Origin of the sequence: Pantoea latae (assembly GCF_002077695.1) — a bacterium.
In the GTDB taxonomy this organism is placed as follows: domain Bacteria; phylum Pseudomonadota; class Gammaproteobacteria; order Enterobacterales; family Enterobacteriaceae; genus Pantoea; species Pantoea latae.
The window spans coordinates 229,681-284,675 of record NZ_MWUE01000003.1; the positions used below are offsets into that span (position 1 = coordinate 229,681).

The 54,995-nt window shown below is 60.3% G+C and carries 45 protein-coding genes (1 of these 45 running past the window's edge); 21 read left to right on the forward strand and 24 right to left on the reverse strand.

What is annotated here, in order from left to right; translation table 11 throughout:
• Positions 1-1,074: the 5' portion of a YfcC family protein gene (locus tag B2J69_RS01235; RefSeq protein ID WP_081135145.1), read on the reverse strand. The gene continues 327 nt to the left of window position 1, outside the view; 1,074 of the gene's 1,401 nt are visible here — the first part of the coding sequence; it begins with the start codon at positions 1,072-1,074; the stop codon falls past the left edge of the window.
• Positions 1,061-2,218, reverse strand: coding sequence for a M20 family metallopeptidase (locus tag B2J69_RS01240; protein WP_081135149.1), 1,158 nt, complete (start codon positions 2,216-2,218; stop codon positions 1,061-1,063). Before B2J69_RS01240 ends, B2J69_RS01235 begins: the two co-directional genes overlap by 14 nt.
• A 111-nt stretch (positions 2,219-2,329) precedes the next feature.
• On the opposite strand from B2J69_RS01240, the gene B2J69_RS01245 reads away from it, so the two are divergent.
• A complete protein-coding gene (locus tag B2J69_RS01245) occupies positions 2,330-3,247 on the forward strand; it encodes a LysR family transcriptional regulator (RefSeq protein ID WP_081135153.1) in 918 nt (305 codons plus the stop codon).
• A 39-nt stretch (positions 3,248-3,286) separates the two neighbouring features.
• On the opposite strand, the gene B2J69_RS01250 is transcribed toward B2J69_RS01245, so the two are convergent.
• Genes B2J69_RS01250 through B2J69_RS01260 form a run of 3 tightly spaced genes read right to left on the reverse strand, consistent with a single transcriptional unit; the run spans position 3,287 to position 6,837 of the window.
• Positions 3,287-4,975 (reverse strand): ABC transporter ATP-binding protein, encoded by a 1,689-nt coding sequence (locus B2J69_RS01250; RefSeq protein WP_081135157.1) that lies wholly within the window; start codon positions 4,973-4,975, stop codon positions 3,287-3,289.
• On the reverse strand, positions 4,975-5,847 hold the full coding sequence (locus B2J69_RS01255; protein ID WP_081135161.1) for an ABC transporter permease: 873 nt from the start codon (positions 5,845-5,847) through the stop codon (positions 4,975-4,977). The genes B2J69_RS01250 and B2J69_RS01255 overlap by 1 nt, the downstream gene beginning before the upstream one ends.
• Complete coding sequence (locus B2J69_RS01260) at positions 5,848-6,837, reverse strand: ABC transporter permease (RefSeq protein ID WP_081135165.1); 990 nt, start codon at positions 6,835-6,837, stop codon at positions 5,848-5,850.
• Positions 6,838-7,064: 227 nt separating this feature from the next.
• On the opposite strand from B2J69_RS01260, the gene B2J69_RS01265 reads away from it, so the two are divergent.
• From B2J69_RS01265 to urtE, 15 genes are all read left to right on the forward strand, one after another.
• Positions 7,065-9,176: a hydantoinase/oxoprolinase family protein gene (locus B2J69_RS01265; protein WP_081135169.1), complete on the forward strand. Its 2,112-nt coding sequence runs from the start codon at positions 7,065-7,067 to the stop codon at positions 9,174-9,176.
• On the forward strand, positions 9,173-10,858 hold the full coding sequence (locus B2J69_RS01270) for a hydantoinase B/oxoprolinase family protein (RefSeq protein WP_081135173.1): 1,686 nt from the start codon (positions 9,173-9,175) through the stop codon (positions 10,856-10,858). The genes B2J69_RS01265 and B2J69_RS01270 overlap by 4 nt, the downstream gene beginning before the upstream one ends.
• A gap of 3 nt (positions 10,859-10,861) precedes the next feature.
• Complete coding sequence (locus B2J69_RS01275) at positions 10,862-12,451, forward strand: ABC transporter substrate-binding protein (protein ID WP_081135176.1); 1,590 nt, start codon at positions 10,862-10,864, stop codon at positions 12,449-12,451.
• A 160-nt stretch (positions 12,452-12,611) separates the two neighbouring features.
• Positions 12,612-13,943, forward strand: coding sequence for an LLM class flavin-dependent oxidoreductase (locus B2J69_RS01280; RefSeq protein WP_081135180.1), 1,332 nt, complete (start codon positions 12,612-12,614; stop codon positions 13,941-13,943).
• A gap of 2 nt (positions 13,944-13,945) precedes the next feature.
• Positions 13,946-14,791, forward strand: a complete 846-nt coding sequence (locus B2J69_RS01285) for a sulfurtransferase (protein WP_081135184.1) — start codon at positions 13,946-13,948, stop codon at positions 14,789-14,791.
• A 23-nt stretch (positions 14,792-14,814) separates the two neighbouring features.
• A complete protein-coding gene (thiM, locus tag B2J69_RS01290) occupies positions 14,815-15,600 on the forward strand; it encodes a hydroxyethylthiazole kinase (protein ID WP_081135188.1) in 786 nt (261 codons plus the stop codon).
• 331 nt (positions 15,601-15,931) lie between these two features.
• Entirely contained in the window at positions 15,932-17,203 is a 1,272-nt protein-coding gene (locus B2J69_RS01295) for an OprD family outer membrane porin (protein WP_236722676.1), read from the forward strand.
• 292 nt (positions 17,204-17,495) lie between these two features.
• On the forward strand, positions 17,496-19,292 hold the full coding sequence (gene atzF, locus B2J69_RS01300) for an allophanate hydrolase (RefSeq protein WP_081135195.1): 1,797 nt from the start codon (positions 17,496-17,498) through the stop codon (positions 19,290-19,292).
• Positions 19,293-19,294: 2 nt separating this feature from the next.
• The gene (gene uca, locus B2J69_RS01305; protein ID WP_081135198.1) at positions 19,295-22,912 is read left to right on the forward strand and encodes an urea carboxylase; all 3,618 of its coding nucleotides are present in this window, start codon (positions 19,295-19,297) and stop codon (positions 22,910-22,912) included.
• Positions 22,913-22,921: 9 nt separating this feature from the next.
• Positions 22,922-23,620 (forward strand): GntR family transcriptional regulator, encoded by a 699-nt coding sequence (locus B2J69_RS01310; RefSeq protein ID WP_081135201.1) that lies wholly within the window; start codon positions 22,922-22,924, stop codon positions 23,618-23,620.
• Positions 23,621-23,649: 29 nt separating this feature from the next.
• Positions 23,650-24,918 (forward strand): urea ABC transporter substrate-binding protein, encoded by a 1,269-nt coding sequence (urtA, locus tag B2J69_RS01315; protein WP_081135204.1) that lies wholly within the window; start codon positions 23,650-23,652, stop codon positions 24,916-24,918.
• Between the two features lie 78 nt (positions 24,919-24,996).
• On the forward strand, positions 24,997-26,562 hold the full coding sequence (gene urtB, locus B2J69_RS01320) for an urea ABC transporter permease subunit UrtB (RefSeq protein WP_081135207.1): 1,566 nt from the start codon (positions 24,997-24,999) through the stop codon (positions 26,560-26,562).
• Entirely contained in the window at positions 26,562-27,638 is a 1,077-nt protein-coding gene (gene urtC, locus B2J69_RS01325; RefSeq protein WP_081135210.1) for an urea ABC transporter permease subunit UrtC, read from the forward strand. Before urtB ends, urtC begins: the two co-directional genes overlap by 1 nt.
• Positions 27,631-28,422 (forward strand): urea ABC transporter ATP-binding protein UrtD, encoded by a 792-nt coding sequence (gene urtD / locus B2J69_RS01330; RefSeq protein ID WP_081135213.1) that lies wholly within the window; start codon positions 27,631-27,633, stop codon positions 28,420-28,422. Before urtC ends, urtD begins: the two co-directional genes overlap by 8 nt.
• Position 28,423: 1 nt before the next feature.
• On the forward strand, positions 28,424-29,122 hold the full coding sequence (gene urtE / locus B2J69_RS01335; RefSeq protein ID WP_081135216.1) for an urea ABC transporter ATP-binding subunit UrtE: 699 nt from the start codon (positions 28,424-28,426) through the stop codon (positions 29,120-29,122).
• Here urtE and B2J69_RS01340 read toward each other — a convergent pair.
• The 8 genes from B2J69_RS01340 to B2J69_RS01375 form a co-directional block, all read right to left on the reverse strand.
• Complete coding sequence (locus B2J69_RS01340) at positions 29,119-30,900, reverse strand: tannase/feruloyl esterase family alpha/beta hydrolase (RefSeq protein WP_081135219.1); 1,782 nt, start codon at positions 30,898-30,900, stop codon at positions 29,119-29,121. The genes urtE and B2J69_RS01340 overlap by 4 nt on opposite strands.
• Before the next feature lie 157 nt (positions 30,901-31,057).
• Positions 31,058-32,293, reverse strand: a complete 1,236-nt coding sequence (locus B2J69_RS01345) for a Zn-dependent hydrolase (RefSeq protein WP_081135222.1) — start codon at positions 32,291-32,293, stop codon at positions 31,058-31,060.
• Positions 32,290-32,781, reverse strand: coding sequence for an L-2-amino-thiazoline-4-carboxylic acid hydrolase (locus B2J69_RS01350; RefSeq protein WP_081135225.1), 492 nt, complete (start codon positions 32,779-32,781; stop codon positions 32,290-32,292). The genes B2J69_RS01345 and B2J69_RS01350 overlap by 4 nt, the downstream gene beginning before the upstream one ends.
• Positions 32,782-32,793: 12 nt before the next feature.
• Positions 32,794-33,939, reverse strand: a complete 1,146-nt coding sequence (locus B2J69_RS01355) for a branched-chain amino acid ABC transporter substrate-binding protein (protein WP_081135228.1) — start codon at positions 33,937-33,939, stop codon at positions 32,794-32,796.
• A gap of 25 nt (positions 33,940-33,964) precedes the next feature.
• Positions 33,965-34,687 carry an ABC transporter ATP-binding protein gene (locus B2J69_RS01360; protein ID WP_081135231.1) on the reverse strand — a complete coding sequence of 241 codons (723 nt, stop codon included), beginning with the start codon at positions 34,685-34,687 and terminating at the stop codon, positions 33,965-33,967.
• Positions 34,680-35,447 (reverse strand): ABC transporter ATP-binding protein, encoded by a 768-nt coding sequence (locus B2J69_RS01365; protein WP_081135234.1) that lies wholly within the window; start codon positions 35,445-35,447, stop codon positions 34,680-34,682. The genes B2J69_RS01360 and B2J69_RS01365 overlap by 8 nt, the downstream gene beginning before the upstream one ends.
• Complete coding sequence (locus B2J69_RS01370) at positions 35,444-36,475, reverse strand: branched-chain amino acid ABC transporter permease (RefSeq protein WP_236722680.1); 1,032 nt, start codon at positions 36,473-36,475, stop codon at positions 35,444-35,446. Before B2J69_RS01370 ends, B2J69_RS01365 begins: the two co-directional genes overlap by 4 nt.
• An 82-nt stretch (positions 36,476-36,557) precedes the next feature.
• Positions 36,558-37,508 (reverse strand): branched-chain amino acid ABC transporter permease, encoded by a 951-nt coding sequence (locus B2J69_RS01375; RefSeq protein ID WP_081135240.1) that lies wholly within the window; start codon positions 37,506-37,508, stop codon positions 36,558-36,560.
• Positions 37,509-37,677: 169 nt separating this feature from the next.
• Between B2J69_RS01375 and B2J69_RS01380 the strand changes: the two genes are divergently transcribed.
• On the forward strand, positions 37,678-38,613 hold the full coding sequence (locus tag B2J69_RS01380; RefSeq protein ID WP_081135243.1) for a LysR substrate-binding domain-containing protein: 936 nt from the start codon (positions 37,678-37,680) through the stop codon (positions 38,611-38,613).
• Between the two features lie 51 nt (positions 38,614-38,664).
• On the opposite strand, the gene B2J69_RS01385 is transcribed toward B2J69_RS01380, so the two are convergent.
• Positions 38,665-39,903 carry an aromatic amino acid transporter gene (locus B2J69_RS01385; protein WP_081135246.1) on the reverse strand — a complete coding sequence of 413 codons (1,239 nt, stop codon included), beginning with the start codon at positions 39,901-39,903 and terminating at the stop codon, positions 38,665-38,667.
• A 287-nt stretch (positions 39,904-40,190) separates the two neighbouring features.
• On the opposite strand from B2J69_RS01385, the gene B2J69_RS01390 reads away from it, so the two are divergent.
• From B2J69_RS01390 to B2J69_RS01405, 4 genes are all read left to right on the forward strand, one after another.
• Complete coding sequence (locus tag B2J69_RS01390; protein ID WP_081135249.1) at positions 40,191-40,481, forward strand: hypothetical protein; 291 nt, start codon at positions 40,191-40,193, stop codon at positions 40,479-40,481.
• Positions 40,482-40,587: 106 nt separating this feature from the next.
• A complete protein-coding gene (locus B2J69_RS01395; protein ID WP_094078469.1) occupies positions 40,588-41,148 on the forward strand; it encodes a P-loop NTPase family protein in 561 nt (186 codons plus the stop codon).
• A gap of 107 nt (positions 41,149-41,255) precedes the next feature.
• Positions 41,256-41,888, forward strand: a complete 633-nt coding sequence (locus B2J69_RS01400) for a TetR/AcrR family transcriptional regulator (protein WP_081135256.1) — start codon at positions 41,256-41,258, stop codon at positions 41,886-41,888.
• A 120-nt stretch (positions 41,889-42,008) separates the two neighbouring features.
• Positions 42,009-43,091, forward strand: a complete 1,083-nt coding sequence (locus B2J69_RS01405) for an amidohydrolase family protein (RefSeq protein ID WP_081135258.1) — start codon at positions 42,009-42,011, stop codon at positions 43,089-43,091.
• A gap of 38 nt (positions 43,092-43,129) precedes the next feature.
• On the opposite strand, the gene B2J69_RS01410 is transcribed toward B2J69_RS01405, so the two are convergent.
• The 10 genes from B2J69_RS01410 to B2J69_RS01455 form a co-directional block, all read right to left on the reverse strand.
• On the reverse strand, positions 43,130-44,161 hold the full coding sequence (locus B2J69_RS01410) for a methionine synthase (protein WP_081135259.1): 1,032 nt from the start codon (positions 44,159-44,161) through the stop codon (positions 43,130-43,132).
• A 27-nt stretch (positions 44,162-44,188) separates the two neighbouring features.
• Positions 44,189-45,169, reverse strand: a complete 981-nt coding sequence (locus tag B2J69_RS01415; RefSeq protein WP_081135315.1) for a DUF1852 domain-containing protein — start codon at positions 45,167-45,169, stop codon at positions 44,189-44,191.
• A gap of 400 nt (positions 45,170-45,569) precedes the next feature.
• Positions 45,570-45,791: a hypothetical protein gene (locus B2J69_RS01420; protein ID WP_081135261.1), complete on the reverse strand. Its 222-nt coding sequence runs from the start codon at positions 45,789-45,791 to the stop codon at positions 45,570-45,572.
• A 176-nt stretch (positions 45,792-45,967) separates the two neighbouring features.
• On the reverse strand, positions 45,968-46,327 hold the full coding sequence (locus B2J69_RS01425; protein WP_081135319.1) for a DUF6404 family protein: 360 nt from the start codon (positions 46,325-46,327) through the stop codon (positions 45,968-45,970).
• Positions 46,328-47,078: 751 nt separating this feature from the next.
• A complete protein-coding gene (locus B2J69_RS01430) occupies positions 47,079-48,407 on the reverse strand; it encodes a cytochrome c (RefSeq protein WP_081135263.1) in 1,329 nt (442 codons plus the stop codon).
• The gene (locus tag B2J69_RS01435; RefSeq protein ID WP_081135266.1) at positions 48,400-50,004 is read right to left on the reverse strand and encodes a GMC family oxidoreductase; all 1,605 of its coding nucleotides are present in this window, start codon (positions 50,002-50,004) and stop codon (positions 48,400-48,402) included. Before B2J69_RS01435 ends, B2J69_RS01430 begins: the two co-directional genes overlap by 8 nt.
• Positions 50,005-50,024: 20 nt before the next feature.
• On the reverse strand, positions 50,025-50,528 hold the full coding sequence (locus tag B2J69_RS01440) for a sugar dehydrogenase complex small subunit (protein WP_081135269.1): 504 nt from the start codon (positions 50,526-50,528) through the stop codon (positions 50,025-50,027).
• A gap of 47 nt (positions 50,529-50,575) precedes the next feature.
• The gene (locus B2J69_RS01445) at positions 50,576-51,964 is read right to left on the reverse strand and encodes a cytochrome c (RefSeq protein WP_081135272.1); all 1,389 of its coding nucleotides are present in this window, start codon (positions 51,962-51,964) and stop codon (positions 50,576-50,578) included.
• 2 nt (positions 51,965-51,966) lie between these two features.
• The gene (locus B2J69_RS01450) at positions 51,967-53,595 is read right to left on the reverse strand and encodes a GMC family oxidoreductase (protein ID WP_081135274.1); all 1,629 of its coding nucleotides are present in this window, start codon (positions 53,593-53,595) and stop codon (positions 51,967-51,969) included.
• Between the two features lie 17 nt (positions 53,596-53,612).
• Complete coding sequence (locus B2J69_RS01455; protein ID WP_081135277.1) at positions 53,613-54,152, reverse strand: sugar dehydrogenase complex small subunit; 540 nt, start codon at positions 54,150-54,152, stop codon at positions 53,613-53,615.
• Positions 54,153-54,995 lie beyond the last annotated feature (843 nt).

Genomic DNA, 54,995 nt, shown 5'->3' on the forward strand with positions numbered 1-54,995 from the left:
GGCAATGGCGGGATGAACCGGCGCCAGCAGATCGGATAAAAAGCCCACGATCGGATCGAGGATATTTCCCTGCTGCAGCACAACCGAAATGGCGCCCGCCATCCCGACGATAAAGCCCCCTTTCACCAGCTGGGAACAGCCCGCGAGGAAGGTATTGGCAATGGCGGAACCGGACATGCGTCCGATCATCCCGACCACGATCGACAGGATAATGAACATCGCCGACATTTCATTGGTCGCCCAGTGCAGCGTTACCGTCCCCGCCATAAAGGCCAGCAGCGTGACCGCGCAGGCTATCAGGATCAGCTTGTGCCGTCCGGTAATCACCAGCTTAGTGTCGCTTTGCACCATCTGTTCTGAGCGCACCTGGCCATCCGCACGCAGTCGCTTCACCTGAATGATGAGGTAGACCATCACCGTGATGACAAACAGCAAACAGGTGATGCCGCGCAGCAGCATGCCTGAAAACAGGGGCAGCTGCGCCAGATGCTGCGTCAGTCCGGTGGTTGCCGGCCCTAAGACAGAGACATTGAACCCGGCGGCACAGGTCAGGTAGACGAGAGCCGTGCCAATCATCGGGGATAAACCCAGCGAGCGGGCGACGAGCAGGCCGATGGGCACAAAGGCCACCACCGAGTTCTGCACCACGCCGGTGGTGCCAAGGATGGCGAAAATCACGCCAAAAATCAGTATGACGCGCGTATCGCTAATTTTGGTGCTGCGCGACAGTGAGTTAAGCGCGGTGGCAATCGCCCCCGTGGCTTCAATCACCGCCAGCAATCCTCCGGTAAAAAGAATGAGGAAGATAATCGGCGCGGCTTTGATCACGCCCTGCACGATGGCCATAAAGATTTCGCCAGGATAAACACCGGAGCGGGCCACCTCATGCAGGCTTCCCTTTACCGCGAAGGTGATGCCATTGCGGGTTTCATGATCGAATTTGCCCGCCGGAATAATCCAGGTGGCGACAGCGGCCAGCACCAGAATAATAAACAGCAGCAGGTAAGGGCTTTGCTCACTCCTGGCCGCACCGGGCTGGACCGCGCCTTTTTGCTCAATATTAACCTGAGACATGCGTGTCGCCCTCTTTACCCGCATCCGCCAGGATCAGACCTGCAACCAGCGCGGCGCGCGGCGCGATATCGGCCACAAGGATGTGCTCATGACGCGCATGAATGCCTGCGCCCGTGGCGCCGAGTCCGTCCAGCGTAGGGATGCCTGCCGCAGCGGTAAAATTGCCGTCACTGCCGCCGCCTACGGCTTGCCCTTCAACAGCAAATCCAAGCTGACCGGCAATAAGACGGGCGCGATCCATCAGCACGCGTGACGCAGGCGTCTGACGCATCGGCGGACGCGACTGCGATCCGCTGATCTCGAGCGTAATCCCCGGCAAACAGGGCTTGATGCTCATAATTTCAGCGTCGATGCGGCTGGCCTCTTCTTCGCTGGTCACGCGTGTATCAATGCCCAGCACCGCTCTGTCCGCCACCACATTGATACGGCTGCCGCCCTGGGCGATGCCCACATTGACGGTGGTGCCGCGCTCCGGCGCATTCAGCGCGTGCAGGAACAGCACCTGATGCGCCATCTCCTGTACCGCGCTGATCCCCTCTTCAGGATTATTGCCCGCATGGGCGGCGAGGCCGGTGATGGCGATTTGGTACTGGCCGGTGCCCTTTCTGGCGATTTTTAAGGCGCCCGATCCGGCCACGGCGGGCTCGACAACCAGAACCTGCGCCGATCCTGCTGCATGCTGACATAGCCAGTCTCTGGAACTGGGGCTGCCGACCTCCTCATCGCTACCGCAGAGAAAGACGATGCGTTTCTCTCCGAGTAAATCCTGTTCTTTCAACGCGCGAGCGGCCCAGATAGCCTGAACCAGACCCGCCTTCATATCCAGCACGCCAGGGCCATAGAGCCTGCCTTCCTCTTCGCGCAGCGCCAGCTCGCCCTGGTCCCAGACGGTGTCAAAATGTCCCAGTAACACCGTCTGCTCAGGGCCTGAACCCAGGGTAAATTTCAGATGGTTGCCATAAGTTTCCTGCTCATCAATTTCCGCATCAATACCCAGACGTTCAGCAAACAGCGCGCGCAGCACGTCACCGCAGCGATCGACCGCAGCCTTGTTCATCGAGGGGGATTCTGCCTCTACCAGTCTTTTGATATCAAAGAGGATTTCATCTGCGTGCTGCTGTAAATAATTTATAATATTTTTCATTAACCCGGTCCTCACAGTGTGAATTCTGGAGTATGAGGATAAAGTCGGGCTTAAAAAATGGGCGTAAATCGCTATTATTGTTGCCTTAATATCAACAGATATAAAGAACCTATGGCTATGCAGCTCTATCCTGAAAGATCGATAAGATATTTGTATGAAGTCGGCATACATGGCGGTATTCGGCGGGCGGCGGAGGCGCTGGATGTTGACCCGGCCGCGGTCAGCCGTCAGCTTTCCCAGCTGGCGCGCGATATGCAGTTGCCGCTGTTAGAGCGACGCGGCCGCAATGTGGTGCTGACAGAAGCGGGTAAATTGCTGGCAGAGGACTACGCTCAGACCCGTCAGCGCAGAAGTCAGTTAGAGCGGCAGCTAAAGGATTTGCGCCATAAGCGCGGCGGCTCAATAAGCCTGCGTGTGGGTCAGGGCATGGTCGACGAGGTAGTGAAGCATGTGTTACAGCCCTTTTCACAAACCTTTCCCGAGGTGTTTATCGATATCCTGTCGGGTGACATGCAAACAACAGTGACCCTGATTACCAAAGGGGATGTTGATATGGGCGTGGGCTTCGGTCCGGCGGGTCCGCCCGGCCTGAAATGCCACAGTTTTAACCGTGGCCCCATCTGCGCCATTGTCCGCAGCGATCATCCCATCGCGCAAAATGAACAGGTGGACGTGGCGGAACTGGCCCGCTATTCCCTTATCAGCATGAATAAAGATTTTGGCATCCAGAGTTATATGAACGTTATGTTCAACCAGGAGGGTCTGGTATTCAGCCCGGCGTATAACTGCAATCTGTTCAGCAGCGCTATTGCGTTGAGCCAGGCGGGAATGGGGATCGCCTTTATGACCGCAAAAGTGGTGGAAGAGGTATTAGCCTCACGAGATCTGGTGGCCGTCCCGGTTCGACATCGCATCGCGCGCGAAAGCCAGTGTCACCTGTTACGCAGCGCCGATCATCGCTTTACGCCTGCCGCACAGCATCTCTGGCAGCTGCTGATGCAATTTTTTGAGCAAAGTACGGCGGCGTAGCCGGCATCCCTGCACACAAAACGGTGCCAGGAAGCGTTATCAGGCGGAAACAGCTTCAGCTGTGATTAACGTTGTCTCCGTCCCGATTGCTGCTGACAACAGTTGTCGAGTATAAGCGTGTTGCGGGTGACGCCATATTTCGCCCGCTTCGCCCGTCTCAACAATCTCGCCCTGGTTCATCACCATAATACGGTCTGACATATAGCGCACCACCGCCAGATTGTGGGAGATAAACAGGTAACTCAGCCCCATCTCCTGTTTCATCTCCAGTAGCAAATTAAGGATTTGCGCCTGTATCGAGACATCCAGCGCGGATACCGCTTCATCGCATATCACCAGCCGCGGCTTCACGATTAACGCGCGCGCGATGCCGATACGCTGGCGCTGACCACCAGAAAATTCATGGGCATAGCGGTGGAGCGACTGACGCGGCAAGCCGACGCGGTCCAGCATGGTATGAATGCGCCGCAGGCGTTCCGCTGCAGGCGCAGGATCGTGCAGCCGCAGCACCGAATCGAGGAGGGTGAAAATAGTCTGGCGCGGATTGAGCGAAGCATAGGGATCCTGAAAAATCATCTGTACGCTTTTACGCAGATTTTTCAGCGCGGGCTCAGGCTGCTGAGCAATATCGACGCCATCCAGCAACACCTCTCCGCCATCAGGACGCAGCAGGCGCAGTATGGTGCGCGACAGCGTTGATTTGCCGCAGCCGGATTCACCTACCAGACCCAGCGTCTCGCCAGCATAGACATCAAAGCCTACCCGTTGCAGCGCAGGCTTACGCGTGCCGCCCTGACGGTAGCTGACCTCCAGCGCCTTAACCGACAGCAGCGGCGTGTCAGCCTGCCTGTTGCGCAGCGGTGGAAACGGCAGCATTGGGGGGCGATGAAGGCGAAACTCTCCCGCACCCTCGTGGCGAATTTCCGTTAACAGGCGCTGGCGGTAGTGCAGATCGCGCTCGTCCAGCCACGCCGCAGCCATCAGCCCGCGCGTATAGTCGTGGCGAGGCTGGCGGAAGAGCTGTGCCGTTGCGGCCTGTTCCACAATCGTGCCGTTATGCATGACGGCCACCCTGTCCGCCCACTGAGAGACCAGCCCGAGATCGTGCGTAATCATCAGCACGCTGAGTGAAAGCTCTCTACGCAGCCGATCCAGCAGCGTCATGATGCTGGCCTGTACCGTGACGTCTAATGCCGTTGTCGGCTCGTCGGCAATTAACAGCCGGGGTTCACAGGCTATCGCCATTGCTATCATCACGCGCTGGCGCTGGCCGCCCGACAGCTGATGGGGAAAATCATCCACGCGACGGACGGGCTCGGGGATATTGACCAGCGCCATTAGCTCAATCGCGCGCGCGCGCGCCTGTTGACGGCTCAGGTGCTGATGTATACGCAGGGTTTCTGCTATCTGCGCGCCTACGCTATAGACAGGATTGAGTGAGGTCATCGGCTCCTGAAAAATCATCGACAGGCTATTGCCTCGTAGCTCACGCAGCGCAGGCGCCGACAGCCTGAGCAGATCCCGTCCGTTAAACTGCACGCGACCGCTGACCTCTGCCTGTTTCGGCAGCAGGCCCATCATCGCTAACGCGGTGACAGATTTACCGCTGCCTGACTCGCCAACCAGCGCGACCATCTCACCCTTTTCCAGCGTAAAGCTCACCCCTTTTACTGCGGCATGATGGCCGAAACCAACCTGTAAATTCTCTACGGAAAGCAGCGGTTGCATTAGCGTTCCCTTAATCTTGGGTTCAGGGCATCATTTAGCGCATCGCCCAGCAAATTCAGGCCCAACAGCGTAATAACCAGCGCCAGCCCCGGTTCGGCAGTCAGATACCAGGCGGTACGCAGCATCTCGCGACCGCTGCCGATCAGAAAGCCCCAGCTCACGACGTTGGGATCGCCTAACCCCAGGAAAGAGAGCGCGGCTTCCATCAGGATGGCCGACGCCACCATGACTGAAGCGGTCACAAGAATGGCAGGCAGTGCGTTAGGCAGCATTTCCCGCGTCATAATGTGCCAGGCTGAAAATCCCTGGCAGCGCGCCGCCAGGACGAAATCGGATTCGCGCAGGCTGCGAAACTCAGCTCGCACCAGACGCGCGATAGTCGGCCAGGTGGTTACGCCAATACTCAGGGTGATTAACTCTGCCGATGGCGTCGAAATAGCCAGAATGATGATCACCAGCAGAAACGCGGGCATGGTCTGAAACAGCGTGGTGATGCGCATCAGGATATTGTCCGTCAGGCCGCCAAAATAGCCGCTCAGGCCGCCAATCAGCATACCGGCAATCAGGCCAGTCAGCGTGGCGCCGACGCCAATCAGCAGCGAGACGCGCGCCCCATGAAAAATTGCCGCCGACAGATCGCGGCCCATCGCGTCGGTTCCCAGCGGCCAGGCGCGATCGGCGCCGGGCGGCAGCAAAGGCGACGCCACCATATCCAGCGGATCGCCTGGATAGAGCCAGGGCGCCGTCAACGCCATTACCACCACCAGCAACAGGATCATCAGGCCGGCCACACCTGCCGGGTTGCGCAGCAGCTGGCGCAGGGCGCGATGAGAGACAAACGGCAGGGTAACTGGCGTCGGTAAGGTCGACATTTAGCACCTCGCAATACGGGGATCAAGCCAGGCGTGGATCACATCCACGAGAAAGTTGGCAATCAACACCATCAGAGAAGAAAAAAACAGGATGCCCAGCAGAATATTGACGTCTCGCGCCATTACCGCGTCCAGCGCCAGTCGGCCAAGACCCGGCCAGGCGAACACGGTTTCTACGACGGCAGCGCCGCTTAGCAGCGTGGCGATATGCATGCCGCTGACGGTCACCAGCGGGATCAGCGCGCAGCGCAGCACATGCACCAGCGTCACGCGCAGCGGCGACAGCCCTTTGGCCACGGCAGTACGCACAAAATCCTGATGGGCGATTTCAAGCATTGCTGCACGCGTCAGACGGGCATAAATAGCCAGAAAAAAGCTCGCCAGGGAAAACACCGGCAGCAGCGCATGAGCAATAAGATCCTGTAACCAGGCCCAGCCCTGTAAATGGGTGCCGATAGTCATATTACCGCTGCTGGGCAGCCAGCCCAGCTGCACAGAAAACAGCACCAGCAACATTAAGCCGATCCAGAAGCCAGGCAGAGAATAAAGCAGCAGGCTGACAAATGAGAGTAAGCGGTCAGGCCAGCGTCCAACGAATAACGCCATAATGACGCCGAACAGCACGCCCATAATTAATGCCACGCCCTGAGCGGCGACCATTAATAGCAGCGTCGCCGGAAGCCGGGATAATATCAGCGTGGTAACAGGGGTATTAAAACGCAGCGAATAGCCCAGGTTGCCCTGAACAAGCTGGCCGCTCCAGTTGAGAAACTGCTGCCAGGCGGGCAAATTCAGACCATATTGCTCGCGCATTAGCGCCATGCTGCTGGCGCTAGCGCCTCCTGACTCGCCAGCCAGCACGTCTACCGCGTCGCCGGGAATCGCTTTCAGGATAAGAAACATAATCGCTAAAATCCCGATAAACGTTGGCACGACCTGAAGCGCCGTTCTGATAATCACTGCGATCAGCCAGTGGCTTCTCTGCTGCATAGCCAGCGTCCTTCCATCACCCTCTTTTGGAAGAGGGGAAACTAACAGGCGCGCTTTTTTAATCTTAATAATATTTCCGGCAATCTTTTGCCGCTGCGGAGATATTCAGACGCACAGGCTTCTTATGCCTGTGGCGCATGAACTAACCCGAAATACTCAGTAGTCAACGCAAAGCCAATCCTGGTTAATGACGCCCTCACGCTTCAATTATCTGTAAAGGCGAAGGTATGTCAGAACGACCTGAAGTTAAACCTGTTAACCGGGTGGCCGTTGATGTAGGCGGTACATTCACCGATATTGTGATGCTGCGAAATAGCGCCCAGTTCTCAGCCAAAATATTGACCAGCGCGGCGGCGCCAGAGCGCGCGGTGATCGCCGGCATCAGCGATGTACTGGAGCAGGCCGCCATTGGTTTTGGCGATATTGACCTGCTTATTCTCGGCACCACGCTGGCAACCAATGCGCTAATTGAGCGTAAAGGCGCGCGCACCGCGCTGATCACCAGCGCAGGATTCCGCGATCTGGTCGAGATTGGTCAGGAAGACCGCTTTGCCCAGTATGATGTCTTTCTGCAAAAGCCCCGTCCGCTGGTCGAACGCCGGTGGCGCTTCACAGTTGAAGAGCGCATCGATGCGCAGGGAAAGGTGCGCATCCCGCTAAACGAAGCGCAGATTATCGCGCTGGCTGATGAACTTCGCGCGCACAATATCGAAAGCGTTGGCATCGGCTTTCTGCAAAGTTTTATCAACCCTCAGCATGAACAGCGCACCGCAGACATTCTGCGCGATCTGCTGCCGGAGGTGACGTTTTCTCTCTCCAGCGATGTCTGTCCGGAAATCCGTGAATATGAGCGTCTCTCAACCGTCTGCGCCAATGCCTATGTTCAACCGCTGGTTGCCGGTTATCTGCAACGCCTGCAACAGCAGCTCCGCGCGCACGGGCTGCGGGTGGAGCCCTGCCTGATGACCTCTGGCGGCGGTATTACCACGCTGGAAAACGGCATCAGCGAACCGGTGAGGCTGGTGGAATCAGGCCCAGCGGGCGGCGCCATTCTCGCCAGCAACATTGCCAGTCAGCTGGCGTTGAGCAAGGTACTGTCGTTTGATATGGGCGGCACAACGGCAAAGATCTGCTTTATCGATGATTTCCAGCCGCAAATCTCTCGCAGCTTCGAATTTGGCCGTGTCCATCGCCATCAGAAGGGCTCTGGCCTGCCCATCCGCATTCCGGTTATCGATCTGGTGGAGATTGGTGCTGGCGGCGGTTCCATTGCGCGTATCGACAATCTGCGTCGCCTGCAGGTAGGGCCAGACAGCGCAGGCTCCTCGCCGGGACCGGTCAGCTACAATCTTGGCGGCGAGCTGGTCACGATCACCGATGCTAACGCGCAGCTGGGTCTGCTGGATCCAACCCGCTTTGCTGGCGGCAAGGTGGAGTTAAACGTCAGTAAAGCCGCGCAGGCGCTGAATGTGCAGGTCGGCGAACCGCTGGGGCTGGCGATCGACGATGCGGCGCTGGCGGTAACGGAGATCATTGCCGAAAACATGGCTAACGCGGCGCGCGTTCATGCCAGTGAATCAGGGAAACAGGTAGACAGCTACACGCTTATCGCCTTTGGCGGCGCCGCCCCCTTACACGCCGCACGACTGGCGAGCAAGCTGGGTATTACCCGCGTGGTGATCCCTCATGCGGCAGGTGTAGGCTCGGCGCTTGGCTTTCTCTGGGCGCCGGTCTCTTATCAGGCGGTGCGCAGCTTTTATCAGCGGCTGGACAATCCCGATTTTGCCGCAGTTAACGAGGTGCTGGATAGCCTGAGCGAACAGGCACTGCATATTGTGCAGCAGTCTGACAGAGCGGCAGCGGTGTCACTGCAGCGCAGCGTCTATCTGCGTTATGCCGGTCAGGGACATGAAGTCGCCATTGCGCTGGAAAATAACCGTTTTGATGCCCAGGGTCTGGCGGCGCTGCAGCAGCGTTTTACCCAAACCTATCGCCAGCTTTATGGTCGCAGCCTGGATCACGTTGCCGTCGAAGCCATCAGCTGGACGGTGACAGCCGCCGCGCCAGCACCCGCCATCGCCTCAACCGCGCCCTACGGCGACGCGGAGAGCCAGAACGAAAACCCTGCCCGCACGCTTTACTCATTTCACCAGCAGCGCCGCATTCAGGTGCCGGTGTACGGCCGTGCTGAGCTTAAAGATTTAAACCTGCGCCCAGGCCCCTTGCTGGTGGTCGATCCCGAAACCACCACGCTGGTGGATGAACACTTTTCCGTGCGCAGCACGCCTGAAGGGCATCTGCTGCTGGAACGGCAACACTCTGCAGGAGAGGCGCAATGAGCCAACAGATTATTCAGCATCAGGTTATCTGGAACCGACTGATTTCGGTGGTGGAAGAGCAGGCGCAGGCGCTGATCCGCACCGCCTTTGGCACCGCAACCCGCGAGGCGGGCGATCTCTCCGCTGGCGTTTTTCTACCGGATGGCCGCATGGTGGCGCAGGCGGTGACCGGCACGCCGGGGCACGTAAACTCGATGGCCGAATCGGTAAAACACTTTTTACGCGTGTTTCCTGTTGAGACCTTGCAGCCGGGCGATGTGCTGGTGACCAACGATCCCTGGAAAGGCACCGGGCATCTCTATGACATCACAATGGTAACGCCGGTGTTTCATCATCAGCGTCCGGTGGCGATCTTCGCCTCCACGCTGCATGTGATCGATATTGGCGGTCTGGGGCCTGGCCCTGACGGGCAGCAAATCTGGCACGAAGGGCTGTTCCTGCCCATTATCAAATTCATTCATGCCGGGAAGCTCGACGAAACCGTACTCAATATCGTCAAAGCCAACGTGCGTGAACCGGCGCAGGTCGAGGGCGATTTTCTGGCGCTGGTGGCGTGTAATGATGTGGGCGCCAGACGACTCCTCACGCTGCTGGATGAGTTTGCCCTGCCCGATCTTCAGGCCGTTGGAGAATATATTCTGACGCGCTCCGAACAGGCGATGCTTGAAGCGGTGCGCAGCTGGCCCACAGGCAGCTGGGAAAGCGAGCTGTGGGTTGACGGCTATGACGCTCCTTTGCGTCTACAGGCGAAGCTGACTATCGGCCATGACGGCATTCACGTTGATTTTGCCGGCAGCGCGGGCTTTGTGGCCAAAGGCATCAACGTGGTGAAAGCCTACACCGACGCCTATACCTCTTTTGGTATTCGCTGCCTGATCGGCGCTGATATTCCCAATAACGCCGGATCGCTGGGCGTCATCAAGATTGATGCGCCGGAAGGTTCGATCCTTAACGCGCCCTACCCGGCAGCGGTCACCTCGCGCCACATTATTGGGCAGATGCTGCCGGATGTGGTGTTTAACTGTCTGCGCCAGGCTCGCCCCGGCGAGGTGCCCGCTGAAGGCGCGTCCTGCCTGTGGAACATTCAGCTCTCTGGCGGCCATATTCTGCCGCAGTACGACGCCAGTCATACCCTGACGCAGCCACGCTTTTCTATCACCAGTTTCTCTACCGGCGGCACCGGCGCCCGCCCGCTGCTGGACGGCCTCTCCACCACCTCTTTTCCCAGTGGCGTACGCAATGTCTCGCTGGAGATTCTGGAATCCATCAGCCCGGTGTTGTTCTGGCGCAAAGAGTATCGACAGGATTCTGGCGGTGCCGGCACGCAGCGCGGCGGCCTGGGCCAGGTCATTGAACTTTCGCACAGTCAGGCGCTTCCGATGGAACTGGGCGCCGCCTGGGATCGCATTCACTTCCCTGCTCAGGGCGCGGAAGGCGGGCTCGCCGGCGCGCCGGGACGCGTCACGCTCTCTAGCGGCGAGACGCTCTCCGGCAAAGGACGCCAGGTGATCCCGCCAGGCAGCCGTTTGATCGTTGAAACCCCTGGCGGAGGCGGGCTGGGCAAGCCGGTAAACCGCCCGGAAGCCCTGGTTGCGCGTGATATCGCCAACCAGCTAATCAGTAGTGAATCCGCCGCTGAAATCTATGGGCACGATGTCCGACTGACTTATAAAACGGAGTAAACCATGCTGCCACTTTTTCGCCGCTCGCTGTTAGCGGCTGCACTGGGCGTCTCGCTGCTTAGCGGCGGCGCGCAGGCTGCGGAACCCCAGACGGGCGGTACGCTGAACCTGGTGCTGAACTACGAACCGCCCGCGCTTATCGCCCTGACCACCGTTGCCACGCCCGCGCTCAGCGTCAGCGCCAAAGTGACCGAAGGGCTGCTCAGCTACGATTACGATCTTAACCCGCAGCCGCAGCTGGCGACCCGTTGGGAGATCAGCGCCGACGGCACGCGATATACTTTCCATCTGCGCCCTGGTGTTAAATGGCATGATGGCCAGCCGTTTACCTCGGCAGACGTCGCATACTCCATTGAGTTGCTGAAAAAGGTGCATCCGCGCGCATCCAGCACCTTCGCCAACGTCACGAAGGTGGAAACGCCCGATGCGCTGACCGCCGTGCTGGTGCTGTCCCGGCCGGCGCCCTATCTGATCAAAGCGTTTGCCGCGGCGGAATCGCCCATCGTGCCAAAGCATATCTATGAAGGGAGCGATCCGCTGACCAACCCGCACAATAATGCACCGGTGGGTACAGGCCCCTACATTTTTGATAAATGGGTGCGCGGCAGCTATATCCTCTACCGGCGCAACCCCGACTACTGGGATAAGAACCGGCCTTATCTCGATCAGCTGGTAGTAAAATTTATTCCGGATGCCGCTGCGCGCTCCGTCGCCTTTGAAACGGGCGATGCCGATCTGGGTTATCGCACCCCGGTCGCGCTCAATGACATCGCGCGTCTTAAGCAGCTGCCCCAGCTGGGATTTGAGACTAAAGGGAACAGTTATTCCTATAACGTCAGCTCGCTACAGTTCAACCTCGACGACGCGCATTTCAAAGACCTGCGCGTGCGTCAGGCAGTGGCGCACGCCATTAACCGTAATGTGATTTTGCAGGTAGCTTATTTCGGGCTCGGTCAGGTAACCGCTTCACCTATAGCGCCGGGCATTAAGGCTTATCACGATCCTGCACCCTCGCCGTATGCGTTTGATATTGAAAAAGCCAATGCGCTGCTGGATCAGGCGGGTTATGCAAAAGGCAGTGACGGCACGCGCTTCAGCGTGACGCTGGATTACAACCCGATAGCGGAGGATTTGCGTAAAACTGCGGAATATACTCGCTCGGCGCTGGCAAAAATCGGCATCAAAGTCACGCTGCGCGCGCAGGATCTCTCCAGCTTCGTGCGCCGTATCTATACCGATCGCGACTTTGCGTTTACCCTCAATGGCCACAGCAATCTGTATGATCCAACAGTTGGCGTGCAGCGCATCTACTGGTCGAAAAATTTCCGCAAAGGTGTCCCCTTTTCTAACGCTTCGGATTATCACAACCCGGAAGTCGATCGCCTTCTGGAGGCCGCGCAAACGGAAAACGATCCGCAGAAGCGCGTCGAGGAATTTAAAGCGTTTCAGAAAATTGTCGAACAGGAGCTGCCTGATATTAATCTGATTTCGCCGCAGTTCATTACTCTCTATAACCGCCGGGTGCACGATCACTCCGTTACCGCTGACGGCATAGAGGGTAATCTCTCTCAGGTGTGGCTGGATAAAAAGTAAATCTACAGGAGGAGCCGAGGCTGACGGCGCCTCCTGCCATTTTTATTAGCACGCTAAGCTTTGCATAAATCGATCTAATTGTTCTCTGCGGATTGCTCTATGTTGGGAGGCTGTTCGGGATACGTTTCCCTGTTTATAGCCGGAGTGAGAACTACAGACTATGCATCTCGCCGCTTTCCTCAATGCGGGCCCAATGGGCACTTCGGGATGGCGCCATCCTGACGCCGATCCCGGATTTTTGACCGCAAACTACTATCGCCATGTGGCAAAACTGCTCGAAGCGGCCTGCTTTGATCTGGCCTTTATTCCTGATGCGCTCTCTGTGCCGCGTTCGCTTGGCAACTCTTTTGCGCCTGCGGTGCAGTGGGGATCGGGAACGCCTCGCCTCGACCCATTGGTGATCCTTGGCGTGATGGCGGGCGTCACGGAGCATCTGGGGCTGGCTGCTACTCTTTCGACGGGCTATCACGAACCTTTTCACCTGGCGCGTGCGCTGGCGACCTTTGATCATGTTACAGGCGGTCGGGCAGGCTGGAATATTGTGACCTCGTTTCAGGATGCGGAAGCGCAAAACTTTGGCCAGCCGACGCTGCCGCCAAGGGAGGCGCGCTATGCTCGCGCCGAAGAGGTGGTGAGTGCCGCGGCTCAGCTATGGGACAGCTGGGATGATGAGACGCTACAGCAAAATAAACAGACCGGTGAATTTGGCCTTGCGTCAAAAGTCCGCTCGGTTGATTTTCGCGGCGATTTTGTCACTACGCAGGGACCGCTTAATGTTCCGCGCATGCCGCAGGGCTATCCGCTGCTGATCCAGGCGGGCGCATCGCCCAGCGGCCGCGATTTTGCCGCGCGCTGGGCAGATGTCATTTTCTGTAGCCACGAATCCCTGGCGTCGGCCACCGCGTTTTATCAGGAAATGAAGCAGCGCGTCACCGACCACGGACGCGATCCGCAGCAGGTACGCATTTTGCCTGCCGCGACCGTTGTGGTGGGCGACAGCGATACGGATGCACAGCAAAAGCATCGTGCCTTCGCTGAACGGGTGCATCCACTGGCGGGACTCTCTCGTCTGGCCTATCACGTGAATGTCGATCTGACTCGGTACGATCTTGACGGCCCGTTGCCCGAACTCGGCGAGGTGGGCGTGCAGGGTCATTATGATGAGGTGCGGGAGTTTGCCCAGCGTGAGAAGCTGAGTATCCGCGACATCGGGCGCTGGTACGGCGCACGCACTGAGGGCAACATGATCGGCTCCGTTTCCTCTGTTGTCGATACCATGGAGCAGTGGCTGGAACAGGGCGCCGCCGATGGTTTTATGATCCAGGCGACCCACCTGCCGGGCGCGTTTGAGGAGTTTGCCCGCTACGTGGTCCCGGAGCTGCAGCGTCGGGGGCTTCATAAAAGCCACTATCAGGGCACGACCGCACGCGAGCACTTTGGTCTGGAACGCCCCAGCCGGGACGCGTGGCAGCAGCGCGCGTTGCGGAGGTGACGATGACCGTGACCTTTCCATCCGGGCCGTTAGTCTCCGCAGCGTGGCTGGCGCAACATCATGCGCACGTCATTATCCTCGACTGCTCCGTCGACCGTTCGTTAGATAGCAGCGGTCAGACAACCTTTGCCTCCGGCCATGAGCTATTCACGCAGCAGCATATTCCTGGCGCGCAGTTTGCCGACCTCTTTGGCGATTTTTCTCAGCCGGACGCCGCTTATCTGTTTACTGCGCCCGGCGCGCAGCAGCTTTCGTCTGCGCTTCAGGCCATCGGCGCTAATCCGCAAAGTTTGCTGGTGGTGTACGACCAACTTAATGGCGCATATGCTGCGCGCGTCTGGTATCTGCTGGTCGCGCTCTATGGCTGGTCAAACGTGCGCGCGCTGGATGGCGGCTTTGCCGCCTGGCAGCGTCTTGCTCAGCCGGTGGAAAGCGGGGCCGCGCATCCTGTGGTTCGCGGCAGCGTACAGCTCGGCATCGCACGACCCGCGCTGGTTTCGACGGAATCTGTGGCTGAGGAGCGGCAGCGTCCGCTGGTTTGTGCGCTACGGCGCGAGCCTTTTCAGCAGGCGCATATCCCCGGCAGCGTTAATCTGCCCTATCCCGAACTGCTTGATGAGGATGGCCTGATCGATACGGGCCGCGTAGCGGCAGCGCTGCGTTCCGCACGGATTGCGCCGCCTGAGGAGTTAGTGCTTTATTGCGGCGGCGGTATTAACGCCGCAGGTCTGGCGCTGGCGCTGGTGGCCGCTGGCTACCCCCTGCATGCCCTTCTGCTGTATGACGACTCGCTCAACGGCTGGTTGAGCGATATCTCACGCCCGGTTGCCAGCGGTGCTGGCAGATAATCTGTTAATAAAAGGAAACCGCTATGCAGGCATTAAGCTGGCGCGATCGTGCGGTTCGCGACGCCCTTCGCCATATCAGGCAGAACAAACCCTTTTGCTATGGGTTAACTAACTATATTGCCGCCAACCTTTCCGCTAACGTGTTGCTGGCAGTAGGCGCCGGCCCGGCGATAGGCGCCGCGTTAGACTGGCAGCAGGCTTTTGGCAGCCATGCCAGCGCGGTATGGATTAACGCGGCCTGCCTGATGAGCAATACGCCCCATGAGGTGCGTCAGGCCGCGCGCGCGGCGCATGAGGCCGGCGTGCCTTGGGTGCTGGATCCGGTCGCGGTTGGCGCAGGCGCCAGCGAATACGATCGGGTGGTGCAGGGACTGCTGGATTTCAGACCCACCGCTATTCGCGGCAACGCCTCGGAACTGATCGCGCTGGCGGGCGGCAAAGGAGGCGGTAAAGGCGTGGAGACAACCCTGACGTCACAGGACGCGCTGCCCTTCATTGACGACTTTTCCCGTCGCCTCGGCTGTATAACGGCAGTAAGCGGCCCAGTGGATTTCATAACTGATGGTCGTGAAACGCTGGCGGTTGAGGGCGGCGATATCCGTTTGACGCAGGTAACGGGCGCTGGATGCAGCCTGGGCGCGCTAACCGCCGCGCTGCTGTCAACGCCAGCGGATCCTTTGACGGCCGTTGCCGCTGCGCATGTCTTTTATGCTGAAGCCAGCCAGCGCGCGTCGTCTGCGCGCGGCACCGGAAGTTTTGCCATTCAGTTCCTGGATGAGCTGTCACTGCTGGATGCGGATGAAGCCTGAACCTGCGTCCCATCAGGGACGCTGCACTCTTTTGATTCCCGTGCGCGCCGCCTACCCTTTCGCTACGCCAAAAGAACGGCTAACCCGGCGCGCTTTGCCCTATAAATAACGCTGCCGCCTGCACGCGATATTATTTTTTTGCGGCACCTTTATTCCACGCTTAATTACTCACCTGTCGTGACTGTTGCGCCTTAACTTAATCGTTCATGCTATCCGGCAAAATCTTTTCAGTTTCCTGCCAAAAAAGTGCTAAGTTGTGCGGCCTTAGCAGGACGCCCTGCTAATTATGCGCACTTTCTACACAATTTTAAAAATAACAGGTCAACACAACGTGAATAAAGTTTTGCCACTGGCACTGTTTACCGCGCTTAGCGTAAACGCTGCCTTCGCCAGTTCCGGGCTGGAAAACAATGGATTTATCGCAGACAGTCATCTGAATATGCTGCTGCGCAACGCTTATATCGATCGTGACTATAAAGATCAGGGCGTCCGCGATCGCGCGGAATGGGGCCAGGCGATTATCGCCACTTACACCTCTGGCTTTACCCAGGGTCCGGTCGGCTTTGGCGTCGACGCCATCGGTCAATACGCGGTGCGTCTGGATGGCGGACGCGGACGCAGCGGCGCGGGCGGCATCGACTTCTTTGCGCAGGATAATAGCGGCCGCGCCCGTTCCGATTTAGCGAAATTCGGCGCCACGGCGAAAATGCGCTTTTCCAACACTGTATTCAGCTACGGCACGCAACGCCCGGTGCTGCCGATTTTGTATGCCGACGAATCCCGTCTGCTGAATGAAACCTTTACCGGCTTTATGCTGGATTCAAAAGAGATCGACGGGCTCGATATTAGCGCGGGATATTTCACCGCCGAGCAGCAAAAAAGCGACGACAGCCATGACACCGGCCTGAATAGCCTGAGCTTCGCCGGCGCGAGCTACCAGTTTAATCCGCGTTTCAGCGGCGCCTTTTATGCCTCCAGCGTTCAGGACGTGATTAATAAACAATATCTGGGCATGAAATATCAGCAGCCGATCGCTGACGATCAGCGCTTCGCGCTCGATTTTAACGGCTATAACTCACGTCTCGATCAGAATTACGCGCAAAGCCTGGATACTGGCCGCAGTAACACCATCTGGAGCCTCGCCGCGAGCTATATCTGGGATATCCATACTTTTAAACTCGCCTATCAGCAGAGCAGCGGCAGCACCGGCTACCACTACGGCGGATACCGTAATCAGGGCGGCGTCGGCGACGGCGGCAACACCATCTGGCTGGCTAACTCCTACTGGTCAGATTTCAACGGCGAGGATGAGCGCTCCTGGCAGCTGGCCTACTCTGTCGATCTCGGCGGCGTGATGCTGCCGGGCCTGAGCTACGACGTGGCCTATGTGCGCGGCGATAACATCAAAACCTCGGCGACGGATAATGGTCATGAACATGAGTTCTTTAACCAGATCCAGTACAAAGTGCAGGATGGCCTGGCGAAAGATCTGCGCCTGAAGCTGCGCTACTCGGTGCTGCGCGTCTCGTCGGACGCGGCGGATTATAATATCGGCGGCAATGAAGTTCGCGTCTTCGTGGAATATCCGTTCGGGATATTCTGATGGCGCGTCTGCTCTGAAAAATGTGCTGATTAAACCCGTGGCGGCCCCGCCGCCACGGGTTATGCAAACCCTCTCCCGCCACGTCTGAAAATATCCCCATTAACCAGAAAAAAATAGCCGCTCGCGTAGCTTATCCATAAGAAAAAATTATCCCCATCTGGTGCATAAACTGCACTCTTATGCAGCAGCATAAATTCCGACACAAATAAATATACCTGTAAAACATCAAGTTATATTAATGGCACAGCTTTTGCTGAGTGTATTCCATCTTGTATACCAGCTGGAATTCACTATGGCCTCAACCTTTGGCTTTACCCTGAAAGCGTGGCAGGCGTGTTATCACGATAACCCGCGCCAAATAAGCGACATCCTGCGCGCCCACCTCGCGGATATTCCTGCCGAGGACAACGCCTGGATTTACCTGATCTCTCCCGAACAGTTACAGGCGCAAATTGAACCGCTGCTGGCGCGTTATTTAGATAATCCGTCGGCGATGCCGCTGTTCGGCGTGCCTTTTGCGGTAAAGGACAATGTCGACGTTGCCGGCCTGCCCACTAGCGCCGCCTGCCCGGCGTTGACCTATACCGCCGAGGCGGATGCCTTTGCCGTTGCGCAGCTGAAAGCGGCCGGCGCGGTGATGATAGGCAAAACCAATCTGGATCAGTTTGCCACCGGCCTGGTTGGCACCCGATCGCCCTATGGCGCCGTTAGCAACACCTTTGATCCGCGCTACGTCAGCGGCGGCTCCAGCTCAGGCTCGGCGTCGGTGCTGGCGCGTGGGCTGGTCGGCTTCTCGCTCGGCACCGACACCGCTGGCTCCGGGCGCGTACCGGCCGGCTTTAACAATATCGTCGGCCTGAAACCAACTAAAGGCTGGCTCTCGGCGCGCGGCGTGCTGCCCGCCTGCCGACTCAACGACACACTCTCCGTGTTCGCGCTCACCGTGGAAGACGCGTTCGCCGTCGCCACGGTCGCAGGCGGCTATGACGAGGACGAAGCCTACTCCCGTCGCCACCCGAAAAACGTTCCCGCCAGCATCAAGGCGCAGCCAACCTTCGCCGTTCCCGCCGCGCCGGAATTCTTTGACGACAAACAGGCCGAAGCGGCCTGGCTGGCGGCGCTGGAGCAGCTGAAAGCCGGCGGCGCCGTGTTGCAGCCGATTGACTTCACCCCTTTTCAGCAGCTGGCGGAGCAGCTCTATTACGGCCCGTGGGTCGCTGAGCGCACCGTGGCGGTCGGCGAGATGCTTAACCGCCCGCAAGAGATGGATCCGGTGGTGTATGAGATTGTCAGCAGCGGCCTGAAATACAGCGCGGTAGAGGCCTACCAGGCGGAATACCTGCGCGCCGAGCTGACGCGCCAGATCGAGCAGGCGCTGGCGCCGTTCGATGCGCTGGTGGTGCCGACCTCACCCACCATTCATACCCTGGAAGAGATGCAGCAGGAGCCGGTGCGCTATAACTCGCAGTTCGGCACCTATACCAACTTCACCAATCTGGCCGACCTCAGCGCGCTGGCGCTGCCTGGCCCGTTCCGCGCCGACGGCTTACCGGCAGGCATTACGCTGATCGCGCCCGCCTGGCACGACCGCGCGCTGGCGACCTTTGGCCTGCGCTGGCAGGCGCAGCTGGGCCTGCCGCTCGGTGCCACCGGCAAGCCTTGCCCTGCTCAGCCTGCGGCGCTGCCTGTCTCTGCCGATCACGTGCGTGTGGCGGTGGTTGGCGCGCACCTGACCGGCATGCCGCTCAATTTTCAGCTCACCACCCGCCGCGCGACGCTGGTGGAAGAGACGCAAACCGCCAGCAGCTACCGCCTGTTCGCCCTGCTTGACGGCCCGATTAAAAAGCCGGGGCTGCTGCGCGACGCGCAGGGCGCCGCCATTACGGTTGAGCTGTGGGATATCCCGCTGGCGCGCTTCGGCGAATTTGTCGCGGAGATCCCCGCGCCGCTCGGCATCGGCTCGCTGACGCTGGCGGACGGACGCAGCGTGAAGGGCTTTATCTGCGAGCCGGCGGCGCTGTCGCAGGCGCTAGAGATCACTGAATTCGGCGGCTGGCGCCGCTGGCTGGCGTCACAGGAGAACCACTAACCATGTTCAGCACCGTTCTGATTGCCAACCGCGGCGAGATCGCCTGCCGCGCCATCCGCACCCTGAAGCGCCTCGGCGTCACCAGCGTCGCCATCTACTCAGACGCCGACCGCAACGCGCGCCACGTTAAAGAGGCGGACATTGCGATTGCCCTCGGCGGCGACAAGGCGAGCGACAGCTACCTGCGCATCGACAAAGTGCTCGCCGCCGCACGGGAAACCGGCGCGCAGGCGATCTGGCCGGGCTACGGCTTTCTCTCGGAAAGCATCGCCTTCGCCGACGCCTGCGAGCAGGCGGGCATCGTGTTTGTCGGCCCGACGGCGCAGCAGATCGGCGAGTTTGGCCTGAAACACCGCGCGCGTGAGCTGGCCGCCGACGCCGGCGTCCCGATGACGCCCGGCACGCCGCTGCTCGACTCCCTCGACGACGCCCTGCGCGCCGCCGCGCAGATCGGCTATCCGGTGATGCTGAAAAGCACCGCGGGCGGCGGCGGCATCGGCCTGACGCGCTGCGCGGACGCCGAGGCGCTGCGCAGCGCCTGGGAGAACGTGCGCCGCCTCGGCGAGCAGTTCTTTAGCGACGCGGGGGTGTTTCTCGAACGCTGCATCGATCGCGCGCGCCACGTTGAGGTGCAGATATTCGGCGACGGCAGCGGCAAGGTGATCGCGCTCGGTGAACGCGACTGTTCCTTACAGCGCCGCAATCAGAAAGTGGTGGAGGAGACCCCGGCGCCGAACCTGCCGCCGGCCACGCGCGACGCGCTGCTCGCCTCAGCCGTGCGGCTCGGCGAACGGGTCAACTACCGCAGCGCGGGCACGGTGGAGTATATCTACGATGCCGATCAGGATGCGTTCTACTTCCTTGAGGTCAATACCCGCCTGCAGGTGGAACATCCGGTGACCGAGTGCGTCACCGGCCTCGATTTGGTGGAGTGCATGCTGAAAGTGGCCGCGGGCGATCCCCTCGACTGGGCGCGTCTGCAGCAGGCGCCGCAGGGCGCGTCGCTGGAGGTACGGCTCTACGCCGAAGATCCGCTGAAAAACTTTCAGCCGAGTCCCGGCGTGCTGACCAGCGTGGTGTTCCCCGAGGGCGTGCGCGTCGACAGCGGCATCGACAGCGGCGCCGAGGTTTCCGCCTTTTACGATCCGATGATCGCCAAGCTGATCGTCCACGCCGAGACGCGCGACGCGGCGATCGCGAAGCTGCAGCAGGCGCTTGATGCCACCCAGCTGCACGGCATCGCCACCAACCTCGACTATTTACGCCAGATTATCGCCACTGACGCCTTTCGCCGCGGCGAGGTATGGACGCGCTTTCTCGACGCCTTTACCCCCGCCGCCAGCGCGATCGAGGTGCTACAGCCCGGCACCTTCAGCACCATTCAGGACTATCCCGGCCGCCTTGGCTACTGGGATATCGGCGTGCCGCCGTCAGGTCCGATGGACGATTTTGCCTTTCGCCTGGCGAACCGCATCGTCGGCAACCACGCCAGCGCCGCCGGGCTGGAGTTTACCCTGCAGGGTCCGACGCTGCGCTTCCACTGCGACGCCACTGTCGCGCTGACCGGCGCGGACTGCGCGGCGGAGCTGGACGGCGAAGCGGTCGCCTGCTGGCAGCCGATCGCCGTGCGCGCCGGGCAAACCCTGACGCTGGGCCGGGCGCAGAGCGGCTGCCGGACTTATCTGGCGGTGCGCAACGGCCTCGACGTGCCGGAATACCTCGGCAGCCGCGCCACCTTCTCTCTCGGCCAGTTTGGCGGGCACGCCGGGCGCACGCTGCGCGTGGCCGATATGCTGCCGATCTCCCAGCCAGCGCTGGCGGCCTGCGCCACGCCTGCGCCGGTCAGCGCCCCTGAAGCGCTGGATCACGCGCTGGTGCCGCACTACGGCAACGAGTGGCGCATCGGCGTGCTCTACGGGCCGCACGGCGCGCCCGACTTCTTTACCCAGGCGGCCATCGACGAGTTCTTCGCCAGCGACTGGCAGGTGCACTACAACTCCAACCGTCTCGGCGTCCGCCTCGTGGGGCCGAAACCGAGCTGGACGCGCGCCAACGGCGGCGAAGCGGGGCTACATCCCTCCAACGTGCACGACTGCGAATACGCCATCGGCGCGGTGAACTTCACCGGCGATTTCCCGGTGATCCTGACCCATGACGGCCCGAGCCTGGGCGGCTTTGTCTGCCCGGTGACGATTGCCAAAGCGGAGCTGTGGAAAGTGGGCCAGGTGAAACCCGGCGATCGCATCCGCTTCCACCCCATCAGCGCGGACGAAGCGGTCGCGCTGGAGAAAGCGCAAGCGCACAGCATTGCCACGCTGCGCAGCGCCCATGCGCCCGCCTTCCCCGTGCCCTCGCTGGCGGCGAGCGCCATCGGCTCCGCCACGCTGCTGGCGGCGCTGCCGGCAACGGCCACTACCCCGGCGGCGAGCTATCGCCAGGCGGGCGACAAATATGTGCTGATCGAATATGGCGATAACGTGCTGGATCTGGCGCTGCGCCTGCGCGTGCATCTGCTGATGCAGGCGCTGCGCGAACGCGCGGTGCCGGGCGTCGAAGAGCTGTCGCCGGGCGTGCGCTCGCTGCAGGTGCGCTACGACAGCCTGATCCTCAGCCAGCAGCAGCTGATGCGCCTGCTGCTGGAGCTGGAGGCGAATCTCGGCGACGTCAGCCAGCTGCAGGTGCCATCGCGCATCGTCTGGCTGCCGATGGCGTTTGAAGACAGCGCCACCCTCGGCGCGGTAGAGCGCTATCAGGAAACGGTTCGCGCCAGCGCGCCCTGGCTGCCCAACAACGTCGATTTTATTCAGCGCATTAACGGGCTGGCGAGCCGCGAGGCGGTGCGTGACACCCTGTTTGAGGCCAGCTACCTGATCCTCGGCCTCGGCGATGTCTATCTCGGCGCGCCGTGCGCCGTGCCGATCGATCCGCGTCATCGCCTGCTTAGCTCTAAATACAGCCCGGCGCGCACCTTTACCGCCGAAGGCACGGTCGGCATCGGCGGCATGTATATGTGCATTTACGGCATGGATTCGCCGGGCGGCTATCAGCTGGTGGGCCGCACCCTGCCGATCTGGAACAAGTTTCTGAAAAACAGCCAGTTTGCCGCGGATGAGCCCTGGCTGCTGCGCTTCTTCGATCAGGTGCGCTTCTATCCGGTCAGCGAAGCGGAGCTGACGCAGCTGCGCGACGACTTCCGTGAGGGACGCGCCGCGATCCGCATTGAAGAGACGCTGTTCGATTTTGCCGCCCATCAGCGCTTCCTGGCGGAGAACGCTGAGCCGATCGCCGACTTCCGTCAGCGCCAGGCCGCCGCGTTCGAGCGCGAAGTGGCGCTGTGGGCGCAGGAAGATCAGAGCGCGCCGCCCGTGGCTGACGCGGCGCCAGAGGCGAGCGAGAGCGAGGAGCACGGCGTGGCGGTGCGCGCCGATATGAACGGCAACATCTGGAAGATCCTCGCGGCGCCGGGCGACAGCGTCAAGGCGGGCGAGACGCTGATCGTCGTCGAAGCGATGAAGATGGAGCTGGCGATTGTCGCGCCGCAGGACGGCACGGTGGCCCGCATCGCCTGTCAGGCGGGACGCCCGGTCAGCCCCGGCGACGCCCTGCTCTGGCTGGAATAAGGAGAGGTTATGGAACATCGCCCCCGCAGCAAAAACCGTCCCGAAGCGCTGGCCGAGAAGGTCTATCAGGCGCTGAAGCAGGATATTTTTGCCTTCCGCCTGATGCCGGGCGATCGCTTCAGCGAAAACGAGATCGCCGAGCGGCTGACGGTCAGCCGCACGCCGGTGCGTCAGGCGCTGTTCAGGCTGGAGCGCGAGGGCTACGTCGAAGTCTGGTTTCGCAGCGGCTGGCAGGTAAAGCCGTTCGATTTCGACTACTTCGAGTCGCTGTACGACTTTCGCACCGTGCTGGAGCGCGAGGCGGTGCGCCGCCTCTGCGCCCTGCCACCGGCGCAGTGCGCCGAGACGCTGGCAGCGCTGAACAGCTTCTGGATCGAGGCGGCGCCGCTGGAGGAGGGCAGCGCCGTTTCCGCCCAGGATGAGGCGTTTCACCTCACGCTGGTGGCCGCGACCGGCAATCCCGAAATGGCGCGCGTGCACGCCGAGCTGACGGAAAAGATCCGCATCATCCGCCGCCTCGACTTCACGCGCGAGGATCGCATCGACGCGACCTATCAGGAACACGCCCGCATTTTACGGGCGATTTTTCAGCAACGCACCGAGGAGGCTCAGCGCATTTTAACCGACCATATTGCCGTCAGTAAGGCCGAGGTTCGCAAGATCACGCTGCATATGCTGCACCAGGCCCGACTTCAACCCATTGAATAAAAACAGATAACACATTTAGGGGTTTACGAATGAAAAGACGCTCGCTGCTTAAAGTTTTCGCGCTCTCCGCCTCTGTCGCCAGCATGGGATTCGCCTTCGCAACGCAGGCGGCGGAGACCATCAAGGTCGGGATTATGCATTCGCTCTCCGGCACCATGGCGATCTCTGAAACGCCGCTGAAAGATGTGGCGCTGATGACCATTGACGAGATCAACGCCAAAGGCGGCGTGCTGGGGAAAAAGCTGGAGCCGGTGGTGGTCGATCCGGCGTCCAACTGGCCGCTTTTTGCGGAAAAGGCGCGTCAGCTGCTGACTCAGGACAAGGTGGCGGTGGTGTTCGGCTGCTGGACCTCGGTGTCGCGCAAGTCAGTGCTGCCGGTGTTCGAAGAGCTGAACGGCCTGCTGTTCTATCCGGTGCAGTATGAAGGGGAAGAGATGTCGCCGAACGTCTTCTACACCGGCGCGGCGCCCAACCAGCAGGCGATCCCGGCGGTGGAGTATCTGATGAGCGAAGATGGCGGCAGCGCGAAGCGCTTCTTCCTGCTCGGCACCGACTATGTCTATCCGCGCACCACCAACAAGATCCTGCGCGCGTTTCTGCACAGCAAAGGGGTGCAGGACAAGGATATTGAAGAGGTCTATACGCCGTTTGGCTACAGCGATTATCAGACTATCGTCTCCAGCATCAAAAAGTTTGCCGCCGGCGGCAAAACCGCGGTGATCTCGACGATCAACGGCGATTCCAACGTGCCGTTCTATAAAGAGCTGGCGAACCAGGGCATTAAAGCCACCGACATTCCGGTTATCGCCTTCTCGGTGGGCGAGGAGGAGCTGCGCGGCATCGACACCAAACCGCTGGTGGGCCAGCTGGCGGCGTGGAACTACTTTGAGTCGGTGGATAACCCCACCAACGCGGCGTTCGTCGCCGACTACCGCGCCTACGCCAAAGCGCACAAGCTGCCCAACGCCGACACCGTGGTGACCAACGACCCGATGGAAGCGACCTGGGTCGGGCTGCATATGTGGGCGCAGGCGGTGGAGAAAGCGGGCACCACCGACGTCGACAAGGTGCGCGCGGCGATGGCCGGTCAAACCTTCAAGGCGCCGGACGGCTTTACCCTGACCATGGACCAGACCAACCACCATCTGCACAAGCCGGTCATGATCGGCGAGGTGGAAGAGAACGGCCAGTTCAACGTGGTCTGGCAGACAGAGCAGCCGGTGCGCGCCCAGCCGTGGAGCCCCTATATTCCCGGCAACGACAAGAAGCCCGATCATCCGGTGAAATCAGCGCAGTAAGCGCGCCGCTTGCCTTTACCCTCGCCTTAACCGGGTAAGGGCAAGCGCCATCAGGCCCTTCCCGACAGGATCATCACTATGCTAATCCGCCCTGTTATCCTCTGTTTGCTGCTGCTGCTGACCCGGCAGGCCGTCGCGGGCGACGGCGCTGACTTCGCGGCGGCGAGCCGCGCTAAGCAGGCCGCGCTGCTACAGCAGTGGGCCGCCGCGCCGGACGCTGGCCGCCTGCCGCTGCTGCAGGCGCTGCGCCAGGAAAGCGTGGTTATTGACGAGAAAAAACAGCCGTTCAGTCATGAAAACGGCGCTCTGACGCCGCTCGACAGCGCCCGGCAGCCTGAGGGCAGGACGCAAAAAATCTTTATGAATAACCGGCTGCGGGTGCTGATCGCCAGCGCCCTCGCCGCCCACCAGCTGGTCAGCAGCGACGCCCAGCTGCGGCTGCAGGCCGCGCGACAGCTGCAAAGCGACGCGGCTGCCGATCAGCTGCCGCTGATTGAAAAGCGGCTGGCGAGCGAACAGGCGCCGGAGGTGCGCACAGCACTGGCGCTCGCCGCCGCGAATCTGCAGCTTGCCAGCCCTGAAGCGGGTGCCCGTCTGCAGGCGGTGAGGCTGCTCGGCGAATCGGGCGATCCCGCCGTGCAGGCCAGCCTGAACCGTTTGACCCAGCCCGACAGCGAGCCCGACGCGCAGGTGCGCGCCGCCGCCGTCAGCAGCCTGAAGCAGATCAAGCAGCGCCTGATGTGGGGCGATCTGCTCGGCCAGGCCTTTACCGGGCTGTCGCTCGGCTCTGTTTTGCTGCTGGCGGCGCTGGGGCTGGCGATCACCTACGGCCTGCTCGGGGTGATCAATATGGCGCACGGCGAGATGCTGATGCTTGGCGCCTACGCCACCTGGCTGGTGCAGACGCTGTTTCAGCACTACGCGCCGCAGTGGCTGGCGTGGTATCCGCTGCTGGCGTTGCCGGTGGCGTTTGGCGTCACCGCCGTGATGGGGATGCTGCTGGAGCGCGTCATTATTCGCCACCTCTATGGCCGCCCGCTGGAGACGCTGCTGGCGACCTGGGGCATCAGCCTGATGCTGATCCAGCTGGTGCGCATGCTGTTCGGCGCGCAGAACCTTGAAGTGGCCAACCCGGCGTGGCTGTCGGGCGGCCTGCAGCTGCTGCCCAATCTGGTGCTGCCCTACAACCGTCTTGCGGTGATCCTGTTCGTCGCGGCGGTGCTGCTGCTCACCTGGCTGCTGCTGAATAAAACTCGCCTCGGCCTCAACGTGCGCGCCGTCACCCAGAACCGCGCGATGGCGGACTGCTGCGGCGTGCCGACCGGGCGCGTCGATATGCTGGCGTTCGGGCTGGGCTCCGGCATCGCCGGACTGGGCGGCGTCGCGCTGTCGCAGCTCGGCAACGTCGGCCCGGAGCTGGGTCAGGGCTATATCATCGACTCGTTTTTAGTGGTGGTGCTGGGCGGCGTCGGCCAGCTGGCGGGAACGGTGGTGGCCGCCTTCGGCCTCGGCATCCTGAATAAGGTGCTGGAGCCGCAGACCGGCGCGGTGCTGGGCAAGATCCTGATCCTGATGCTGATTGTGCTGTTTATCCAGAAACGGCCGCAGGGGCTGTTCGCCGTTAAAGGGAGGGTCATCGACTAATGACGCAGCCAGTTACCTTAACCCTCGCGCGCAAAGCGCCCCGGCTGGCGCTGAGCGCGGGCGCGGCCGTCGCGCTGCTGCTGCTGGCGCTGCCGTTCTGCGCCCTGCTGCCCGCCGCGCATCCGCTGGCCATCTCCACCTACACGCTGACGCTGGTGGGGAAAATTCTCTGCTATGCCGTGGTCGCCGTAGCGCTCGATCTGGTGTGGGGCTACGCCGGGCTGCTGTCGCTCGGCCACGGCCTGTTCTTCGCCCTCGGCGGCTACGCCATGGGCATGTATCTGATGCGTCAGGCGGCGGGAAGCGGCCTGCCGGCGTTTATGTCGTTTCTGTCGTGGAACGAACTGCCCTGGTTCTGGGTCGGGACGCAGCACTTCGCCTGGGCGCTCCTGTTGATCGTACTGGTGCCGGGGCTGCTGGCGCTGCTGTTTGGCTTTTTCGCCTTCCGCTCAAAGATCAAAGGCGTCTACTTCTCGATCATGACGCAGGCGCTGACCTACGCCGGGATGCTGCTGTTTTTTCGCAACGAAACCGGCTTCGGCGGCAACAACGGCTTTACCGGCTTCACCACCCTGCTCGGCTTTAGCGTCACCGCCACCGGCACGCGCATCGGGCTGTTCGTCGCCACCGTGCTGCTGCTGGCGCTCAGCCTCGCCGCCGGTTTCGCGCTGGCGCGCAGCAAGTTTGGCCGCGTGCTGACCGCGGTGCGCGATGCAGAAAACCGGCTGATGTTTATCGGCTACGATCCGCGCGGCTTCAAGCTGTTTGTCTGGGTGCTCTCCGCCGTGCTGTGCGGCCTGGCGGGCGCGCTCTACGTGCCGCAGGTGGGCATTATCAACCCGGGCGAGATGTCGCCGACCAACTCTATCGAGGCGGCGATCTGGGTGGCACTCGGCGGACGCGGCACGCTGATCGGCCCACTACTGGGCGCCGCCATCGTCAACGGCGCCAAGAGCTGGTTTACCGTGGCGTTCCCCGAATACTGGCTTTTTTTCCTCGGACTGATGTTTATTCTGGTCACGCTGTTCCTGCCGCGTGGCGTCATTGGCCTGCTGCGCCGGAGGCGTGATGAGTGATCGCTTGTTTACCCAACCCCAGCCGGCGGATCGCTACCGTCATCAGCGCGATCCGCTGCTGCAGCTGGAGAAGATTAACGTCTCTTTTGACGGCTTTCAGGCGCTGACCGATCTCTCGCTGACCATCGGCGTCGGCGAGCTGCGCTGCGTTATCGGCCCCAACGGCGCCGGTAAAACCACGCTGATGGATGTGATCACCGGCAAAACCCGGCCAGACAGCGGACGGGTGCTGTACGATCAGGACACCGATCTCAACCGGCTCACACCGGTGCAGATCGCCCACGCCGGCATCGGCCGCAAGTTTCAAAAGCCCACGGTGTTCGAGGCGCTGACGGTGTTCGACAATCTGGAGATCGCGCTGAAAAACGATAAATCGGTCTGGGCCTGCCTGCGGGCGCGGCTAGACGGCGAGCAGCAGGATCGCATCGACGAGGTGCTGAAGCTGCTGCGGCTCGGCGGCGAGCGCGGACGCAAAGCCGGGCTGCTGTCACACGGACAGAAGCAGTTTCTTGAAATCGGCATGCTGCTGGTGCAGGAGCCGCATCTGCTGCTGCTCGACGAGCCCGCCGCCGGCATGACGGACGCGGAAACAGACTATACCGCCGAGCTGTTTCGCAGCCTGGCCGGCAAACACTCGCTAATGGTAGTCGAGCACGACATGGGCTTTGTGGAAACCATTGCCGATCGCGTGACGGTGCTGCATCAGGGCCAGGTGCTGGCCGAGGGATCGCTGCGCGAGGTGCAGGCGGACGACAGGGTTATCGACGTTTATCTGGGGCGCTGAGATGTTACAGGTAGCTGAACTGAATCAATATTACGGCGGCAGCCATATTTTGCGCGGCCTATCTTTTGACGTGAAAAGCGGCGAAATCACCTGCCTGCTGGGCCGCAACGGCGTCGGCAAGAGCACGCTGCTGAGGTGCCTGATGGGCCTGCTTCCGGCGAAGTCGGGCGAGATCCGCTGGCAGGGCAAGGCGATTAATGCCCTTAAGCCGCACCAGCGCGTCCAGGCGGGTATCGCCTACGTGCCGCAGGGACGGGAGATCTTCCCGCGCCTGACGGTAGAAGAGAACCTGCTGATGGGGCTGGCCCGCTTTGCGGGATCGGAGGCGAAAAAGGTGCCGGAAGAGATCTATCAGCTGTTCCCGGTGCTGCGCGACATGAAGGCGCGGCGCGGCGGCGATCTCTCCGGCGGGCAGCAGCAGCAGCTGGCGATCGGCCGGGCGCTGGCCTGTCGGCCGCAGCTGCTGATCCTCGATGAGCCGACCGAAGGCATTCAGCCCTCGGTGATTAAAGAGATAGGCGCCGTGATACGCCAGCTGGCGCAGCGCGGCGATATGGCGATCCTGCTGGTCGAGCAGTTTTACGACTTCGCCGCTGAGCTGGCTGATAGCTACCTGGTGATGTCGCGCGGCGAGATCGTCCAGCGCGGACGCGGCGCCGCGATGGAGCAGGATAACGTCAGGCGGCTGGTGGCGATCTAGTCGGCCGCCTGTTTCAGCTCACCGTTAACGGCGCGGTAGCGGCGCTGATTGTCCGGGGCGAGCAGCTCGCTGACCGGCTGCGCCAGCTGGACGGCGCGGTAGTCCCCTTTTACCGCCGTGTAGCTGGCGGCGTCATTCTTATCCCCTTTCCCGCTGTAGCGCGCGATATAGGGGTAAGGGAAGACCGGACGGGTGTAGCGCGTTTTTTGCGCCGCCGCCGCCACGGGCAGGCTCGGCTTCTGCACGCCGTGGAACTGGGCTGATGCGTCTTTCTCCGGCGCGGGGCCGCCTGCTGGCGGCATGCCCGGCATAGCGTCGGCCTGCGCCGATTTACCCACGATAAGGCGCGCCGGCGCCCTCTCCTGCTCCGTCCAGTTCATCAGCGCCGTCAGCAGGTCCACCTGATCGGGACCTTCTCCGTTGCCGCAGTGCGCAACGCCCGGCAGCAGAAAGAGACGCATAAAGCGATCGACCTGAGCGTCGCCCATCCGCTGCTGCACGCCGCGGAACCAGGCGAGCGTGCCCGCCGGCGAGATAGAGTCATCGGCCAGCCCGTGCCAGACGATCAGCTTGCCGCCTGCCGCCTGAAAGGGGCTGAGGTTGGTGTTGGTGGCATCGTAAAGCGGCGCCAGCGCGGCAATTTTCGCGAAGTTCTGACGGTTAAAGGCAAAATCGGCCACGCGGGTGAGCGGCTGTTTACCACCGGGCAGCAGCACGTACTGAATGGCGGGCAAGGCCATCATTTCCGACATCGAATGCCCGGTCGCCGTTGCCGGAACCGGCCAGCGCAGCTCGGAACCAATCGGCAGGCCGCCCGGCGCCAGCGACTCTCCCGCGCTGTCGCGCGCGCCGCGATAGAGTTTTTCCACCACGTCCAGCTCTTCCGCCGTCAGGCACGTTTCCTGCTGCTGGCCGGGCGCGCACTGCGCGATCCAGCTGCGTGAGAAGGTACAGGCATAGGGGTTTTGCAGGATGCCGTCATTGATGCCGGAGAGCGTCGGGCAGTGCGCCAGGGCGGCCTGATGGATCAGGGCCAGGCGGTTTTGCAGCAGGATGGGCGTGCCGTCGGCGCGCAAATTAGCCACCACGTTCCAGCCATGAAAAAACGAATTCTGCACCGAGAACCAGGCGGCGGGCGCGCCTGCGCTGATGCCGTTAAAGTCGTGAGGATAACGCTGCGCTTCCACCAGCGCTTCACGGCCGCCGTCTGAGCACCCCATAAAGTAGGCGTATTTCGGCCGCTGTCCGTAGTAGGCCGCCGTCAGCGCTTTGGCGAACTGCGCGGTAACGTGGTTGGCGCGGTAGGCAAAATCGATGCGCTTCTGTGGATCCTCCGCCCATGAGGCGTCCATCATGCTGCCAGCGTGCCCCATATTGGTCGCCGCCACCACAAATTCGCCGTTCATGGCGGGCACGCAGCCGCTGGCGTTAGAGAGGCTGAGGTTGATATTGCCGCACAATCCACCGCAGCCCACCTGCAACAGTCGCTGCGTCCATTTCGCCTGCGGAAGCGCCACCTCGACGCCAATATCGGGCGAGAGCGTGGCGCTGACTTTGCAGAAGGCGCCCTGCGCGGTTTTTAACTCTTCAGCACCGGTGATCCTGACCTCGGCGTCCACGCCCTCGCCAACGCTAAGCGCGGCCAGCGCGGCGCAGGAACGTACCGGCTGAACCTCGTCCAGCGGTAACGCCGCCCGCGCCGGTGACAGCAGGCTAAAAAACAGGCCAACGGCGAGGATCGCCGGGATAAAAGTGAAATAGCGGCACTGGCGCGGCATAACGGGTTTCCTTCTCTGTTTCATTTGCCCTATTTTAGCGGCTGTTTGCCTGAAAGCGGGACAGCACGGCGTTAAGGACGTGTGAATATAGCGAAAACAGCCGCGACGGAGAGGCCGGGGAAAAGTGCCCGGCTATGCCGTCATGCCTGGAGAGCGTTCAGACCTCATTTGCCGCCAGCAGCAGCGTCGCCAGCAGCACGTTGGCGCCTTCCTCAGCCCACTGCGGCGAAATACGCTCCGCCTCGTTATGGCTGATGCCTTTGACGCAGGGAATGAATATCATCGCCGTGGGCGCGACGCGGTTGATGTAACAGGCGTCATGACCCGCGCCCGACACCATCCTGCGCTGTGAATAGCCCAGGCTGTGAGCCGCTTTTTCGATGCGCGCAATGCACGCTGGGTCGAACTTAACCGGCGGGTAGTCGAAGATTTTCTCGGATGAGATCTGGAGGTGACGCAAACGAATAGCCTCTAGCGCCAGCATCAGCTGCGCCTCCATCTCGTCGAGCGCAGGCAGCGCAGGATGACGAAACTCCACGCTGCAGAAAACCGCGCCCGGCACCACATTGCGCGATCCGGGCGCGATCTGCGCCATGCCCACCGTCGCCCGACCGTCATCGCCATACTGTTGCCCTATTTTCTCTACCGCCAGCACCAGTTCGGCAAAGCCGCACAGGGCATCGCGCCGCAGATCCATCGGCGTGGTGCCGGCATGGGCGGCAAAACCAGTAAGGGTGACCTCAAACCAGCGCTGGCCCATCGCGGCGTGAACAATACCGGTGCCAATCCCCTCCTCTTCCAGAATCGGTCCCTGCTCGATATGAAGTTCGTAACAGGCGTGCAGCGGCTGCGCGCGGGCGGGGCGCTCGCCTGCGTAGCCGATATGGCGTAGCGCTTCGCCCACGCTGATGCCGTCGCGATCCCGACGCCCCAGCGCATAGTCGCGTGAGAAAACGCCCGCCCACACGCCCGACGCCAGCATCGCGGGCGCAAAGCGCGCGCCCTCTTCATTGGTCCAGTTCACCAGTAAAATATCGCGCTCGGTCTGAATATCGCGATCGTTCAGCGTGCGCAGCGCCTCCAGTCCTGCCAGTACGCCATAGATACCGTCATAGTTGCCGCCCTGCGGCTGCGAGTCCCCATGCGAGCCGATCATCACCGGCGCCAGTTCTGGATGAATGCCGGGACGGCGCATAAACATATTGCCGAGTTCATCGACTTCACAGTGAAATCCGGCCTGCTGCGCCCACGCCAGCAGCGTATCGCGCCCCTGCTTATCCTCCTCGCTCAGCGCCAGGCGCGTTACCCCACCGCCCGACGTCGCGCCGAAGGTGGCAAAAGTCTGCAGCGTCTGCCAGAGACGCGACGCGTTGATGCTCACGGCAGCTGTCATGACGGCTTCTCTTTCTTGACCTGATAGCGAAAATCGCAGCGCTTCGCGCCCGACATAATAGTGGTGGTGCGCGTTAGCTCGACATCCGGCGCGTAGCCGACGATAAATTTATCGTCGCGCGCGCAAGAGAGCAGATGCCCTATCTCGCCCAGCCCCATCTGCTGATACATCTCCGCATAGCGGCAGCGGGTAACGTCATAGTTGTAATGGTCGCCGTCGTCGTCCAGCACCCGCACCTCCAGGGCGTTATCTTTTTCCCACAAATACTGCAGCGCGACAAAGCTGCGCAGATCCGCCTTTTGCGGCTCGCTGGCGGCAAAGCTTTTGCCCGCCTCAATCGCCGCCTGCTCGATAGCCTCGCCAATCACCGCCTGCGCGCGCGCTTTACCTATCTCGCGCACCAGCACGTCATAAATCGGCTTGATAATTTCAGCTTCAATTTTGCGGCGGGCCAGTATGCCCAGCTCAGGTTGTTGACCACAGCTCATCTTTGCCTCCTGTTACTGCGCCGAGCCGCCCAGAACGGTCTGCGGCTGCCATTTACCCCCTACCACTTTATAAACGGTAAAGGAGGGGTTTTTAAGATTGCCCTGCGCGTCAAAGGCGATGGTGCCGGTGACGCCGGAATAGCGAATGGCGCGCAGCGCAGGCAGGTAGCGTTCGGGATCGGCAGAGTCCGCTTTTTGCATCGCGGCGATCAGCACGCGCGTGGCGTCATAGGCGAAAGGCGCGTGCAGTTCGATATGGGTGTGATAGCGAGACTGATAGGCCTGTTCGAACGCTTTGCCGCCCTGCATTTGATCCACCGGCAGGCCCGGTTCCAGTGCGACCACCCCTTCGCCCTCTTTCTGCGCCAGCGACAGGAAGGTCTGGCTGACAAAGCCGCCAGCGCCCATCAGCGTCGCGTTCATGCCGAGCTGTCTGATACGGCGCGCCAGCGGCGCGGCCTGGCTGTCGACCCCGCCGAAAAAGATCAGGTCCGCATTTTTGCTGCGTATCGCGGTCAGCACGGCGCTAAAATCCACGGTTTTATCGTCTACATACTGTCGATCGACAATCTTTACGCCCTGCGCGTTGAGCGACTTGATAAACTCATCCGCCAGTCCCTGCCCAAACGCGGTCCGATCGTCAATCACCGCGATACGGCTCGCCTTAAGGGTGTTGACGGCGTAGTTGCCAGCGTAGTTGCCGCCGTCGTCGTCATGTCCCATCACGCGAAAACTGGTATCGAACCCCTGCTGGGTATAGGCGTGTCCGGTGGCCACCGGCGCCACCTGCGCGATACCGGCGTCGTGATAGATGCGCGCCGCCGGAATGCTGGTGCCGGTGTTCCAGTGCCCAACCACGCCAGCCACGCCGCTGTCCACCAGGCGCTGCGCCACGGCGACCGCAACGCGCGGGTCGGACTGATCGTCCTCAGACTGCAGCTTAAAGGTCACCGCTTTACCCGCCAGCGTCGGATGCGTTTTGTTAACGTCATCAATTGCCAGCTGCGCGCCATTCTCCAGATCTTTGCCGATGCGCGCCGACGGCCCGGTAAGCGGCCCCGCCAGGCCGATCAGCACGGTATCGTCAGCCTGCGCGCCGCCGATGCCATTCGCGAGCAGAACCACTGCGCTCAAGGCGCCGAGTGTTATTTTTTTCATTAGCGTTTCCTGATGTTGGTGATGATTAAACGGGCAGTTCGCCCAGGTAAATTTGTTGGATGCGATCGTCGGTCAGCAGCTCGGCCGAACGGCCTTCGCAGGAGAGCGTGCCGCTTTCCATCACCCAGGCGCGATCGGTAACCTCAAGCGCCAGGCGTGCATTCTGTTCAATCAGTAAGGTGGTGATGCCGGTCGCGCGCAGCGAGCCGATAACCTCAAATATTTTCTCCACCATGATCGGCGCAAGGCCCATGGAAGGCTCATCGAGGATCAGCAGCTGCGGCTGACTGAGCATGGCGCGGGCCAGCGCCAGCAGCTGCTGCTCTCCGCCCGACAGCAGCCCGGCCAGCTGGTTTTGCCGTTCGCCCAGCCGCGGGAAACGCGCGCACAGCGCGGCGATCTCCGCCCTGACGCGCGCGGCGTCGCGGCGCAGCCAGGCGCCCATTTGCAGGTTCTCCAGCACCGTCATCCGGCTGAAAATGCCGCGGCCTTCCGGCACCAGTACGATGCCGCGCTGCAACAGCGCCTCGGGTCTGAGGCCTTTGATCGACGCGCCGCGCCACAGAATGTCGCCGCTATAGGGCTGTAGCCCGGCGATGGCGCGCACCGTCGAGCTTTTCCCGGCACCGTTGGCGCCAATAAGCGTGCCGTGTTCGCCTTCCCTCAGCGACAGGCTGATGTTGCGTACGGCCTGAATACCGCCGTAGTGAACGCTGAGATCGTTGAGTTGCAAAAGCGCGTTATGCATGGTTTTCGCCTCCCAGCCAGGCGCGGATAACGTCGGGATGGCGGCGCACCGCCTGCGGCGTTCCTTCGGCAATCACGCGTCCGAAGTCCAGCACCGACAGTCGATCGCAGAGCGCCATAATCAGTCTGACGTCGTGCTCGATAATCAGCAGGGTTGTGCCGTCGTCGCGTATGCGCCGCAGCAACGCGCCCAGCGCGACTTTTTCCGCCGCGTTCATGCCGGCGGCCGGTTCATCGAGCGCCAGCAGTTGAGGCTCCGTCGCCAGCGCGCGGGCGATTTCCAGACGGCGCTGATGCCCATAGGCCAGGTCGCAGGCGCGATAGTGGGCAAACTGCGCGATGCCGGTATACTCCAGCCAGTGCCAGGCAAGACGTTCCGTCTCCGCCTCCTCCGCGCGGGCGCGGCGGTGACGGCTGAGCGCGGCCCACAGGCCGTTACGCGTACGGACATGACGCCCGGTCATGACGTTTTCCAGCACGCTCATCTCGCTGAACAGACGAAGGTTTTGAAACGTCCGGGCGATACCAGCCTCGGCGACCTTTTCAATCTTATGCGGCGAATAGGCGGCGCCGTTCAGCGCAAAGCGGCCGCTGTCGGCGCGATACAGACCGGTAATCAGGTTAAAGCAGGTGGTTTTGCCCGCGCCGTTTGGTCCGATTAAACCGTAGATTTCGCCCTGGTTGATGGTGAGGCAGACGTCGTTGACCGCCACCACGCCGCCAAAGCGTTTTTGCAGATGACTCACCTCCAGCAGGCTCATGCTTGTGCCTCCTGCCGACGCGCGGGCCACAGGCCATGCGGCCGGAACAGCATCACCATCACCAGCGCCAGTCCGTAAAACAGCTGGCGCAAAATTTCAGGATCGATCACCACCGAGCCGAACAGCGCCTGCTGCAGCGGCACCGCCTGGCTGCGCAGCACCTCCGGCAGCGCCGAGAGCAGCACCGCTCCCAGGATGACGCCCGGCACGTGGCCAATACCGCCGAGCACCACCATCGCCAGCACCACGATGGATTCGTTGAGGGTAAAGGATTCAGGAGAAACAAAGCCCTGGAACGAGGCGAACATCACGCCGGCGATGCCGCCAAACGAGGCGCCCAGCGCAAAAGCGAGCAGTTTGTAATTGCGCACGTTAATGCCCATGACGCGTGCAACTTCTTCATCTTCGCGGATCGCATGCCAGGCGCGGCCAATACGCGAGCGCTGTAGCCGAACGCAGGCGATAACGATCGCGACAATGAGCAGCGCAAAAAGGTAATACCAGAGGTAGAGAGCCGGGATCCTGACGCCCGCCAGGTGAATCATCCCTTTAAACGGCAGACCAAACAGGCTTAACGTATCGATGCCGGAGATCCCTTTCGCGCCGTTGGTGATATTGACCGGACGATCGAGGTTACGCATCAGAATGCGGATAATCTCGCCGAACCCTAGCGTCACGATCGCCAGATAGTCGCCACGCAGGCCAAGCGTGGGCGCACCCAGCAGGATGCCGCACGCGCCGGCTATCAGCGCCGCCAGCGGCACCAGCAGCAGATAAGAGGTGTGGAGCCCGTGAGGCAAGAGCGCCTGCAGCGCGGGAAACGTTTCCAGCAGATGGGGCGACGCCAGCAGCGCGGCGAGATAGGCGCCGACCGCATAGAAGGCGATAAACCCCATATCCAGCAGGCCGGTGAACCCCACTACAATGTTCAGCCCCAGCGCCAGCATGATATAAAGCAGCGTGAAATCGATCACCCGCACCCAGTAATTGCCGCCGGCCGCCGAGGCGAGCCAGGGCGCGAGGATCATCCCCGCCGCCAGCAGCAGCACGCCGCTGTTGATCCTTTTTCTGGTCGGCTGTTCCGACAGGATTGCACTCATCTCTTTCTCCTCAGGCACGCTGTGCCACTCGTTCGCCCAGCAAGCCGGCAGGACGGAATATCAGCACCAGAATCAGCACGATAAAGGCAAAAATATCCTGATAGTTGCTGCCGAACAGGCCGCCGGTCAGCTCGCCGAGATACCCCGCGCCCAGCGACTCGATTAACCCCAGCAGCAACCCGCCCAGCATCGCGCCGCGCAGATTGCCGATGCCGCCCAGCACCGCGGCGGTAAAGGCTTTAATGCCCGGCAAAAAGCCCATGGAGAAGCTGGCGCTGCCGTAATTGCTCGCCATCATCACGCCCGCCAGCGCCGCGAACAGGCCGCCGATCGCGAAGGTCAGCGTAATGATGCGGTTGGGGTTGATGCCCATCAGGCTGGCAACGCGAGGATTTTCCGCCACGGCGCGCATGCCGCGGCCAAGACGCGTGAACTCCACCAGCAGCCACAGTCCGGCCATCGCCAGCAGCGCCAGCGCCAGGGTGACGAGGCCGGTGACGGTAATAATGGCGGGAGGATGCGCAGCGCTGCCGTGCGTCACCGCGATCGGGTCCATCGGCAGCACCTGCGGGAACATCAGCGGGTTGCGGCTCCAGATCATCATCGCCGCCGTCTGCAACAGCACCGACAGGCCGATGCCGCTAATGAGCGGCGCCAGCCGCGGCGCATTGCGCAGTCGACGGTAGGCGAAGCGTTCAATGCCCATCGCGAGCAACGCGCATACCGCCATCGCCAGCAGCGTGGCCGCCGTTAGCGCCGCCAGAGGAGATATCGCCGGGAAATACCGAGTTAGCGTCTGCATGCCGGAAAGCGCGGTCAGCGCGCCGACCATTAACAGATCGCCGTGCGCGAAGTTAATGATGCGCAAGATGCCGTACACCATGGTGTAGCCGAGCGCGATAAGGCCATAGATGCTGCCCAGCATCAGGCCATTAATAAGTTGTTGAATCAGTGTATCCACAAGAGTTTTCCGGTTTCAGGCGTTGCGCGCCTACCATCCGGTAAATGATCTCTGTTGTGAAATACAGAGTTAATCTTACTTATGGAGAAATGAAATTTATTTAATTCATTGATTTTAGTTATCTTTGTGCAACCTGGTTTCCGCCTATTTTTAAATAAAAGCCTCTCATATGAAAAAAACAGAACAGTTTCCAGCTGATACTTCTTTGCAGGAGACTCACTCTCCTCTGGATCCACCGCTGCGCGCCGTGCGGGTGTTTGAAGCGATCGCCCGCCTGGGTAGCCTGAGCGAGGCAGCCGCTGAACTGATGATTTCCCCCTCTGCCGTCAGCCACCAGCTTAAGCTGCTGGAAGCCTTCCTTCAGCAGCGTCTGACGCATCGTCAGGGACGGAGACTGATGCTCAGCACTGCGGGACGCGAGTATTACCGCTCGATTCGCTCTGCCTTTACCGTTATTCGCCAGGCGACGGGCCATCTGCGCGATCAGGCATGCTCTCGCCAGGTGACAATTAGCCTGATCCCGCTGTTCGGCATGAGCTGGTTTATTCCGCGCCTGTCGCGCTTTATCCACGCGCATTCAGATATCGAGATCAATGTGGTTTATGCCAATCATCGAAATTATCTGAGCGACGCCTCCGATCTGTCGATTCGCTTTGGCAGCGGACAATGGACCGGCTATCGCGCCGAAAAATTGATTTCAGGGGAAATGATCCCGGTGGCCAGCCGGGAGTTTATTCGGCTGCGCGGCTATATCGACTCGCCTGCGCTTTTAGCCCAGAGCAACCTTGTGCATGACGAAGAGCGCGTTTCCTGGCAGCAGTGGTTCGCCGACCATGACATCAGGCACTTTCGCCGTGACGGTCCCCTGTTTGAAGATGGTTTGCTGACGCTGGCGGCCGTGCGCGCGGGGTTGGGGTGCGGACTGATGCGCGAACCGATGATCGCCTCCTGGCTCGCTTCCGGGGAATTAGTGAAACTGTTCGATCAGGCCGTCGATGACGGCAGAGATTATTACCTTTGCGTCAGGCAGGATACCGAGCTTAGCCCGGAGGCGTTGGTGCTGAAAAGATGGCTGGTGGATGAGGCGAGCCGTCCTCTTGCGTGACGTATCTCGCCTTAATTCATTCAGGACCGGTTAGCGTGACTAACGCCTTTTTTACCCTTTGAAAACGGGTAATAAATCCAGCCAGCTTAGCGTCCAGGCAAGAATATTCAGCACGCCGAACCCCATCACGGCAGCTGGCAGCAGCCAGCCGGTGCCGTTCGGCGCCGCAAACCGTTTTTGCGCCTTAAGGTAGAGCAGCGCGGGCACGATAACCGCCCACAGCGTGGCGAACAGCCCGGCAAAACCGATAGCGGCTAAAAAGCCGTTCGGCAATAGCAGCGAGGCGCCTAAAGCGGGCAAAAACGTCAGGCAGGCCACCTTGAAGCGCGCCAGCGGGCTGGCGCCCAGCTTCAGGCGATCGGCGATAAAGTCGAACAGGCCCGCCGTTACGCCGAGAAACGAAGCGATAACCGCGAAATGGGAAAACAGCGTCATCATAAAGGTCAGCGCGCCGACGTGAAGGCGATCGCGCAATGCGGCGAGCAGCGCGGCGATATCGCCTCCCGCTGCCACCACGCCTGGAAAGGCGGCGCGCGGCAGATTGCCCATGGTGACAATCAGCCAGAACAGGTAGATCACCAGCGACATCAGGGTGCCGAGCACCAGCGCGCGGCTGACCTGCTTCTGTTCGCCCGCATAGTAGCCGATCAGCCCGGTGATATTGCCGTGATAGCCAAACGACGCGAGGCAGAACGGCAGCACGCCCAGCGCATAGGGCCAGTAGGCGCCATCGTCGGCGCCGGCGTTGGTCAGTGTCGGCAGGCTTACCTGGGTCAGAAGCCCGCCGAACAGCGACACCAGCAGCAGCAGCTTCGCCAGCACGCAAAAGGTCATGATCCTGCTGACCCCTTTGGTTCCCAGCCAGACCACGGCGGCGACGCACAGCGTCAGGATCACTTTTGCGCCCGCGTTTGAAACCGGCAGACCCGCGCTGTTCAGCGAATGCTGATAAACCGGGCCGCTTGCCGAGATATAGGCGTAGGTCAGCGTGCCCAGCACGAACAGGATGCTCAGGCCGTTGAGGGCCGCCCAGCGGCGTCCCAGCAGGGCGCGGGTTAGCGTGTCGTAGCCCGAACCGGCCGGAAAGTAGCCGCTGGCGCGCAAAAACATCAGTCCCGACAGCAGCATTGACGCCCAGCTCACCAGCAGGATAAGCAGCGACCAGCCGAACCAGGCGCCCGCCATCACCACCGGTAAGGTAAACATCCCTGCGCCGACCACGGTTCCGCAAATGATCATCGCGCCCCACCATACTGAAGGGCGAGGCTGCGCTAGTGCTCTTTCTGTCATTAATTGTTCCGCTAAAAAGGTGGATGGATCGCTATCAGTAAGCTGACGCCGGCTTCCTGATAGCGATCGCTGAAAAGAGCGGGAAAAGATACCAGATAGCGCAGAAAATTCACCTTTAGCCGCGTTGCGGCTGAGAAGAATGCTGAGAGCATAGAGATCAACAGAGGATTTCGCTGCAGGGCATGGCTTATAAATAGCCGGATGAGATATATCTTAAACTGGTTAACCGTTCATAATATGAGCTAAAATTTAAGTTATCTTAAATTAAGTCACACACGAGCATCGCTATGAGCAACTACACCATCCGGGTCGAGCTGAAAGAGCAGACCGAAAAAAAACGTATTGAGCTACTGTTTACCATGCTTGAAAACGGATTTTCACGCAGCGTGGTGTGTGAAAGAGGCTTAACCTACGCACTGCCCACCAACGAGTTTCTCTACGTGGGCAATGAAAAGATTGCGAGTTTGATGGAGCGTATTGTTGCGCTGATCAGCGGCATCAGCGAAGAGCCCTCGGTGCTGGTGACGCGCTCGGCGGAACGAAGCTGGTCAGGGCTGCGCGTCGTCGACCTGGAGTAAAGTTCAGCCCTGTCATCAGGCGCTATCTGCTGTTGATTTAACAAGGATCTAACAGCGGTGTGCGGTTATGATTGACGCTTTATCATGGATGAGCAGGGAAACAAGGGTGAAAACCGCGATAACATTAGCAGCGCTTGGCCCGCGCATCTGCATTATGGGGCCGTCCAACAGCGGTAAATCAACGCTCGCTGAGGCTATTTCACGCAAAACGTCGCTGCCTGCGATCCACCTTGACCAGCTGCATCATCTTCCCCAGACCAACTGGATCCCACGCGAACATGCGGACTTCCTCCGTTTACACCGTGAGGCGATTGAGCGGGAAAAGTGGGTCATGGATGGCAACTATACAAAATGCATAGCGGAACGGCTCGAGCGCGCGACGGGGTTAATTCTGCTTGATGTCACGGTCACGGTGGGCCTGCTGCGCTATATCCGCAGATGTTACTCCTCTTCACCGAGGATTGGCGGGTTAAAAACCGGCAGGGAAAACGTGAGCTGGGAGATGGTTAAATACATCACCCGCGTCGCGCCGCAGAACCGCCTGCGCCATCAGGCGCTGTACGATCGGGTGAACCTGCCTAAACTGCGGTTAGCCTCCCCGCGCGACGTGGCTGCCTGCTTTGAACAGTGGGATTTAAGCCGGTCAGAACAGGCTAACCCAGGATGAAGACGTGTCCATATGGCGTTTTTCGACTAGCGCCAGCTTTGGCATAATGGCGTTCAGGCGCCCTTTTCTCTACTCTGCGCCAACAGTGGCCAGCGGAAACAGCACCCATGACGGAAACCAGCTCAAGAGGAAGACCTGCCAAACCTGAATCAGAACTCAGGGAGGTGTTATTTGCCGCTATGCTTGCCATCCTCGATGAAAAAGGGGCTGGCGCGCTTTCAGTGGATGAAATAGCCCGAAAAAGTAAGGTCGCTAAAAAGACCATCTACAAATACTTTGCTAATAAAGAGACGTTGGTTGAGGCGATGATCGTGGCCTGGACCTCAACCGAGGTGCTTCCCGCCCTCGCCCTGCCCGCCAGCAAAGAAGAGGTGATAGCGCAGCTGCGTCTCTTTTTTGTCGCGCTGGCCGCACGCGTTCTTTCACGTGAGTCGGTGGCCATCTACCGATTTTTGCAGCATGACTCAGAACCTAAGCAGCCGCTGATCGCGCTCTACCGCAAGCACGGCATTGAGAACGCCACCCGCATGCTCGACGAGTGGTTTCACGCGGTTCGTGAAACCGGTTTGCTCAGTGCGGCCTGGCCAGAGAATGGCGGTTACTATTTACAGTCGATGATCGTCACGCCACTGCTGCGGGATATTTCGCTGGGCATGAGCGCCAGCGGCGCAGAAGCGCATATCTCCGCTGTCGTCGCCCGCGTGCTGAAGGATTTTACCCCGCTGCTGCTGTCGCGCTGACACAGCTGCTTGCCATTGCTTACCTTTTGCCGCTTTTGCCATCGCGACCAGTTCGGCGGCGCTCGCTATATTATTTTGGAAACGGTATTCGTTTCTTAAATAACAGAGTGGAGAAGTTGCATGTCAGATCGTCGTGATTTTCTGCGCCAGGCAGCCGCCTCTGCGGTGGCAGGCAGCGCGTTGCTGGCGGGCAGCAGCCTGAGCGCCGCCGCCGCGCAACCGGCGTCCGTCCCGGCAAAGCCAAAACGCATTATTGCGCTGGAAGAACATTTTATGCTGCCGGAATTTGAGGGCTACCTGCATGAAACACAGCAAAACCTGAAGAGCGGCCTGGTGGATAAAGTCATCGCGCCGCTCTCAGATTTTGGGCAGCGCAGGCTGGATTTAATGGATGAGCACGGTATCGACTTTGTGGTGCTCTCGCTTTCCGGCCCCGGCGTGCAGATTGAACCGGATACGCAGAAAGCGATACGGCTGGCAAAGTACGCTAACGACAGGCTGGCGGAACAGATGCAGAAGCAGCCGACGCGCTATGGCGGTTTCGCGCATCTGGCGATGCAGGATCCCGAGGAAGCGGCAAACGAACTGGAGCGCTGCGTGAAAACCCTTCATATGCAGGGCGGAATGATCAACGGCGAGACCAACGGACGCTATCTGGATGACCGTCGCTACGATGTGTTCTGGCAGCGCGTTGAGGCGCTTGGCGTGCCGATCTATCTTCATCCCGGCAATCCGCCCGATGCGCCGCATATGTACAGCGATCATCCTGAGATGTGGGGACCGGTCTGGAGCTGGGCGGCCGAAACCTGCTCTCACGCGCTGCGGCTGGTGTTCAGCGGCACCTTTGACCGCTTCCCGGGCGTCAGGATTATTCTGGGACACATGGGCGAAACGCTGCCGATTCAGCGCTGGCGTCTCGACAGCCGCTATCAGATCGCCAACACCCGCTATCACATCAAACGGCCGCCGTCGGACTATCTGCGTCAGAACATCATGCTGACCACCTCCGGCGTCTGCGATGACGCGGCGCTGCGCTGCGCGCTCGATTCGATGGGCGAGAACAACGTGATGTTTTCGGTGGATTACCCTTTCGAGGACACCAAAACGGCGACCCGCTGGATCGCCCGCGCGGCGCTGTCGGATCGGGAACGCAATGCGGTGGCATGGGAAAACGCGGCGAGACTGATGAAGCTGCCGCTGTAGGTGACGTGCAGGCTGCCGGGCATCCGGCAGCCTCTTCTTTATTTCCCGGCGAGTTCCCGGCGCACGATCTCGGCGCCTGCGCTTAACGCATTAAGCTTGCCTGTCGCGACATGGCGCGGCAGCGGGATCATGCCGCAGTTGGTGCAGGGATAGAGCTTATCGGCGTCAACGAACTGCAGCGCTTTGCGCAGCGTCGCGGCGACCTCTTCCGGCGTCTCAATGGTGTTGGTGGCGACATCAATGGCGCCCACCATCACCTTTTTGCCGCGGATCAGCTCCATCAGCTCCATCGGCACGTGCGAGTGCTGACACTCCAGCGAGATAATGTCGATGCTCGACTTTTGCAGTTTCGGGAAGATCTCTTCATATTGACGCCATTCGGAACCCAGCGTCTTTTTCCAGTCGGTATTGGCTTTAATACCGTAGCCGTAGCAAATATGCACAGCCGTTTCACACTTCAGCCCTTCCGCAGCGCGCTCCAGCGCGGCGATCCCCCAGTCGTTCACCTCATCGAAGAAGACGTTAAAGGCAGGTTCGTCAAACTGAATGATATCGACGCCGGCAGCCTCAAGATCTTTGGCTTCCTGATTGAGAATTTTGGCGAATTCCCAGGCGAGTTTCTCGCGGCTTTTATAGTGGTTGTCATACAGCGTATCGATCATCGTCATCGGACCCGGCAGCGCCCATTTGATCGGCTGGCTGGTCTGCTGGCGTAAAAACTTCGCATCCTCCACGAAGACCGGCTTCTGGCGACTGACTGGCCCCACCACCGTCGGCACGCTGGCGTCATAGCGGTCGCGAATTTTTACGATCTCGCGCTTTTCAAAATCGACGCCGTTCAGGTGCTCAATAAAGGTGGTTACAAAGTGCTGACGCGTTTGCTCGCCGTCGCTGACGATATCGATACCCGCTCGCAGCTGGTCGTCCAGGCAGAGACGCAGCGCATCATTTTTACCGTCGTTTAACTCTTCATTCTGCAACTTCCAGGGTGACCACAGCGTCTCTGGCTGCGCCAGCCAGGAGGGCTTAGGTAAGCTGCCGGCGGTGGAAGTCGGTAATAATTTTTTCATCACAGGTGACCTTGTCTTTTTGGTTAATCAAAGAACGGGAGCAGTCCATTGTTCAAGCACGGTCTGGAAGGGTTTAATAAAACGCTCTTCGGTAAACCGTCCCTGCTCGATTGCCAGCTGGCTACGTTCTTCGCGATCGTAAACAATGCGGGTTAATGAATAATCCTGATGCCTCAGGTCGGGCTGATAGATTCGTCCAGCGGCGGAGTTGGCGTTGTAAATTTCAGGACGATAGATTTTCTGGAACGTCTCCATCGTGCTGATGGTGCTGATCAGCTCAAGATTGCTGTAATCCCTCAGCAGATCGCCATGAAAATAGAAGGCCAAAGGCGCAACGCTGCCTTCCGGCATAAAATAGCGCGCGTGCAGTCCCATTTTGCCGAAATAGTGATCGGTTAATGACGGCGCATCCTGCTGATATTCAATGCCTAACACCGGGTGGATATTACCCGTGCGATAGTAGGTGTTTTTACTCGACACGCTCAGGCAGATCACCGGAGAGGTAGAAAAGTGCTTCTGATAGACGGCGGAATTGACGAACTGCTTAAAGATGTTGCCGTGCAGATCGCCGAAATTATCAGGAATGCTGAATTCAGCGCGATGTTCATTATGCTGCGGCAATACCACGCTGAAATCGTAATCTCGCACGTAAGAAGAGAAGTTATTGCCTACGATGCCGGCAAAACGCGTCTGCGTCTGGTGATCGACCACGTGAGTTTGCAGTATTTCGATTACCGGGAAGGCGTCGCTTTTATCGGCGACGCTGACATTCAGCTCAGCGGAGATGATATCCAGTTCAACCGAATAGCGGTCACTTTTCGGGTTGTCCCAGTGCGCAAGTGAATTAAAGCGGTTATTAATCATCACCAGCGCGTTATGCAGGTTTTCCTGACGCTTTTGCCCGCGGGCCAGATTAGCGAAATTAGTGGTGATACGCGTATTTTCTGAGGGGTTATAGTTTTCGTCGAAACGAAGGCTCTTAATAGAGAAGGTAAATTCGTTATTCATTTTAATCTGGTATCCCACTGTCTGCTATTCACCCGGCGCGCTCTTACGGCTTTCAGGATGCCCTAATAGGCTGTCTTGTTTAGTCGGTGTGACTCAAAAGTTATCTGTTGTTAAACATTATGCATACTTTATGCCTGAGTCGCAGAGTGAGGAAAAGTGATTTGTTTTCAATGAACATGAAGCAATTTCATGATCAAGATAGATGTCTGGACCGCCAAACGCGCCTAAGTCTCGCTTCTGTAAGGCCTTGTGGCTGCTAAATGGCAACGAGTATGAAGGAAAGGTATATCGCGCAGTGGCGTGAAAAATTTTTATCTGGAGGTGGGTAAAGCCTGATAAAAACCTGGCCGCTAACGGCGGCCAGGTTGGTAAAGGGATCCGCGGCGAAGCGCGCTTCAGGTTATTTCTGCTCCTGCTGCTTCTTTTCCGCCTCTTTCTCTTTTTTATGCGCCATATGATGGCCCACCGCGCAGCCGGCAGCGGCACCCGCGACGCCATGGTTGGCGACATGACCGGCGACGCCGCCGACCGCCGCGCCCTTTAAGCACCCTTTCGCTTCAGCCTGCGAACTCATCGCCAGCAGCAGACCCGCAGTAACAACGACAGCTGATAATTTTTTCATCTTATTTGCTCCCTGATTTATAGGTAAGTACCCAGTAACGCTTTTAAGCGTAGCCAAAGAACAGCAGGGAGCCGCTTAGGGCGAACATCTTCGGATTATTTACCGGAAATTGATGATTTAATCAGCAAAAGCGTCATAGCGAATGACATTCTGGCGCTGCCGAAAGCGGATCTTCGTCAAAGCTCTTCCCATGTAGGAAGCTGTTTTGCTTTAAGACGCCACTTGTAAAACGCGGCCATCATCAGGCCAAAAAGCAACCTAGCGCCGGCAGCCACAATCAAAGCGGTCAGCGGATGATAGCCGCGGGGCTGCCAGGTGCTAAACCACATGAATATTCCCCAGAACAGGGCAAAATAACCGCCCGACAAAAGCACATTGACGCTAAAAGTGTTAAAGGGCAGCGGCCGAAGCTTCATCCCCATGCGCCATAATAGCCAATAGAGTGGAGGTGCATAATTACTGCGCCACATGCCTGTGCCTGACAATATTTCAAGCGCCTTTTGTTTTTTGCGCTCAAATTCGACGTCCCTTTTCATGCAGTCTCCTCCCTGTTTTATGGCTAAAACGTAAACGACCCAAGAGTCATTTTCATTGATTAAGTGAATATAAAAAAAGCTCGCCTGCATCTGACGATGCTGGCTAATTTTATGTCCTTAATATAAGCGGGGAAACAGAAACAGGTCCGGTTAAAGAAAATTTTTTATTTTCAAATGAGACTCTCTTCAGACCCGATCCAGACTTTTCAGGTAAGCCGTAAATCGATGCCGTAGCCGCCGCAGTTGAAAACGTATTTCAGCCCAGGCGTAGAGCGGCGATTTAATGGCTATTTTTCGCTCGCTGGCGCGGATCTGCGCGCATTTTTCACAGTGAATGCAGCTGTCGTAAAACCAGAAGTATTCGTCGCGGCTTAAAAGCGCGCGGCAATGCCTGCAGTAAGCTCCCATAGATTCCTTATTATCTGATGCGTTCGCCAGCGACAGATATCTGAATGGGTTGCTTCGCACCTGATTAATCTCTGGCACTACGGCATTCAGCCTATTCTGCAAACTGGGGGTTGGCTACAAAGTACGGGGAGAACTGCCTGCGTAGCAATGAGATTTATTCTCAATTATTCGTTTCTGCGGACATTAATGCGCCAGTTGCATTGACAAACGCGTATCACAGCCCCCTGAACCAACGGCGTCCGAGGAGGAAGGGAGATCCGGCAGCCAGCAAAACAGGCGCGTTTATAAAGTGAGGAGAGGAGAAAAACCCCTCCGCGTCGCGCGCGAAGCGGAGGGTGAGCTGTTAGCGTTTTTTGCGTCGCCACCACAGCAGCGCCAGCACCAGCGCGATGCCTGCCGCCGCCATGCCGATACGGGAGATCGCCATCAGCGGTGACGCCTCGCCGCCGGCGCGCAGCGTTTTTACCCGCTCTGGGCTGATGCGCACCGGGCTATGCCCCATATCCTGCATCACATAGTTGGTGACCGCTGCAATCTGCGCATCGTTCAGCGATCCGGAGAACCCGATCATGCCCTGCGCTTTTTCCGGCCAGACGCCCTGCAACACCGCCATCGCCACGTTGTCCGCGGTGGGTTTCTCCAGCACGGGATGGCGCTGCAGCGCCGGCAGTCCGTTCAGCCCCTGGCCGGAGAGATTATGGCAGGAGGCGCAGTTATCGCGATAGACCTGCTCGCCCTCGCTGAGCGCCGCCAGCGTCTGCGGCAGATCATTTCCCCTTACCGGCGTCAGCCCTTTTACCGCAGCAGGCGCGGCATCGGCGGCACCGTCAGCGGGCAGCAGATAAGTGGCAATCGCCTGGCGATCCTGCGGCGTCATGCGCGAAAAGCTTTTGTCGATCGCTTCCAGCATCGGACCACCCGCCGTGGCGCCGTTGTCTGCATGGCCGGTTGCGAGATACGCCGCCAGCCTCTGGCGCGTCCAGTGCGCACCCTGCAAGGAGGCGGCGGTGATGTCCGGCGCGAACCAGGTGCCGAGCGACGCGCCCTGCATACTTTTCGCCTGCTGCTCCGCCATCAGGAAGTTGCGCGGCGTATGACAGGTGCTGCAGTGGGTTAAGCCCTGCACCAGATACGCGCCGCGGTTCCACTCCGCCGTCTGCGTCGCGTCCGGCTGATAGACCTTGCTGTCGGCGAACAGCAGGTTCCACGCCGCCATGCTAAAGCGCAGGTTGAAGGGAAACGGCAGCGCGGTCGCTTCCGGTTTCGCGTCCACCGGCTGCACGCCATGCATAAAGTAAGCGTAGAGCGCCGCCACGTCCTCGTCGGTCAGCCTGGCGTAGGCAGTATAGGGCATCGCCGGATAGAGCTGGCTGCCGTCTCCGCGCACGCCTTTGCGCAGCGCCGCCGCGAACTGCGCTTCGCTGTAGCTGCCGATACCGGCGCTTTTCGACGGCGTGATATTGGTGCTAAAGATCGTGCCGAGCGGGCTGGCGATGGCGTGGCCGCCGCTGAACGGCGCTTTGCCCTCTTCCGTATGGCAGGCGCCGCAGTCCCCCGCAATCGCCAGATATTCTCCGCGCTTGATCAGCGCCTCTTGCTCTGCCGCGTGAGCCTGAGCGCAGGACGCCAGCAGCGCGCCTGCCGCCAGCAGCGTTCTCCAGGGCTTAACCATGTTGCGTCTCCTGCAGAATTTTGTCGGCGGTGCGCAGCGCCAGCGCCATAGCGGTCAGGGTGACGTTGCAGGTGCCGACGGTGGGCATCACGCCGGTGCCGACCATAAACAGGTTCTGATGGTCGTGCGCACGTCCCCACGCGTCGGTGACGCTGGTGGCGGGATCGAGGCCCATCGACAGCGTGCCGGTAATATGCTGACGGTTGGAGAATTTGCCGCTGTTGCTGTGCCTGACGTTGGTGGCGCCGAGTCGGGCCGCGATGGCGTCGTAGCACTGGCGCGTTTTCTCGGTGCCTTTTACCACGTAGTCGTTGATATCCCAGTAGAGTGACGGCGTCGGCAGGCCGAGCGCGTCTTTATTGTTGCTCAGGGTGACGCGGTTATTGGGATCCGGCAGCTGTTCCAGCGCGTTTTTAATGCTGAGTCGACGCGCCGCGCGGAAGCGGATCTCCTGCTGCAGCTTACTGCCGAAGTAACCTTCCGCCAGTACCTCTTTGGTGACGGCGGCGACCTGCGAGGCGTTAGAGATATCGATGCGGAACGGCGCGTGTTCGCGGCGGAAATCGCCGTCGCGGAACTGGCCGATAGAGCACGGGCTAACCGGCCCGCGGCCTGGCCAGATCTCTTCGTCGACGTCGAAGGTGACGCCGATTGCCGGATGATCGCACAGGTTGCGGCCGACGTTGTCGCGCGCGTTGGCGATGCCCTGGGGAAATTTATCGCTGGTGGAGATCAGCAGCAGCTTCGGCGTTTCGATGGCGTTGGCCGCCAGCACGAAGGTTTCGGCGGTGACGCGATGACTCACTTTATTCCAGTCATAGTAGTTCGCCGCCGTGATACGCCCCTGCGCGTCATGCTCGAGCTGATAGACCACCGCCTCGGTCACCACCTGCACACCGCTGTTTTCCGCCTGCTGCGCGGCAATGCCGCCATGATACTGGGCGTCGATTGGGCAGACCGGCATGCAGTTATTGTTGCCGCAGCAGGCCGGGCGGCCATCGAAGCTGCGGCTGTTACGGCCGGTGCTGTCGTCCAGCACGGTGAAATCGGGCGCCAGACGCGCGGTAACGCGCTGCTGCAGCCACGACGCCGGAACGCGCTCCATCGGAAACGGCCTGCTGCGCGGCGAACCGTTGTCCGGCGAGCCGCCGACGCCGGCTATCGCCTCGGCCTGATAGTAATACTCCTCCAGATCGTCGTAGCCGATCGGCCAGTCTTTGCCGACGCCATACTGGCTGTGCTGCCTGAAATCGTTCGGCACAAAGCGCCACAGCTGCGCCGCCCAGTGCCAGCTGGTGCCGCCGAAGATGCGGATATACTGCGCGGCGAAGGGATGCGGCCCCGCCTGATGCAGATAGTCGTTCGGCTCCGGCGTGTAGCGCGGTTGCGGCGCCATCGGCGAATAGGGATAAGGGGACATAAAGTCCGATTTAAAGGCGGAAGCGCGGAAACGCGCCACCAGTTCATCGCGGCCAACTTTCGGGCCGGATTCCAGCAGCAGCACCGACTTGCCGGCGTTAGCCAGACGGGTGGCGAGCAGCGAACCGTTGACGCCGGCGCCAATCACCACTACATCTGCGGAAGAATGTTTATTCATTAACGACATGACTCTCTGAATCAGGGCTGTTGCGCCCAGCTACCTATTTGACCGTACGAAAAACTCGGCGGCACCAGCTTGTCGCTGACCAGCTCGCTGGCCAGCGTATTGACGTAGGTGACATACAGGGCGCGATCCCCTTTGCCGACCACGCCGTTGTACCAGCCGCCAAGGATAGCCTGGGCCAGCTTCTGGCTCTCTGCGTCCGCCTCGGCAAACCGCAGACGATCCTGTTGCAGCAGCGCGGGCTGGCTTTGCAGCAGGCTGTTTAACTGCGTCAGGGCGCGGGCAAAGCCTTTTTGCGTCTGGCCGAGCGCCAGCATCAGCGCGTGCGCCACGGTGGCGTTAAGATTCTCCTGCTGGGTCAGCAGGCGCGAAACCTGCATAAAATCATCCAGCCCAGGCAGCGGCGCGTCCGGCTGCGCGGCCCGCAGGCGCGGCAGCGGCAGCAGCTGACCGGCGGCGCTGGCGATAGCCACCAGCCCCGCCATCTTCAGCACGCGGCGGCGTGAATAGTGCGTCATGGTATTTCCCTGTTAAAACGTCGCCCGCCGTGCAGCAGGAGACAAAATTAAATGCTGTTGCGACGGCGCTGACGACGTATCGTCAGCCAGATCAGCAGCACAATCGCCGCCAGCGCGCCCGCGCCGACGCCTGCCTGCGCGAGCCACACCAGCGGCGACGCGGGGCCGCCGCGGCGGATTTCCGCCACCTGCTCAGGCGTCACCGCGGTTTCGGCGTTGCCGTAGCGCTGCAGGATCCAGTTCGACAGGGTCGCTATCTGCCCATCGTCGAGGTGGTTCAGCGCGTTCGGCTGCGCGCCGAACGGCGGCATATAGACATCGCCCTCGGCGGTATGGCGCTGCACGCCGGTCAGAATGGTGGCGATCAGGTTGGAAGGGTTGTTCTCCGCCGTGGCGCTGTTGTGAAACAGGCTCGGGTAGAAAACGTCGCGCGTGCCCTCGCCGCTGCTGCCGTGGCAGGAGGCGCAGTTGCCGGAGAAGAGGCGCGCGCCTTCGTCGCTGACCGGCGTGGTGAACGGCACGCCGCGCAGCGCGCCGACATTGCTGGAGGCGTTGCCCTGGTTGAATCGCGACGCGCCGCTGGCGGGCGCATGGCTGTCGCCGATGCTGCCCATATACTCGGCAATCGCCGCCAGATCCGCCTCTGACAGATGCTGGAAGCTGTGGGTAATCGCCTCCGCCATGCTGCCTGCGGCCTGCGCTTTGCCCGCCAGCCGCCCGGTTTTCAGATAGGCGATCAGATCCTGCTGCGACCATTCGCCGATGCCGCTGACCCGGTTGGCCGTGATGTTCGGCGCGAACCAGGGGCCGACCTGGGCACCGGTAAAGGCCTCATCCTGCTTTTCCTGCATCAGGAAGCCGCGCGGCGTGTGGCAGGTGCTGCAGTGCGCGGCGCCGTCGACCAGATAGCGGCCCCGGTTCCAGCCGGCGCTGTGCGTGGCATCCGGCGTGTAGCCTGGCGCGTTGAGAAACAGCGCGTTCCAGAACATCATTGAGAAGCGCAGGTTGAGCGGAAACGGCAGATGCGTTTCTGCCGGCATACTGTCTACCGGTTTTACGCCAGACATAAAGTAAACGTAGAGCGCGTGCACATCCGCGTCGGTCAGCGTGGCGTAGGCGGTGTAGGGCATCGCCGGATAGAGCCTGGCGCCGTCGGCGCGGATGCCCTGGCGCAGCGCCGCCGAGAACTGCGCCTCGCTATAGCCGCCGATGCCGCCCTTTTTAGACGGCGTAATATTGGTGGCGATGATCTCCCCGACCGGCGAGGCGATCGCTTTGCCGCCGGCGAAAGGCTGGCCGTGTTCCGCGGTGTGACAGGCGGTACAGTCGGCGGCGACCGCCAGATACTCGCCCTGGCGCACCAGCGTCTCATCGGCGGCATGGACGCCGCCGCAGGCCAGCGCCAGCGACAGCGCCATCTGTTTTAGCTTGCGCATTTTCACGCCTCCTGCGCCTGTTTGACGATGGCGTCGCTCGCTTTCAGCGCCAGCGCCACCATGGTCAGGGTACTGTTGCCGCAGGCGGTGCTGGCCATCGCCCCGCCGCCCGGCAAAAAGAGGTTGCGGTGATCGTGCGCCCGACACGCTTCATCCACCACCGAGCTGGCCGGATCCCGGCCCATGATGGTGCCGCCCATAATGTGTTTGCTCTGATTAAACTGCTTAGAGAAGGTCTTGCCGATAGCGCCCATCGCCTCCGAGATCTGGTTGGCGATCGGCATCGAGTACTCCCTGAGCGAACGGCGCACGTAGTCGCCGACGTCGTAATGGATCGCCGGTTTAGGCAGGCCGAGCCAGTCTTTCTGGTCGCTGAGCGTCAGCCGGTTGTTGGCATCCGGCAGGATCTCATGCGCCAGCACGATATCGGCGGTGCAGGCGGTCATGCGGCGGATCTCTTCATCCAGCGCTTTGCCCACCAGCCCTTTTTGCAGCGCGCCGAAGGTGACGAAGCGGTTGCGTGCGAAGTTGTTAAAGCGAAAATAGGCGCCAGCGTGCCGAGAGCGGAAATCGCCCTGCGAGGTTTCCATAATGCCGCTGTTAACCACCGGCCCCACGCCCGCCCAGTACGGCTCCTCCAGCGTGACGGTCATGGTGATTTGCGGATGATCCATCATGTTGCGCCCCACCTGATCGGAACGGTTGGCGATGCCGTGCGGATTGCGCGCGTCGGCGGACATCAGCAGCAGTTTCGGGGTTTCCAGCCCGTTACAGGCGATAATAAACAGCTTGCCGCTGACGCGATGGCTTTGCCGCTGCGGATCGTAGTAGTGCACCGCTTCGATATGGTTGCGGCTGTTGGTTTCGATACGCCACACCACCGCGTTGTCGAGGATGGTGGCGCCTTTCGCCTCCAGGCGCGACAGCGCGGTGGCGCCGTCATATTTCGCCCCGATCGGACAGACCGGCACGCAGTTGTTATTGCCGCAGCAGGCCGGACGATCGTCATAGCTGGTGCCGCTGTTGCGCGCCTGGGCGGTAGGAATGTTATGCAGCCCCAGCTTGTCACGCACCACCTCGGTAAAGCGCGCTTCGCCGGGGCCAAAGGGCAGCGCCGGCATCGGATAGGGCCTCGAGCGCTGGGGCGGCCACTGCAGCGCCGGGTCGTCCGGACCACAGATGCCCAGCAGGTACTCGGCGCGGCTGTAGTAGGGCTCCAGCGTATCGTAGCTAAACGCCCAGTCGCGTCCGACGCCATAGCGTGAGTGCAGCTGCATATCGGCCGGCGTCAGTCGCCAGCAGGTGCCCGCCCAGTGCCAGGTGGAGCCGCCCGCATAGCGAACATAGCTTTGCGCGTAGGAGTCCGCCCCGCTGAGCTGCAGGTAGCCTTTGCCCGCTCCGGCCGGTTCAGGATGGGGCGCCCACGCGCGCGAGGGATAGCACTCGATGGGGTTGCCTTTCGCGGCCAGCGGCAGGTTACGGTAGTTTTCCACGATTTCGGCGCGGGAAACGCGCGGCCCCGCTTCCAGCATCAATACCGGAATACCGGCGTCGAGCAGCTGCTCCGCGATCACCACACCGACCACGCCGGTGCCAACAATCACCACGGGTGAATGAGAGGTGTCTGTCATATTTTTTCTTTATCAGATTAGAACTGCGGGAGAGGAAGGACCGGCGCGTTCGCGCGCTGCCAGCGATTGGGACCACTGATGCCATAGGATGGAATGGTGATCTGGTCCTGGGTGACGCGCCACGTCAGCGCCTGCTCGAAGGCGAAGCTTTTTGCATCGCGCGTCGGCGCCAGGCTACCGGTGTACCAGCCGAAGATGATACGGCGAGCGAGATCCTGCGCCGGGCCGGCGGGGATGGCCGGGAAGAAATCTTCCACTACTTTCGCCTGGTGCGCTTTGGCGATCGTCAGCAGCTGATTAAGGAGGTTCGACAGGTCCGGCTGTTCCGCTTCCAGCAGCGCCAGCATGCGCTGCCCTACCACGTCGTCGAGGCGATGATTAACCAGCAGTCGAGAGACCTGCATAAAGGGCATAAACTGCAGCGATGAGTCGGCAAAGGCGCAGCGCGGCAGCGTCGAGGCGATCAGGCCGCCTGCTATGATCACCGCGCCGGAGAGCAAAACCTGACGGCGTGATAGGTTGACCTGGCCAGACGACAGGTCGTGCGAAGCACTCATGGTGTATCCCTGTAAAAGACAATGCTCAACCTCGTCAAAGAACGAGGTGAAATAAATTATTTAATAAAGTGATGCAGCCACTGAGTAATAATCACCGAGCGTGATAATAGTTGCATCATTTATTATTACTATAGTTATAATGATGTTAAATGAAACCTAAACAAAACCTATACAAAATTAACTTTTTATCATCATCTTTCCCTTTTTGGGAAAAGGGGTAAGAAACAGATTCGCTGCATTTAATTAGATGTAGTGATAATCACCAAAATAATATTCACACATCGCCAGCTTATTTCCCGCTATTTTCGCGGCCGAACGCTGTAAATAACCCCGGCGATAAGCCTAATACTTGTCAGTTAAGATTATGTTCAGGTAAGGCCGCTGTTTTCTTAAAAGGCGGCCTTTTCTTAAACGCGAGTGAGCATGCTGGTGCGGGCCACCGCACCTCCTCTGCTGCCGGGCCGTCCTCGCGCCGCTTCGCGGTGCCTTCGGCTGCAACGCCGTGCCGGACGGACCGTTCGGGTACGGCCATCCAGGCCTACCCGAACTGCCTGTCGCATCCCTGCGACCGGCTCCTGGCACAACGTTTCCGCCTCAGCGCTGCGAATAGCCCTTTACAGCAGAGGAGGCGCAGTGGCCTCAGACAGGGTGCGCTTTGTCGCAGTAAAATGCCCTCTTATGCCCTTTTCAGCAGCTCGCACATAAGCTGGCCAGCAGGCTGGTGCCGCTCAGGGGCGGGCATTTCGCAGCGCTGAACAGAATGAGTCTGCCAGGAGAGCCCGCAGGGAAGCGGGCGAAAGGTGGGGCTGGAACAGGGATGTTCCATCCCCACCGGTCCGTCAG

Excerpts from the sequence above, each read along its gene's own strand:
- B2J69_RS01240 (WP_081135149.1), bottom strand. The coding sequence starts at position 2,218 with ATGAAAAATATTATAAATTATTTACAGCAGCACGCAGATGAAATCCTC.
- B2J69_RS01245 (WP_081135153.1), top strand. The coding sequence starts at position 2,330 with ATGGCTATGCAGCTCTATCCTGAAAGATCGATAAGATATTTGTATGAA.
- B2J69_RS01250 (WP_081135157.1), bottom strand. The coding sequence starts at position 4,975 with ATGCAACCGCTGCTTTCCGTAGAGAATTTACAGGTTGGTTTCGGCCAT.
- B2J69_RS01255 (WP_081135161.1), bottom strand. The coding sequence starts at position 5,847 with ATGTCGACCTTACCGACGCCAGTTACCCTGCCGTTTGTCTCTCATCGC.
- B2J69_RS01260 (WP_081135165.1), bottom strand. The coding sequence starts at position 6,837 with ATGCAGCAGAGAAGCCACTGGCTGATCGCAGTGATTATCAGAACGGCG.
- B2J69_RS01265 (WP_081135169.1), top strand. The coding sequence starts at position 7,065 with ATGTCAGAACGACCTGAAGTTAAACCTGTTAACCGGGTGGCCGTTGAT.
- B2J69_RS01270 (WP_081135173.1), top strand. The coding sequence starts at position 9,173 with ATGAGCCAACAGATTATTCAGCATCAGGTTATCTGGAACCGACTGATT.
- B2J69_RS01275 (WP_081135176.1), top strand. The coding sequence starts at position 10,862 with ATGCTGCCACTTTTTCGCCGCTCGCTGTTAGCGGCTGCACTGGGCGTC.
- B2J69_RS01280 (WP_081135180.1), top strand. The coding sequence starts at position 12,612 with ATGCATCTCGCCGCTTTCCTCAATGCGGGCCCAATGGGCACTTCGGGA.
- B2J69_RS01285 (WP_081135184.1), top strand. The coding sequence starts at position 13,946 with ATGACCGTGACCTTTCCATCCGGGCCGTTAGTCTCCGCAGCGTGGCTG.
- thiM (WP_081135188.1), top strand. The coding sequence starts at position 14,815 with ATGCAGGCATTAAGCTGGCGCGATCGTGCGGTTCGCGACGCCCTTCGC.
- atzF (WP_081135195.1), top strand. The coding sequence starts at position 17,496 with ATGGCCTCAACCTTTGGCTTTACCCTGAAAGCGTGGCAGGCGTGTTAT.
- uca (WP_081135198.1), top strand. The coding sequence starts at position 19,295 with ATGTTCAGCACCGTTCTGATTGCCAACCGCGGCGAGATCGCCTGCCGC.
- B2J69_RS01310 (WP_081135201.1), top strand. The coding sequence starts at position 22,922 with ATGGAACATCGCCCCCGCAGCAAAAACCGTCCCGAAGCGCTGGCCGAG.
- urtA (WP_081135204.1), top strand. The coding sequence starts at position 23,650 with ATGAAAAGACGCTCGCTGCTTAAAGTTTTCGCGCTCTCCGCCTCTGTC.
- urtB (WP_081135207.1), top strand. The coding sequence starts at position 24,997 with ATGCTAATCCGCCCTGTTATCCTCTGTTTGCTGCTGCTGCTGACCCGG.
- urtC (WP_081135210.1), top strand. The coding sequence starts at position 26,562 with ATGACGCAGCCAGTTACCTTAACCCTCGCGCGCAAAGCGCCCCGGCTG.
- urtD (WP_081135213.1), top strand. The coding sequence starts at position 27,631 with ATGAGTGATCGCTTGTTTACCCAACCCCAGCCGGCGGATCGCTACCGT.
- urtE (WP_081135216.1), top strand. The coding sequence starts at position 28,424 with ATGTTACAGGTAGCTGAACTGAATCAATATTACGGCGGCAGCCATATT.
- B2J69_RS01340 (WP_081135219.1), bottom strand. The coding sequence starts at position 30,900 with ATGCCGCGCCAGTGCCGCTATTTCACTTTTATCCCGGCGATCCTCGCC.
- B2J69_RS01345 (WP_081135222.1), bottom strand. The coding sequence starts at position 32,293 with ATGACAGCTGCCGTGAGCATCAACGCGTCGCGTCTCTGGCAGACGCTG.
- B2J69_RS01350 (WP_081135225.1), bottom strand. The coding sequence starts at position 32,781 with ATGAGCTGTGGTCAACAACCTGAGCTGGGCATACTGGCCCGCCGCAAA.
- B2J69_RS01355 (WP_081135228.1), bottom strand. The coding sequence starts at position 33,939 with ATGAAAAAAATAACACTCGGCGCCTTGAGCGCAGTGGTTCTGCTCGCG.
- B2J69_RS01360 (WP_081135231.1), bottom strand. The coding sequence starts at position 34,687 with ATGCATAACGCGCTTTTGCAACTCAACGATCTCAGCGTTCACTACGGC.
- B2J69_RS01365 (WP_081135234.1), bottom strand. The coding sequence starts at position 35,447 with ATGAGCCTGCTGGAGGTGAGTCATCTGCAAAAACGCTTTGGCGGCGTG.
- B2J69_RS01370 (WP_236722680.1), bottom strand. The coding sequence starts at position 36,475 with ATGATCCTCGCGCCCTGGCTCGCCTCGGCGGCCGGCGGCAATTACTGG.
- B2J69_RS01380 (WP_081135243.1), top strand. The coding sequence starts at position 37,678 with ATGAAAAAAACAGAACAGTTTCCAGCTGATACTTCTTTGCAGGAGACT.
- B2J69_RS01385 (WP_081135246.1), bottom strand. The coding sequence starts at position 39,903 with ATGACAGAAAGAGCACTAGCGCAGCCTCGCCCTTCAGTATGGTGGGGC.
- B2J69_RS01390 (WP_081135249.1), top strand. The coding sequence starts at position 40,191 with ATGAGCAACTACACCATCCGGGTCGAGCTGAAAGAGCAGACCGAAAAA.
- B2J69_RS01400 (WP_081135256.1), top strand. The coding sequence starts at position 41,256 with ATGACGGAAACCAGCTCAAGAGGAAGACCTGCCAAACCTGAATCAGAA.
- B2J69_RS01405 (WP_081135258.1), top strand. The coding sequence starts at position 42,009 with ATGTCAGATCGTCGTGATTTTCTGCGCCAGGCAGCCGCCTCTGCGGTG.
- B2J69_RS01410 (WP_081135259.1), bottom strand. The coding sequence starts at position 44,161 with ATGAAAAAATTATTACCGACTTCCACCGCCGGCAGCTTACCTAAGCCC.
- B2J69_RS01415 (WP_081135315.1), bottom strand. The coding sequence starts at position 45,169 with ATGAATAACGAATTTACCTTCTCTATTAAGAGCCTTCGTTTCGACGAA.
- B2J69_RS01420 (WP_081135261.1), bottom strand. The coding sequence starts at position 45,791 with ATGAAAAAATTATCAGCTGTCGTTGTTACTGCGGGTCTGCTGCTGGCG.
- B2J69_RS01425 (WP_081135319.1), bottom strand. The coding sequence starts at position 46,327 with ATGAAAAGGGACGTCGAATTTGAGCGCAAAAAACAAAAGGCGCTTGAA.
- B2J69_RS01430 (WP_081135263.1), bottom strand. The coding sequence starts at position 48,407 with ATGGTTAAGCCCTGGAGAACGCTGCTGGCGGCAGGCGCGCTGCTGGCG.
- B2J69_RS01435 (WP_081135266.1), bottom strand. The coding sequence starts at position 50,004 with ATGAATAAACATTCTTCCGCAGATGTAGTGGTGATTGGCGCCGGCGTC.
- B2J69_RS01440 (WP_081135269.1), bottom strand. The coding sequence starts at position 50,528 with ATGACGCACTATTCACGCCGCCGCGTGCTGAAGATGGCGGGGCTGGTG.
- B2J69_RS01445 (WP_081135272.1), bottom strand. The coding sequence starts at position 51,964 with ATGCGCAAGCTAAAACAGATGGCGCTGTCGCTGGCGCTGGCCTGCGGC.
- B2J69_RS01450 (WP_081135274.1), bottom strand. The coding sequence starts at position 53,595 with ATGACAGACACCTCTCATTCACCCGTGGTGATTGTTGGCACCGGCGTG.
- B2J69_RS01455 (WP_081135277.1), bottom strand. The coding sequence starts at position 54,152 with ATGAGTGCTTCGCACGACCTGTCGTCTGGCCAGGTCAACCTATCACGC.